General features: G+C 69.4%; 31 protein-coding genes and 6 pseudogenes. 14 read left to right on the forward strand and 23 right to left on the reverse strand.

Annotated features, from left to right (window positions below):
• Positions 1 to 116, reverse strand: a pseudogene (locus tag ACZ6CZ_RS34075) (IS630 family transposase); the annotation flags it as partial.
• A 75-nt stretch (positions 117 to 191) separates the two neighbouring features.
• Positions 192 to 1385, reverse strand: coding sequence for a hypothetical protein (locus ACZ6CZ_RS34080; protein WP_469029189.1), 1194 nt, complete (start codon positions 1383 to 1385; stop codon positions 192 to 194).
• A 263-nt stretch (positions 1386 to 1648) separates the two neighbouring features.
• Here ACZ6CZ_RS34080 and ACZ6CZ_RS34085 point away from each other — a divergent pair.
• Positions 1649 to 2322 (forward strand): annotated as a pseudogene (locus ACZ6CZ_RS34085) (IS5/IS1182 family transposase).
• On the opposite strand, the gene uca reads toward ACZ6CZ_RS34085, so the two are convergent.
• The gene (gene uca / locus ACZ6CZ_RS34090; RefSeq protein ID WP_469029191.1) at positions 2291 to 5899 is read right to left on the reverse strand and encodes an urea carboxylase; all 3609 of its coding nucleotides are present in this window, start codon (positions 5897 to 5899) and stop codon (positions 2291 to 2293) included. The pseudogene ACZ6CZ_RS34085 and the gene uca overlap by 32 nt on opposite strands.
• A gap of 667 nt (positions 5900 to 6566) precedes the next feature.
• Here uca and ACZ6CZ_RS34095 point away from each other — a divergent pair.
• Together ACZ6CZ_RS34095 and ACZ6CZ_RS34100 are read left to right on the forward strand one after the other, a co-directional pair.
• Complete coding sequence (locus tag ACZ6CZ_RS34095; protein WP_469029195.1) at positions 6567 to 8192, forward strand: APC family permease; 1626 nt, start codon at positions 6567 to 6569, stop codon at positions 8190 to 8192.
• Between the two features lie 151 nt (positions 8193 to 8343).
• Positions 8344 to 9294: a DMT family transporter gene (locus tag ACZ6CZ_RS34100; protein WP_469029197.1), complete on the forward strand. Its 951-nt coding sequence runs from the start codon at positions 8344 to 8346 to the stop codon at positions 9292 to 9294.
• A gap of 1018 nt (positions 9295 to 10312) precedes the next feature.
• Here the strand turns inward: ACZ6CZ_RS34100 and ACZ6CZ_RS34105 are convergent.
• Positions 10313 to 10738 carry a QcrA and Rieske domain-containing protein gene (locus ACZ6CZ_RS34105; protein ID WP_469029200.1) on the reverse strand — a complete coding sequence of 142 codons (426 nt, stop codon included), beginning with the start codon at positions 10736 to 10738 and terminating at the stop codon, positions 10313 to 10315.
• Positions 10739 to 11237: 499 nt separating this feature from the next.
• On the opposite strand from ACZ6CZ_RS34105, the gene ACZ6CZ_RS34110 reads away from it, so the two are divergent.
• The 4 genes from ACZ6CZ_RS34110 to ACZ6CZ_RS34125 all read left to right on the forward strand — a co-directional run bounded on the left by ACZ6CZ_RS34110 (position 11238) and on the right by ACZ6CZ_RS34125 (position 15001).
• Positions 11238 to 11633, forward strand: a complete 396-nt coding sequence (locus ACZ6CZ_RS34110) for a helix-turn-helix domain-containing protein (protein WP_469029202.1) — start codon at positions 11238 to 11240, stop codon at positions 11631 to 11633.
• Positions 11603 to 11749 (forward strand): winged helix-turn-helix domain-containing protein, encoded by a 147-nt coding sequence (locus ACZ6CZ_RS34115; protein ID WP_469029205.1) that lies wholly within the window; start codon positions 11603 to 11605, stop codon positions 11747 to 11749. Before ACZ6CZ_RS34110 ends, ACZ6CZ_RS34115 begins: the two co-directional genes overlap by 31 nt.
• The gene (locus ACZ6CZ_RS34120; protein WP_469029207.1) at positions 11746 to 12198 is read left to right on the forward strand and encodes a transposase; all 453 of its coding nucleotides are present in this window, start codon (positions 11746 to 11748) and stop codon (positions 12196 to 12198) included. Before ACZ6CZ_RS34115 ends, ACZ6CZ_RS34120 begins: the two co-directional genes overlap by 4 nt.
• 1078 nt (positions 12199 to 13276) lie before the next feature.
• Entirely contained in the window at positions 13277 to 15001 is a 1725-nt protein-coding gene (locus tag ACZ6CZ_RS34125) for a lytic transglycosylase domain-containing protein (RefSeq protein WP_469029211.1), read from the forward strand.
• Positions 15002 to 15211: 210 nt separating this feature from the next.
• Here the strand turns inward: ACZ6CZ_RS34125 and ACZ6CZ_RS34130 are convergent.
• The 8 genes and pseudogenes from ACZ6CZ_RS34130 to ACZ6CZ_RS34165 form a co-directional block, all read right to left on the reverse strand.
• Positions 15212 to 15996 (reverse strand): annotated as a pseudogene (locus ACZ6CZ_RS34130) (transposase).
• Positions 15997 to 16040: 44 nt separating this feature from the next.
• Positions 16041 to 16652 (reverse strand): IS5 family transposase, encoded by a 612-nt coding sequence (locus tag ACZ6CZ_RS34135; RefSeq protein WP_469029214.1) that lies wholly within the window; start codon positions 16650 to 16652, stop codon positions 16041 to 16043.
• Between the two features lie 1115 nt (positions 16653 to 17767).
• Positions 17768 to 19150 carry an FAD-binding oxidoreductase gene (locus tag ACZ6CZ_RS34140; RefSeq protein WP_469029216.1) on the reverse strand — a complete coding sequence of 461 codons (1383 nt, stop codon included), beginning with the start codon at positions 19148 to 19150 and terminating at the stop codon, positions 17768 to 17770.
• 66 nt (positions 19151 to 19216) lie between these two features.
• Entirely contained in the window at positions 19217 to 20599 is a 1383-nt protein-coding gene (locus ACZ6CZ_RS34145) for a hypothetical protein (protein WP_469029219.1), read from the reverse strand.
• Between the two features lie 40 nt (positions 20600 to 20639).
• Entirely contained in the window at positions 20640 to 21353 is a 714-nt protein-coding gene (locus tag ACZ6CZ_RS34150; protein ID WP_469029221.1) for a class I SAM-dependent methyltransferase, read from the reverse strand.
• Positions 21350 to 21712: a hypothetical protein gene (locus ACZ6CZ_RS34155; protein WP_469029225.1), complete on the reverse strand. Its 363-nt coding sequence runs from the start codon at positions 21710 to 21712 to the stop codon at positions 21350 to 21352. The genes ACZ6CZ_RS34150 and ACZ6CZ_RS34155 overlap by 4 nt, the downstream gene beginning before the upstream one ends.
• Before the next feature lie 146 nt (positions 21713 to 21858).
• Positions 21859 to 22797 (reverse strand): NAD(P)/FAD-dependent oxidoreductase, encoded by a 939-nt coding sequence (locus ACZ6CZ_RS34160; RefSeq protein WP_469029227.1) that lies wholly within the window; start codon positions 22795 to 22797, stop codon positions 21859 to 21861.
• A 279-nt stretch (positions 22798 to 23076) separates the two neighbouring features.
• Positions 23077 to 25455 carry an ATP-binding cassette domain-containing protein gene (locus ACZ6CZ_RS34165; RefSeq protein WP_469029230.1) on the reverse strand — a complete coding sequence of 793 codons (2379 nt, stop codon included), beginning with the start codon at positions 25453 to 25455 and terminating at the stop codon, positions 23077 to 23079.
• Positions 25456 to 25612: 157 nt separating this feature from the next.
• Between ACZ6CZ_RS34165 and ACZ6CZ_RS34170 the strand changes: the two genes are divergently transcribed.
• From ACZ6CZ_RS34170 to ACZ6CZ_RS34180, 3 genes are all read left to right on the forward strand, one after another.
• Positions 25613 to 26389, forward strand: coding sequence for a TioE family transcriptional regulator (locus tag ACZ6CZ_RS34170; RefSeq protein WP_469029232.1), 777 nt, complete (start codon positions 25613 to 25615; stop codon positions 26387 to 26389).
• A gap of 86 nt (positions 26390 to 26475) precedes the next feature.
• On the forward strand, positions 26476 to 27666 hold the full coding sequence (locus tag ACZ6CZ_RS34175) for an erythromycin esterase family protein (protein ID WP_469029269.1): 1191 nt from the start codon (positions 26476 to 26478) through the stop codon (positions 27664 to 27666).
• Between the two features lie 89 nt (positions 27667 to 27755).
• Positions 27756 to 29516: a non-ribosomal peptide synthetase gene (locus ACZ6CZ_RS34180; RefSeq protein WP_469029235.1), complete on the forward strand. Its 1761-nt coding sequence runs from the start codon at positions 27756 to 27758 to the stop codon at positions 29514 to 29516.
• A gap of 6 nt (positions 29517 to 29522) precedes the next feature.
• On the opposite strand, the gene ACZ6CZ_RS34185 is transcribed toward ACZ6CZ_RS34180, so the two are convergent.
• On the reverse strand, positions 29523 to 30710 hold the full coding sequence (locus tag ACZ6CZ_RS34185) for a cytochrome P450 (RefSeq protein WP_469029236.1): 1188 nt from the start codon (positions 30708 to 30710) through the stop codon (positions 29523 to 29525).
• A gap of 197 nt (positions 30711 to 30907) precedes the next feature.
• Here ACZ6CZ_RS34185 and ACZ6CZ_RS34190 point away from each other — a divergent pair, with 197 nt between their 5' ends.
• On the forward strand, positions 30908 to 31594 hold the full coding sequence (locus tag ACZ6CZ_RS34190; protein ID WP_469029272.1) for a tryptophan 2,3-dioxygenase family protein: 687 nt from the start codon (positions 30908 to 30910) through the stop codon (positions 31592 to 31594).
• Positions 31595 to 31793: 199 nt separating this feature from the next.
• Here ACZ6CZ_RS34190 and ACZ6CZ_RS34195 read toward each other — a convergent pair.
• From ACZ6CZ_RS34195 to ACZ6CZ_RS34235, 9 genes and pseudogenes are all read right to left on the reverse strand, one after another.
• Positions 31794 to 32470, reverse strand: a pseudogene (locus tag ACZ6CZ_RS34195) (helix-turn-helix domain-containing protein); the annotation flags it as partial.
• A 55-nt stretch (positions 32471 to 32525) separates the two neighbouring features.
• Positions 32526 to 32933, reverse strand: coding sequence for a winged helix-turn-helix domain-containing protein (locus ACZ6CZ_RS34200; RefSeq protein WP_469029240.1), 408 nt, complete (start codon positions 32931 to 32933; stop codon positions 32526 to 32528).
• A 285-nt stretch (positions 32934 to 33218) separates the two neighbouring features.
• Positions 33219 to 33431 carry an MbtH family protein gene (locus ACZ6CZ_RS34205; RefSeq protein ID WP_469029243.1) on the reverse strand — a complete coding sequence of 71 codons (213 nt, stop codon included), beginning with the start codon at positions 33429 to 33431 and terminating at the stop codon, positions 33219 to 33221.
• A gap of 47 nt (positions 33432 to 33478) precedes the next feature.
• Entirely contained in the window at positions 33479 to 42886 is a 9408-nt protein-coding gene (locus ACZ6CZ_RS34210; protein ID WP_469029245.1) for an amino acid adenylation domain-containing protein, read from the reverse strand.
• 7 nt (positions 42887 to 42893) lie between these two features.
• Positions 42894 to 50696, reverse strand: a complete 7803-nt coding sequence (locus ACZ6CZ_RS34215; protein WP_469029249.1) for an amino acid adenylation domain-containing protein — start codon at positions 50694 to 50696, stop codon at positions 42894 to 42896.
• 247 nt (positions 50697 to 50943) lie between these two features.
• On the reverse strand, positions 50944 to 51282 hold the full coding sequence (locus tag ACZ6CZ_RS34220) for an antibiotic biosynthesis monooxygenase family protein (protein ID WP_469029251.1): 339 nt from the start codon (positions 51280 to 51282) through the stop codon (positions 50944 to 50946).
• Entirely contained in the window at positions 51273 to 52649 is a 1377-nt protein-coding gene (locus tag ACZ6CZ_RS34225) for an FAD-dependent oxidoreductase (RefSeq protein WP_469029254.1), read from the reverse strand. The genes ACZ6CZ_RS34220 and ACZ6CZ_RS34225 overlap by 10 nt, the downstream gene beginning before the upstream one ends.
• A 66-nt stretch (positions 52650 to 52715) precedes the next feature.
• Positions 52716 to 53750, reverse strand: coding sequence for an isocitrate/isopropylmalate dehydrogenase family protein (locus ACZ6CZ_RS34230; RefSeq protein WP_469029258.1), 1035 nt, complete (start codon positions 53748 to 53750; stop codon positions 52716 to 52718).
• Positions 53751 to 53757: 7 nt separating this feature from the next.
• Complete coding sequence (locus ACZ6CZ_RS34235) at positions 53758 to 54504, reverse strand: thioesterase II family protein (RefSeq protein ID WP_469029262.1); 747 nt, start codon at positions 54502 to 54504, stop codon at positions 53758 to 53760.
• Between the two features lie 353 nt (positions 54505 to 54857).
• Here ACZ6CZ_RS34235 and ACZ6CZ_RS34240 point away from each other — a divergent pair, with 353 nt between their 5' ends.
• The 3 genes and pseudogenes from ACZ6CZ_RS34240 to ACZ6CZ_RS34250 all read left to right on the forward strand — a co-directional run.
• Positions 54858 to 56444: a (2,3-dihydroxybenzoyl)adenylate synthase gene (locus ACZ6CZ_RS34240; RefSeq protein WP_469029265.1), complete on the forward strand. Its 1587-nt coding sequence runs from the start codon at positions 54858 to 54860 to the stop codon at positions 56442 to 56444.
• A 191-nt stretch (positions 56445 to 56635) separates the two neighbouring features.
• On the forward strand, positions 56636 to 57082 hold the full coding sequence (locus tag ACZ6CZ_RS34245) for a hypothetical protein (protein WP_469029275.1): 447 nt from the start codon (positions 56636 to 56638) through the stop codon (positions 57080 to 57082).
• Positions 57083 to 57096: 14 nt separating this feature from the next.
• Positions 57097 to 57222: pseudogene (locus tag ACZ6CZ_RS34250) on the forward strand (4-hydroxy-2-oxovalerate aldolase); the annotation flags it as partial.
• Here the strand turns inward: ACZ6CZ_RS34250 and ACZ6CZ_RS34255 are convergent.
• Positions 57211 to 57500 (reverse strand): annotated as a pseudogene (locus ACZ6CZ_RS34255) (IS110 family transposase); the annotation flags it as partial. The pseudogenes ACZ6CZ_RS34250 and ACZ6CZ_RS34255 sit on opposite strands and share 12 nt — an antisense overlap.
• Between the last annotated feature and the right edge of the window lie 93 nt (positions 57501 to 57593).

Here is a 57593-nt window from a genome sequence, read left to right on the forward strand (position 1 = left end):
TGAGCGATGACCGCGCTCTCGTCACCCTGCCGGAAACGCTCGGCCGCCTCCCAACGCAACTTCTCGCGGAAAGCCCGCCGTTCGTCGGTCAGCCCGCCCCCTTGCGCATACCTCATGCCACCGGCGTACCGCAGGGATCATGAACCGTCAGCCCTGCCGACACCACGCTTTGAAGGTCAGTAGGGACGGAGCTACTGACGGGTGGCGAACTGGAAGTCAAAAGCTGAGTCCGTGAGCTTGCCAGTGCTGTTCAAGCACTCAACTTCTACATCTTCATTAGTGACGCCGGGCGTACTGGTCGCAGCATGTGACGATCCCAGGGAGTGGCAGTAAGCGAATCCTGCGCTGTTTGCCGTCACGCTAGTGCCACCACCGAGCCCCGTCCCGGATCCCTGAGAAGGCAGTGTCAGCAGGTACTTACCCTTCTTCGGATGGCGCACCGAGATGGAACCCGACTGAGATCCGTACATACGGTTGCGCTGTGCGGCCGGCACCTTAGTCGATCCTACAGGCTGAGCCGGAACGGAGGCATGAGCATCCGACGCTTGGTTCTTGAGTCCGATCAGACTAGCGCTCCGCGAATAGAGCAGAGTGATACCTTGTGGATCACCTGGAACCGAAGCTTGGGTGGCCGATGCGAGCGAATCACAGGCGATCTTGAACTGCTCCTTGCGACTGTCCAGTTGGACATGTGAGAGGAACCGGCAGGTGTTGAAGTGCGTGTCGCCAGGGTGATTCGCAGCCACCGAGAACGACGCGCCGCCGCGCCCGGGAAGCGCCGGCGTAACGACGGTGTAGCGCCCCTTGCTCGTCCGGTTGATAGTGATATTCCCACTCAGGGGGTCAGTCGCGGTCCTGGCTCGCCTGACCGCAGGAGTGCTCACTCCGTTCTTTGTGAGTGCGTTGTCGGTACGCATGATGGCAAGCGCACCTTCTTCGGTGAATCCCTGCGTGTAGTAAGCATCGAATCCAGCATCCACCAGTTGCCCGGCGGTAGAAATGCAGGCAACCGTGAAAGTGACGTCTTGCCCAAGGAACAGGCTGGGACGCCCGTAGCAGATACTTGCGGCGCTTGTCGCGTGAGCCTGAACCGCACCCAACATATCTTTGCCTGTCCGCGATACCGAACTCACTCCATGCAATGTGATTCGGTAGTCACCCCTCCCGATGCGCGTGACACTCGCCGTACCGTTGTGGCTCACTGCCGTACGGTTGCTGGGGATGTTCTGGGTTGCACCGTTGCCCAGATCGTCTGACACGGAGACGTAAGCAGCGACAGCGGCGGCAGGTGCGGCCTGCGCAGGGACGGCGCTCACAACGGCTCCGCCGAGTAGGCATGAGCTGATCGCAGCGAGCGCGGACGAGCGAACGAGCTTTGCAGACATGGACAGCTCCTTAGAGGACGACTTCTCTCTGATAGACGTCCCAGCCGACGCTCTCCAACTGAGTAGCTGTCGCTCAATAGCCCGGTCAGCCCGGTCAGCACTCGCAGCCGGTCGGTCCTTGTACTGAATCCACTGGCTGACCACCGATGAGGTGACGGCACCGAGGGCGCAACGTACGCGGCGCAACGTGCTGAGGAGGGAGGTGTTCGGAGCCGGAACTCGTCAGCTCAGGCTCCTCATGGGTTCCTTACCCTGCTGTACTTGTGCTGCGCACGTGTTGGTCGAGTGGGTCATCAGCTCATCATGATCCAAGGGTGTCCGCCGTCGCCGCTCCCGCAGCGCCGTGCCCTGGTCGCTGCGGTGTAGCTGTGCCGGCACGAACCCCATGGCCCGATCGCCGTAGCCTCTACGTTGCCGTCGGTAGCGCACACTCCTGCACCGGCGTCACCTGCTGGCCCAGCGTGCTGCGGGACTGCTGGGTGTCTTGTGTAGGTCCGACCCGGACTGCGTCCGGCTCGACGGCACCCTGGCGGAGTGCGACCGGGTCGGCGGCAGCCGGGCCGACTATTCCGTCAAACACCGCCTGCACGGGATGAGAAACTGGTGCTCGCCCGGACTGACGGGCCGCACACACGACCTGATCGTCGCCCGCACCCACGGAATCCTGCAAATCTGCAGACACCAATAGATGTCGGTGGTGGCCGACTGCGTCTGCATCAGCGCGGTTGCGTCGCTGACCATCCCATGACACCGCTTGTCCAAGGGCGAACTGTCCCTGGCACGGCGAACCGTCAACCGGGCGCTCTGCCGTGCCCGGGAGCGGTCGGGCGCGGCCGCGCCCGACTCGGATCTTCCGCAAGGCGCGGTGCAGTCTGAATCGAATGACGCACTCGCGGCAGCCGTCCTCACTCTGATTCGGCAACGTAGAAAGGGCTAGGTGACACAGGATCGACGGATGCGAGGACGACGAGAGCGGTGCCCGCCGCGACCTGGCTACCGGGCTCGGTCAATAGTTTCGTGACGATACCGTCTGTGGGAGCCAACACCGGTGACTCCATCTTCATCGCCTCGAGTACGACCAGAAGCTGACCAGCCGACACCCGGTCGCCGACCTTTACATTGACCTGCCAGACACATGCCTGGAAGTCAGCCTCGACCAGGCTGCTGCCCTCGGGGACCACAACCTGGGCAGCCGACTGGAATGGTCCGGCGTCCTCCCCTGTGCGGGCGAACTCTCCGGCGGCGTCCCAGGCATCGCGCTCGGCATCGAACGCCGCGCTTCGCCGCTTCCGGAAGGCGGCGATCGACGCGGCATTTTCCTCAAGGAAGGTCTGATACGCGGCGAGCGAGAAGGTGCCCTCCTCAGTCCTTGGAACGAACCGGCCGGAGATGATGTCCGCACGCAGCTCGAGGAGTTCGTCGGCCCCGACCGGGTACCACCTGATCCGGTCGAAGAAGCGCATCAGCCACGGCTTGCCCGGCTCGAAGGCGCCGCGCTGCTGCCAGGCTGACCACACCTGCGTCGTGCGGCCGACAAGCTGGTAGCCGCCGGGGCCCTCCATCCCGTAGATACACAGGTACGCGCCGCCGATGCCGACGGAATCCTCCGCGGTCCAGATGCGGGCCGGGTTGTATTTGGTCGTGACCAGCCGGTGCCGCGGGTCCAGCGGAGTGGCGACGGGAGCGCCCAGGTACACGTCACCCAGGCCCAGGACCAGGTACTCGGCATCGAAAACGGCACGGTGCACGTCTTCGATCGCCTCCAGACCATTGATGCGGCGGATGAACTCGATGTTCGACGGGCACCACGGGGCGTCGTCCCGGACGTCCGCTGTGTAGCGGGCGACGGCCTCGCGCGAAGCCGGGTCATCCCAGGAAAGCGGCAGGTGCACGATTCGGCTGGACACCACCAGCTCATCAGTGGCGGGGAGTTCCTCCTCCACGCGCAGCACAGCGTCGAGGAGTTCGTGCTGCGGTAGTACATCGGGGTTCGTCTGGACCTGGAGCGAGCGGATGCCCGGGGTGAGGTCGACGACGCCGTCGAGCCCTCGGGCGACCAGTGCCTCCGCGAGCGCGTGGACGCGTATGCGCAGCGCGAGGTCGAGCTGGATGGGCCCGTATTCGATGAGGAGGTTGTCATCGCCGCTTCGTCGGTAGGTGACCATGGGGTGGCCCTCGGTCCGCTCCAGACGGGCGAGGACACCGCCGTCCGCGATGGGTTGACGGTCGGAGCGCGGGGCCGCGACGGGGTTGCGTCGCAGTTCGCATGCCGCGTCTGCGGTGACCGGTACGAATCGGACGGTGTCACCTGGCCGGAGTTGGCCCAGCTTCCAGCGCTGTCCGGTGACGACTGTTGCCGGACAGACGAAGCCGCCGAGGGAGGGGCCGTCGGGGCCGAGGATGACGGGCATGTCGCCGGTGTAGTCGACGGCGCCCACGGAATACGGTGTGTCATGGATATTGGACGGATGTAGCCCCGCCTCACCGCCGTCGCTGCGTGCCCAGCGCGGGGTGGGGCCGAGCAGGCGGACGCCAGTGCGCGCTGAATTGAAGTGCACTTGCCAGTGCGTGGCGTAGAACTCGCATATGTCGTACTCGGTGAAGAACTCGGGAGCGGCATGCGGGCCTTCGACCGCTCCCAGCTGCCAGGCGGTGCCGAAGACTGGGCGTTCGTCGGGGGGGACGACGGAGGTATTCGTACAGGCCTTCCCGCCGTGCAGGACGTCGCCCGCACGCAGGGCGCGGCCGCCGTGTCCTCCGACCCGCCCAAGGGTGAAGGTGGCTGCGCTGCCCAGGAACTCCGGCACCTCCAGACCTCCCGCGAACAGGACGTACGTACGCAGGCCTGGCCCGGCGGGGGCCTCGACACAGAGAGTCTGTCCGGCATCGACGGTGACCGGCTCCCATTGCGGGGTGTCGGCACCATCGATCGTCACCCGGGCGGGAGCACCGGAGACGCAGACCGTCACCGGGTGAGTAAACCTCAGGGAGGGACCCTGAAGGGTGCACTCCAGGCCGGGCGCGCCCTCGTCATTCCCGAGCGCGGTGTTGCCGAGCCGGAAGGAGAGGTCGTCCATGGGTCCGCCCGGAGGCACCCCCACATGCCAGTATCCGGTCCGTCCGGGCCAGTCCTGCACGGTGGTCAGGGTGCCCGGGGCTACGACGTTGATGCGCGGGGTCGGATCCGTGAGAGCTGCGAGTGAGGCCGTGGAGTGGGTGGCGGCACGGACGTCGGCGTCTCGGAGTGCGGTGCGGAGCAGGCCGAGATTGGTCTCGATGCCGTCGACGCGGGTCGCGGCGAGTGCCGATTCCAGGCAGTCGAGCGCCTCGGTGCGGTCGGCGCCGCGCGCGATGACCTTGGCGAGCATGGGGTCGTACGCGGTGATGACCTCCGTGCCGGTCTCGACCCAGGTGTCCACGCGAACGCCCTCGGGGAACACGACACGGGTGAGCAGGCCCGCGCTTGGGCAGTAGTCGCGGGAAGGGTCCTCCGCGTACACGCGCGCTTCGACGGCGTGGCCGGTGGGCACAGGAGGCTCGGTGACGACCGTGATGTCACCCTGCGCGAGGCGCAGCATCCATGCCACAAGGTCCACCCCGTAAATCGCCTCGGTCACCGGGTGTTCGACCTGAAGACGGCTGTTGACCTCCAGGAAGTACATCTCTGCGCGGGCGGCATCGTAAACGAACTCGACCGTACCGGCGGAGCGGTAGCTCACTGAAGCACACAGGTTCCGGGCAGCAGTGGCGAGTTCACGGCGGACACGGTCCGGTAGCGCGGGCGCCGGGCTCTCCTCCAGCACCTTCTGGTTGCGGCGTTGCAGCGAGCAGTCGCGGTCTCCGAAAGTGACGACCTTGCCCTGTCCGTCACCGAAGACCTGCACCTCGATGTGGCGGGCCCGCTCCACCAGCCGTTCCAGTAAGACGCCGGTGGAGGAAAAGGCGGCAGCAGCCACGCGCTGTACGCGGTCCCAAGCGTCGGCGAGTTCGTGCTCGTCATGGCAGGCCTGCATACCGATGCCACCACCACCGCCGGTCGCCTTTAGCATCACGGGATAGCCGATCTCCGCGGCCGCCTCAAGGGCCGCGGCCACTGTGGGAAGGAGCCCGGTGCCGGGGGCGAGCGGCACGCCTGCTGCCTCGGCGGCGGCGCGCGCAGAGTGCTTGGCTCCGAACAGTTCCAGTTGTTCGGGGGTGGGGCCGACAAAGACCACGCCGGCATCGGCGCAGCGGCGCGCGAAGCCCGCGTCTTCGGAGAGGAATCCGTAGCCCGGATGTATGGCGCCGGCACCGGTGTCCTTGGCGGCCTTCAGGACCAGGCTGGCGTTGAGGTAGGACTCCTTGGCGGGCGCGGGGCCGAGGCGGACGGCTTCATCGGCTAGCCGTACGTGCGCGGCGCCGCGGTCGGGGTCCGAGTGGACCGCGATGGTGCGCAGGCCGAGCTGCCGGGCCGTGCCGATGATGCGGCACGCTATCTCACCGCGGTTGGCAACCAGCAGGGTGTCGAACGTCATGGCGTACGTCCTCGTCTTTTTCGTCTCGCTGGTGATCTCCGTTCCCGTCCGCTGCGAAGGTTGCTGGACGGGGACGGCAGAACGGTGGTGTCAGTTCTGGTGCAGGGGACTCTCTGGTCGGGAACGCCGGGATCAGTTCGATGGCGGGGAGGATATACGCGAGCCTCCCAAGCGGCGTGCCCAGGAGGCAGCTGATTTTATTGCGTCTCTGCAAGTGGTAATCGATCGTGTGACGCAGCGGCGCCGGCGCATAACGTGTTGCCCCACGATGAGCGGCTCGATGCGATTGGACGACGCATCATGCTTCTGATTTTCATCCTGCCGAACCCCATGGCGCATCGGAACAGGCGTGACGGCAGTTTTGGGCACACAAGGCGCGGCTGGCGAAATCTTTCAGGCAGGTAAAAGGTGACCTCCTATATGTAGCGAGGGACCGAAATCAAGCCACACAGTATGCCCACCTCACCTGAGGTCTTCACCAAAGTCAAGACACGCGACCTGGAAAGCCCCCAACCGGTACCCCGGGAAGGCTGACGTCTGATTTTTTGAAGCAATGAGCAGTGATTACTCAGGCGAGCAGAGTGACTCAGTGCAAAGCATGGGTTCGAGCGCATGCTCGCAGCTGGGAACGATCAATGCATGCTTCCACCATCTGGGACGAGGTCGTATGGACTCTGAAGATGCTGATGCTGGAACTGCCGCAGAGATCGACTGGTCGTCGCGCACCTCACGTGTCCACGCCATCAGGTCAGACGGTCGGGCAATGGCAGTCCGTGGCCGGCGACCGGACGGCGGGACAGAAGGGCTGAGTGAGCCGTTGGAGGCAGAGCAGCTGGCCACGTTCGGTTACCGGCAAGAACTTTCGAGATCTCTAGGGAGCTTTTCGGCTTTTGCCGCCGGGTTCTCTTTCGTTTCTATCCTCACCACGGCATTTCAACTATTTGGCCTGGGATATTCGTTCGGTGGCAGCAGATTATTCTGGTCGTGGCTTGCAGTATTTCTGGGCCAGTCCCTCGTCGCGTTGTGTTTCGCAGAGCTTGCCAGCCGTTATCCGCTGGCCGGCTCGGTATACCAATGGGCTAAGTATGCAGGGGGCAGTTTTATAGCCTGGCTCGCTGGCTGGCTGATGCTGATCGGCTGCGTGTTGGCCTTCGGCGCAGCTGCGATTGCACTGCAGGTCGTTCTTCCCTCGCTCTGGCAAGGTTTCCAAATAGCTGGCAGCGATCCTTCCATAACTTCCGCATCCGGTGCGACCAACGCGGTCCTGCTCGGGCTGTTTTTGATCGTCCTCACAACAACAGCCAATGCAGCCGGAGTGCGAATCGTTGCGCGGTTGAACGACATTGGCGTGGTATCGGAAATCTTGGGACTGACAGTTCTGCTCGGTGGCCTGGTCCCGGCCGCTGTTCGGGGGCCTGGTGTAGTGGTCATTGATCACCACGCCAGGCAGTCCGCTTCCCCAGGAACAGCCGGCCTCCTCATGGCAACGCTCATGCCCGCCTACGTCATGTACGGATTCGACAACGCGGCTTCGGTGGCTGAAGAAACGATGTCTCCTCGCAAGACCGCCCCACGGGCGGTGCTGCGCGCGCTGGCTCTGTCAGGGGTGATCGGCCTGGCCCTGCTTCTATCGGCTCTCATGGCAGCACCGAGCCTCACCGATGGGCGACTCGCCACACAAGGCCTGCCTTACGTCATCGCGAACGTGCTCGACGGGACTCTTGGCAAGATACTTCTCGCTGACGTGGCACTCGCCGTGATGGTCTGTACCCTCACCATCCAGACCGGGACGGTGCGGCTGTTCTATGCGATGGGCAGAGACGGCTCGTTGCCCTTTTCCGCAATCCTGGCGAAGGTGAGTCCGCGCACTGGTGCCCCGGTGTGGCCTGCTGTGATCAGTGGTGCCCTCGCTTCCGGGGTCCTGCTCGTGAATCTGGGCAACCCCACCCTCTTCGCTGTCCTGACCGGGACGTCGGTAGTCATCGTCTACTTGGCCTACCTGCTGGTCACCGCACCCCTGCTGCTGAGAAGAATCCGAGGCCGCTATCCGTCGGCCGAACCCGGACAGTTCTCACTTTCACGCTACGGCCTGGTCATCAACCTGGCCGCTGTCACCTATGGCCTGCTTATGGCAGTCAACATCGCCTGGCCGCGGCCTGAGATCTACGACCCGGCCGGGTCCGGCCGGTGGTGGTCACTGCTGTTCCCCGTCGAATTCGTCGCAGCAGTTTCGTGCGCGGGCTGTGTGTGCTGGTTCTTCTCCTGCCGCAGACAGGCTGCCGTGCGTCGATAGACCCATTTACTCGTACACAGGAGAACCGCCCTATGCTCGGGATCTCGCCGTTTGCGCTCGCCCCGTCCTCGCTGTCCCGATCAGCACGCCACCATGGTGCGGCGTACAGCAAACGGGATCCAGACTCGGCCCGGCCGTCATCAGTCACCTCTTGGCTGTCCCTTCCCGTACCCGCCTCGAAGAAGGTCATCTGATGGGTGCTGCCGTTCGTAGCGCTTGCCAGGTGACGTCGGGTGCTGTGCTGTGGGGCACCATTGGGCTGGCCCACTCCTTCGTGCATGAGGCCGGCATCCTGGCAGTCAGCAGCGTCCGCGCGGCGATCGCGGCGTGCGTGCTCCTGGCCTATATGACGTGTATGCGCACTCTGCCGACACTGCAGAAGCTTGCCGAACCGAGAAATCTGCTCACTTGCCTGGTGGGTGCGGTCGCCGTGACCGCCTTCCAAATCTTCCTGTTCGCCGCCATACGCAGTGCCGGAGTTGCGATGGCCACACTCCTGGCCATCGGATCGGCGCCGGTATTCACCGGCATCGCCGCCCTTCTACGCAAGCAGCAACCTAAACCCGGATGGGTTCCCGCTGTTATCCTGGGCATTACCGGCTTAGGGCTGATCTGCATCCCTTCGGGCTCCGCACCGGCTATCCCCCTTCTCGGCACTATCTGCGCTCTGGCAGCCGGCATCGCATACAGTACATACACGATAGCTGCCAAATCACTCATCACTGCTGGTGTCCAACCCCATGCCGTCACAACCGCATATTTTACGGCGGCAGCGCTCTTTCTCAGTCCAGCGATTGCAGTCACAGGCGGCATGCGCGAACTGTCCTCACCCTCCGAATTGCTAGCTGTCGCATGGATGGGAATTATGGCCACAGCAGTCGCGTATTGCCTGTATTTAAGAGGGCTCTCGGGATTGGCAGCCTCCTCCGCCGCCTTGCTGGGGCTTGCGGAACCACTGACGGCCGCTTCCATCGGATTCCTGCTGCTGAAGGAGGAAGCCAGCGCGGGGAACATCACCGGCATGGTACTTATTGCTACGGGAATCGTCCTCTCTGTCTTATCCCCAATAGTGAAAGGCCAACGCGCACTGAGCCTTCCCTAGCAAGGTCGCGCACTCCTAACTGTCGTGGCAGCGGTGGGGCCATCTGACAGTGTCACTACTGTCAAGTATAAATTCCAGTGAGTGTGAGAACATCTCCATCCATCCCTGACCGGCCGATCCATCGGTCTCCTCGCCGGAATGCCGCGCACTGAAAGTGTCTCAGCGGAGGTCATCACCAGGCGTCGTTGAGGGCGAAGGAGGCTTCGGGCGACGCCGCCGATGCGGATGGGGCTGATCGTGATGCGCTTGAGGGTGCGCCAGCGTTCCCCTGATTCGGCGGCGGCCCCTTCGCCGAGCGCGCGCACCCTCGCGCAGGAGCGCGTTGCAGGTCCGAGTGTCGAGGTGAAGCTGCACGTGGGAGCTGCCGCGAGGCTCCTGGGGTGCTGAATGCCGGAGCCCCGATAGCCGCTGTCGGCGAGGGTGGAAAGACTGGCACCGCAGCCTTGCACAGAGAAGGCAGTGAGCCTTTTCCAACCTCACGTCTATGCTGGTCAAAGGCATGTCGGGCAGCGACAACGCCGACCAGTGGCAGGCCTGTAACCAGCAGATCCACAGTCGGCCGCCTCGCCGCGAACGCCCCGCCGGCATGGTCGACGTACCCGGCGGCCAGGTTGGAAAAGGCTCAGTGGGTGCGTGGGTCGAGAATGCCTGGCACCGAGCCGGGCTCAGCGTCGGACACTCCGCCCACAACGGCCAGGTGCACGTTCACCCCGGATGGCTTCTTCGCGGAGTACCAGGTGTCCACCGCCTTGCCCTCGGCGTCCAGGTGGGTAGCGGCGAGGCCGTCGCATCCGACGACACTTGGCAGCCGGCTCGCTCTGTTCCGGTGTGCAACGTAGATAGCCTTTCCCAACCTGGCTGCCAGCACAGCTGACCGGGCCTGGCAGAACATCAGGAGCGCGGTGGCCAGCTGCAAGGCTGCTGCGCATAGCCCTGTTGCGGGTCAGCACATGCCACCGTCAGCATGCCTTCGACCAGCCCGAATGCAGGATTTGACAGAAACTCATTGGTTGTATGCTCAAGCCCGGAGGACCACACCGTTGCGGACCTCGACCGTGACCCGCGGCAGGTTTTTCGTGGCCGGCCCGTGCATCACCTTTCCAGTCTTCGGGTCGAACTTACTCCCGTGGCATGGACAGTTGATGGAATCGGCCGTCACCTCCGCGACCGTGCAGCCGGCGTGGGTACAGATGGCGTCGAAGGCCCATACAGAATCGCCCTTGCCGCGGATGACGACGACATTGGCACTCGGCACCACGACGCCCCGCCCTTCGGGTATCTGGTCGAGCTGGACAATTTCCTTGGCCTTCTGGTCCACAATTTTCTGCACCTGTCCGCCGTCATTGTCCTTGCTGCACGCGCTGCATACTCCAAGCAGCGTGCAAGCACTCAGGACGGCGGCGGCAGTGACCGCTCGGCGGGTATGTTCGACGGGCTTGTCCACTGAAGTCTCCATCTCAATCCTCCGCATTGTGTAGGCTGTTCCTTGAGGACGAATGTCGCAGTGGTGTTCTGTGCGGTGACGAGATGCAAAGACCCGTTGCCCACGCCATAAACATGATGAGAGACCACGATCGAGCCTCGTACCGCTAAACATGCGCGAGTTGGGCTCCCGCCTGCCATGTGCATCAGGCGGGAGCCCCTAGTCTCGTCATGGGCACCAGACTAGGATAGGATCTCTCTGCAGAGGATTGCCGACTGCACGCTAGTCGGATTCCTGTAACGAAGTAAAGCGCAACTGCATGCAACTTGATTGAGTAGTCACTGCTTAACCGAGCCTCTTTCAGCCTGAATAGTCGCAGGTCGTGTGTGTGGACGCCTTGGACGACGGCCGACTCCTCGTGTGGAGCGTCGGGCTCTTCGTAGCAGTCGCCGGACTTGTGCTACTGATCCTTTCGTAAGTTCGGTGGGTGTGGTGGGTGTGTGGGTGGGAGGCTGTCGGGGTGACTTATCGACCTTCCTCTTCGGTTGCCGGCTCCTGCCTTCCTCCTTTGTCGCGGCCTCGGTTGGCGGAGGCGCGTCGTGTTCGGGCAGTCGGGTTGTTCGAGGGCGTTGTCTCGAATGCGGAGATCGCGCGGGCGGTGGGGGTGTGTGCCGAGAGTGTGCGGCGTTGGCGACGGGTGTGGGAGCAAGGCGGTGCTTCGAGCCTGCGGCGACGGGCAGCTACCGGGCGTCCACCCAAGCTGGACGACCAGGTCGAGATGGTGCGGGCCGCGTTGGAGCAAGGTGCCCAGGCGCATCGTTTCGAGGCCGGCCTGTGGACTCTGGAACGAGTCGGTGCGGTCGTCACCCGGGCTACGGGGTGGTGTTGTCGAGGGCGTCGGTGTGGCGGCTGCTGACCGGCCGGCTCGGGTGGAGTTTGCAACGGCCCGAGCGGCGGGCGGCCGAGCGGGACGAGTCCGAGATCGCCCGCTGGATCGCGCACGAGTGGCCGCGCATCAAAAAGGGGCCGTGAACACACGTGCCTGGATCGTCTTCCTCGACGAATCAGGCGTCTCCCTGCTCCCTCAGATCCGCCGCACCTACTCGCCCCGAGGGCAGACTCCGCTCCTGCGGCACCGCCTGAACTGCAAGCGCGCGTCGATGGCCGGGGCCCTGGGCTACCACTCCACCGACCCCGATCGCGGGGCCCGGCTGTGCTTCCACCTCAAGCCCGGCAGCTACGACACCGCCGCCCTCGTCGAGGTCCTCGAGCAGATGAAGGTCGTTCTACCGCGGCGAGCGAGTGGTCCTGGTCCGGGACGGCCTGTCCGCGCCGGCGACCACCTCGCCGACGTCGCCGACGCCACCGAACAAGGCATCCACCGCATCAACACCAACCCCCGACTGCCATGGTCATTCCTGGCCCACACCGGCCTGACCATCCACCCACCACACCCACCGAACTTACGAAAGGATCAGTAAGGGTCTGTTGTGAAAGTGGACCTTGTTCGTTGATGATCACGTCCTGTGGGCCGCCGGCATCATCGACCAGGCGGCAGACGAGGATGCCGTGCGCTCCACCGCCATCGAGATCACTGAGCCTCTTTCATCCTCGGCTCGGCATGATGCCTTGAGTAGCTCTGACCTGCGGTGATGTTCTGGATCTTCACTCCTGGGACTCCAGGATGAAAGAGGTTCACTGAGCCTTTTCAGCTTGACCCCGATCGGGTGACAGGCTCAACAGTGCAGGCTTCCGATCCAGCAGGTCGGCCGGTCGGTCAACGCCCGAGTGCACATCACCCTGCAGGGTGGTCGCTGAAAAGGCTCACTCAGACTCAGGTGAACAATGCCGGCGACACCAGCGGCACCATCAAGGCCCGCACGTACGCGCCGGTCCTGACCCTCCTGCGCGACACCACAGATCCGCTCGGCTGACCAGCACCTCACCCATCGCACCATGCCGTGCCCCGGGCGGTTTGCTCCGGGGCGCAGGCTGCCCACGGATGAGGAGATGGGTCAGTGGATCAGTGACCGCGCACATCGCACGGCACACGAGCGCGTGCGGGACCGCGGCATCCAGATCCAGAGTAACGGCCGCGGCTGCATCGTGCACTCGGACCGTGGAGCGAAGCACACCGCTGCAACCCCGCCGAGATGACAGCCGATTGAGGCTGCGGCGAAGCATGGGACGAACCGGCTCGTGCTACGGCGATGCCACCGCCGAGGGCTTCTTTCGCGCTGCTGAAAGCGGAGATCGGCACACGCCGCTGATCCGACCGTACGGCTGCCCGCGCTTTGGCCTTGGTCAGGCCGATCACGTCGGCAATCTGCATGGTGTCCGTCCGGGACGTCGTGGCGGGGCATGACTGCGACAGGCGGACACTGGCCCGTCCTGCAGCACTCCGCAGCTCCAAGGCACTCCTGGGACCGGTCACGTGCGACAGGATTTGAGCAACCTGTACTCCGTCGTACGAGGCCTTGCATCCAGGACAATTACTGTCGGCTACAGCGAACTCTCTGGCCAAGTTGAATCCATCCACCCTGCAGAGAACGGAACACGATGCTGGCACGCGGCGGTCAACTGCGCAGGGGGCTAACAGCGAGCGCGGTCGTCGCGGTAACGGTCGCTGCCCTGGCTGCGTCTCAAGCTCCGCAGCCAGTGGGGAACAATCGAAATCAGCCGATGAACGCAGCTGACCTGCCATCCGCCCCTGCCTCTTCGAGGGCTGGTGCCAGCGGCAACTCGCCGTACTACACGGACCTTCCGCCGCTCGACAGCCCCGAGCCCGGCCCCACCCCGTCGCCGGTCATCGGCACCCCGGTCTCCCGTGGCGAGGCCGAGGCGGGCATCCCCGCGACCGTCCTGGACGCGTACCGCAGGGCCGCGGCCGAGCTGCGCGGCTCCAAGCCGGGCTGCAACCTGCCCTGGGAACTCCTCGCCGCCATCGGCAAGGTGGAGTCCGGCCACGCCCGCGGCGGCCGGGTCGACGCCGACGGCACCACCCTCGGCCGCATCCTCGGCCCGCAGCTCGACGGCAACGGCTTCGCGCTCATCAAGGACACCGACAACGGCCGCTACGACGGCAACAGCTCCTACGACCAGGCCGTCGGCTCGATGCAGTTCATCCCGTCCACCTGGGCCTGGGCCGGCCGCGACGGCAACGGGGACGACGTCAAGGACCCCAACAACGTCTACGACGCCGCGCTCGCCGCCGGCCACTACCTGTGCCGCAACGGCTGGGACCTGTCCGTCCAAGGCGACGTCGACCGCGCGATCCTCAGCTACAACAACTCCCAGGACTATCTGAACCTGGTCCTGAACTGGCTGGAGTACTACCGCAAGGGCAGCCACTCCGTCCCCGACGGCACCGGCGGCATGCCCACGCACCGCAGCGACGAGCACACCGGGCAGCCGACCGGTACTCCGTCGCCCACCGACCCGCCGCGGACCAAGCCCCACCACAAGCCGCACCACCCGCCCGGCAAGCCACCCAAGCCCGGCACGCCCGGCAGCGGCGATGAAAGCCCTGACCCCGCGCCGCCGAAGCAGCCGGTCCCGCCGAAGCCGCCCACTCCCTCCGGCACCGTTGATCACCTGGCCGACGCGGGCACAGGCAAGCTCACCGCGCGGGCCGGGGACGACTTCGCCCGGCGGATCAGCATGCGCGCTGAGACCAAGGCCGGCACGGCTGTCGGCAAGGTCCGAATCCGATTCATCATCACCGGTTACACCGACACCACCTTCGCCGACGGCGACAGGGCCGCCACCGTCGCCACCGACGCCAAGGGTGTGGCGGTCGCACCCGCCCTCAAGGCCGGCAACAAGACCGGCGACTTCACCGTCACCACCGCCGTCATCGGCCACCGGGCCAAGGGTATCGACTACACCGCTACCGTGACCCCCCGCACCGCCGACACCCTCACCCTCACCAGCGGCACCCCGCTGACCTGCGCCCCCGGCGGCGAATTCGCCAATCCGGTCCAGGTGCAGGCCACCTATAAGGGCGCCGTCGCGGATAAGGTGGCCGCCACCGCCACCCTGATCAAGTCGGCTGACGACCTTACCGAGAACGACAAGGGTCCCTCCTTCAAGGACGCCGACGGCAAGCCCGTACGCACCCTCACCGGCCTCAAGACCGACGACAAAGGCCTGCTCACACTGCCCGAGCTGTACGCGGACGACACCACCGGCACCTTCCTACTCCGTATCGTCACCACCGGCGGTGGCACCCTCATCCTCGAATTGAGAGTCGTTGCAGCCGGCACTCCGTCGCAAGACACCTGAAGCGACCCTCCCACCGCGTGCTGCCATGCACCGCTGTGCTGCCGGTACCGACGCTTGCCTCGTCGATGCCCTGGCCGACGGCTGGCACCCTGGCGGAGGTCTTGACTGCTCCCTGGAACAGCGACACTCCACGGTCTTCTGTCCAGAACAGTGGCCTCAACCCCTCGACCACACTGCGTCCCACCGCATCAATTGACGCACTGAGCTTCTTCAGCGTTGCCGCTCATGGGTGAGGACGCTTTGGTGATTGACGTCATGCGGTTCGGACTGCAGCGGGCTCTGCGGAAGATCCACCAGGACTTCAGGCGGCCGGCGCCTCGTTCGACCGGTGCCCGTGCCGAGGCCAGGGCCCGGTTGACGGTCTTCTCGGTGCCAGTGAGTTCCTGCCGCGGCCTGCGTCTGATTCCTCTGGTCAGCCAGGGGCCACCGCCGTGGCAGGCGAGAACCGCCACGATGGTAACGCCCTGGCGCTCGCAGATCCGGATGGTCCGGTGGGCGCGGGCGGAGGTCAGGTCATCGGTGCGGCCCGGCAGGATGGGCGAGAGCGACAGCAGCCGGCCGCTGGGGTCGGTGACTACTTGCACGTTCACACCGTGGCGCCGGTTGTTTGTGGAAGTAGTCGGCCCGGCCGTCGCCGACCCGGTCGCAGTCGCAGTCGCAGTCGCAGTCGCAGTCGCAGTCGCAGTCGGCGAGGGTGCCGTCGAGCAGGGCGAAGTCGGGTTCGTGCTCGCGCAGCGTCTTCAATAGACCCGGTACACGTTCGGCAAGCAGGTCGACGACCGCGCTCGTGTAGGCGTGGGCAGTGGAGCCGCTGATCTCGGATCCAGCGGCGATCTTCGCGAGAGTGGTGTGTTCGCGCAGGTACACCAGTGCCACCATCACGCGCTGAGCCGGGTGGAGCTTGCAGCATCGGTCGCCCTCACGGGTGCGAGCAGCATCGTGACCCACTCCACGAGCGCATGCGGAAGGTCGAGTCCGGCAAAATGGATGACCAACGAGGCCTCCTTGCAACGTGACTGAGAGGGCATCTGATCAGCGTTCACGCCGATGTAGGTGAGATGTCCGTTCCAATGCGCCACGTTGGTGCCGATTCTCCGGTCAGTTCGCGGGACATTTTGTTAGCCATGGCCCAGTGGATCATCGTCCGGGATCTCTGCGGCAGGGCTTCGTAGTCCCGGGCCAGGCGGCGGTGCTGCATCAGCCGGCCGAAGGTCCGCTCGATCACCCATCGTTTCGGTAGCGGTTCGAACCCCTTGGCCCGTGGCCGTTGCACCACCTCGACATCGATGCCCAGACCGGCGCCGTGGTGGAAGATGCTGTTCTGGTAGCCGCCGTCAGCCCAGACCTTGGACACGCTTGGATGTGCCGCGGCCGGGTCGTCGAGCAGGAGCTTGCCCCTGGTTGTGTCGTGCGCGTTGGCGGCGGTGACGAGGACGGCCAGTACCAGACCGAGCGTGTCGGTGATCAGATGCCGTTTGCGGCCTTTGATCTTCTTGCCGGCGTCGATGCCCGGGCTGGTCTCGGCGACGTTTGCCGAGGTCTTCACGCTCTGCGCGTCCACCACGGCCGCGGTCGGCTCCGCCCGGCGGCCGTGGAATCGGCGGGTCTTGTCGCGTAACAGGTCGTGGACCTGCTGGGTGGTGTCAGACACCTCGATCAACAGCCCGGGGGCCTCGCTCGTTGCGCTTCACGCCCATCACGCGATCTGTGGCCCACTCGAAGAAGCTCACTGCATTAACCGCTCCTCCGCTCCACTGGAAATTTCGTCGGTCGACGCCACAGTTTGCATGCCGTGATTATGATCACCAATAGCCACCATCCGACAGCGGTGAAAATACCCAGACGAATCCGATCATCATCACTGAATAGCTGACTGGCAAAACTTCCACCCACCGCATTATTGGTAGCATGAAACAGCATGGCAATAAGAATACTGTCCTGTGCAGAATGGAAGATTGCCGCGACTACGACGCTGGCCGCAAGGATCACAAGAACATCGGGCCATAGGATTTGGCCCGTGAGGAACAGGGGTGCATGCGGAACTCTTCAGCCAGGCGGGTCTTCCCTACCCCGGCAGGTCCGTGAATGGTGACCGCTGAAATGTGGTCGGACCCGAAGGTTTCCCTGAATTCTCTCATCTGCAAATCACGTTCGACCAGTGGCCACTTCACTCGCTCATGCGGACTTTGCAAGATCCACCTCCGTACCGCCATCGAAACAACCACCATCACAGCACGCCTCCCGCATCGCACACGTTCAGCGCCCGAAAGCACTTCGATCATCTTGCCCGGGTGTGTACAGGAACGCGCGAAGCATAGGATATCCGCAAACAGGGCGGATGACCCGGCCTCGGGACTGGTGAACTCACACGTCTCGGTATGGCATATGCATGAGCAGCGCAACGCAACGGAGCATGGTGGGCGATCGCTTGGGGATCGTGGCGGCCCCGCAACTACTGGCCTTCAAAGCGTGATGTCTTCATGCTTGGTTTGAGCTGGCCGGTGCCGGTGAGGCAGCCGTCGAGGATGTCGCGGTTTCTCGGTTGATCATCCTCGTGCGGACGCCCCCGTCGTCATGCGACGAAGGTGCCGACCCAGGGCATCGCGTAGCCGAAGAACGGCAGCGCCCAACACCAGCGCCGGCAGCAACCCGGTGACGAACTCGAGCCCGGGATTCCGCCGACAACGATCACCACGGCAGGGCTGTTCAGCGGGAGCACGGCCACGACGAGCGGCACGGTGCCCGTACACAGGCCAGAGAGCTCAGTCAATCGCGTCCTTCTGGCCGGATGTTGTGGGTGCACCGGAACAGGTTGTGCGGGTCGTGCAGCGTCTTCACGCGTCGCAGCCGCTCGAAGTCCTCGGCCGCGAAGAGTTCCCGCACCTGCTCCTGGGAGACCGGGGCGCCGTCGTTGTAGACGGAGTTGAGGCTGCGGCCGACGGTCCAGGGTTTCAGGGCGTCGTAGACGCGCTGATGGACCGGCCGGGCTGCCGTGGACGGCGCGGCAGCACCGCTGGTCATCACGCGCAGCATGTACGCGGCGTCACGGCCTCCCACTGCACCCGGATCGGAGGACCGGCGGGCGAAGGCCCCGCCGAGGTGACGGATCTCGACGATGCAGGGCACGGTGGCATCGGGCCCGGCCACGTCCACGACGGTCCGCAGGGCCGTGGGATCGAGTTCGCCCAGCAGGACGTTCCCTCCGAAGTAGGCGTGCGGGACGTGCGGATCCTGGTAAATGGTGCCGCCCTCCGTGTACGGCATCTCCCGGACGGTGTCGGCCAGACGCGGACCGAGCGCGCGCAGGGGCGTCACGAGCCGTTCACCCTCCGCGGCGTGGCCCGTGAAGGCGATCCGGACCTGTGCGACGTAGCGTCCGCGCAGCGGCTCGGGGACGGACGGCCACGGCGGGCAGGTCATGAGGCAGATCGAGGAGGTGAGCTCCTCGGGCAGCGTCAGGGTCCATGCCAGGTAGGTGTGCAGCAGGTGGAGGGGGTGGTCCGCGGCGAAGTGAAGGCCGCCGCCGTAGACCCGCGTCACCGGCACGAGGGCCGTTTCCACTGCGGTGACGGCGCCGAAGTTGCCGCCGCCACCGCGCAGCGCCCAGAACAGGTCGGGGTCGGAGCCGGCCGTGACGTGGCGTAGCGCGCCGTCCGCGGTGACGATGTCGAAGGCGCGGACGTAGTCGCTGGCGTATCCGGTCCGGCGGCCGAGCAGGCCGATGCCGCCGCCGAGGAGGTAGCCGACGACGCCGATGTGCGGGGCCGAGCCGTTGACGGGGGCCAGACCGTGCGGGGCGGTCCGCTCGATGACCTCTCCCCACACCACGCCGGCCTGGGCCGTGACGGCTTTGGCGTCCGCGTCCACCGCGATGGCCTTCATACGGCGGGTGGTGATGAGAACGCCCTCGCCGTCCAGGGCGGTGACGATGCCGTGTCCGGTGGACTGCACGGCGACGGGCAGCCTCCGCACGGCGGCGAAACGGACCGCGGCGCGCACGTCCTCGGGGCGAGCGGCGCCGACGATGACAGCGGGGCGGTGGCGAAAGCCGGCCTGGAAACCGGTCCGCTCCTCGTCGTACTCCCGGCTGCCGTGCAGGAGGACGGGGCCTCGCACCTCGGCGGCCAGCGTCTCCACGTCCACGCTCATCCGTTGTTCTCCTTCCGGGGACGGCGTGGCCACCGTCATACGAGCGCCGCTCGGCTCAAAGGTCCGCTACCGCAGGGACGAGTTCTCCTGAATCCAGTGCAGGCCGCGGCTGACCAGCGGGAAGGTGCCGAGGTCGCGGCGGCGCAGGTGCAGTCGGAGGTGGCAGCCCTCGGCCTCGCCCTCCAGAATCACGTGATCGTCGGCCGAGCGCTCGAAGGTGAACGTCACCTGCCACTTCGGGTCGGCCATCTTGGTCAGGGCGACCGAACGGGCGTTCATGTCGATCGCCGCCATGCAGGGGTCGAGCGAGTCGTCCATGTACTGGATGACCACGGCGTCGGCGGAGTCCACGACGACTCGGCGCCAGCGCCGGCCGTCGGTCGTCACAGGCGGGAGCCGCTCGCCGTCCACGCAGAAGTCGGTGACGTCCCAGACGCCGTACAACTCGGGCTTCTCCCGTCCGCCTCCGTGGTTCTTCCAGAAGGTCCAGTCGTTGCGCAGTTGCGCGCCGAGCAGCCAGAGTCCGGCCCCGGCCTGGAGGGCGGTCGCGATCCGGTTCGCCCGGCGGGAACGGAAGAGGTCCGCGGGGGCGGCCGCCGTGAGCGGGCGCTCCGTGAGCACGGCCCCGGCCAGGCGAGGCGTGTGCGGGGCCAGCAGAAGCAGGCTGAGAAGGAGCAGTTGGAAGGAGTGAACCTTGACGGGGACGTCGAAGGTCATGTTGAGCACAAGCACCTGGGCCATCTCCGCCGCGGACAGCAGCGCGCCCAGCGCAGCCGTGCGCGGCACGATGAGCAGCAGTCCGCCCGTGATCTCAGCACAGCCGAGCAGCATCTGGTACGGCGTCGAGAATCCGGTCTGCGCCCACAGCAGGCTCATCGGACTGAGGGCGCCGAGCGGCTCGACGAGCTTGGACGGCGGCAATTGGAACTGGAGCGGGACAGCCTTGGCCGCGCCGTAGGAGAACATCTGCCCCGCGAGGCAGAAACGGGCAGCCAGGCGGAACCATGTGTCAGTGTTTGCGCGGTCCGTCCGGTGCCGGTTCAGTACGGACCAGACCGGAGTGGCCGCGGCGGCGCCTGCGAGCCAGCAGAGCTGCCCCGCCCAGGTGTGCGCGTCGTCGCCGCCCTCGAAGCGGTCGCCCAGCTCCCTGCCGAGGAACCGGACGGACATCCAGTTCCGCACCGGGCGTATCGCCCAGAGTTTCGCCCAGGCGTCGGCCGCTTCCTGCAGACGCCCCATACCGCCCCCGCGCAGGGCCAGATAGACCTGCGGGGTGGTCAGGCAGTACAGGCCGGCGTAGACGCAGCCGAACCGGTAGGCGGTGCGGGCGGCTCCGGCCCAGTTCGGCGGTGCCGGGGAGGTGCCGGTCGACGGGAACGCGCGTCCGGCCGCGCGGCCGGCCGGTGAAGACGCCACGGTCCGCAGCCACTTGCCTGTTCGCACCTTCATCGTTCATCACCTTCTCAGGGGCCGTCCTGGGTGGTCGCGGTCAGCTACGGCGGAATCGTCCGAGCCAGGCGTGCACGTCGAGGAGTTCCGACGTGGTGGGGATGATGCCGCGCATGAGGGCCTCGTCGATCGACTCGACCGTCCAGCCCTCGGCGAAGCCGTCGCGCAAGTGGTCGGCGGAGCGCTTGAGGGCGGGCGGCTCGTCGTCGTCCGGGAGCGGCGCCGGTATCTCCTCGATGGCCTCGGCGAGCCGGGCCTGCATCTCCGCGGCCCCCCGGTCACTGATCGAGAGGATGTGCGCCACCGCTCCCGGGCGGCAGGCCCGGTGCAGGGCCGCAGCGTAGGTGCGCAGCCTGTCACCCTCGAAGGTGTGGGCGAGGCCGGAGTCGACCACGGTGTCGAAACGCCCTTCGTAGCCCCTGAGGTCGAGGGCGTCGGCGACTTCGAAGACGGCGCCGAGTCCGCGCGCGGCGGCCTTGTCCCGGGCGAGGGAGATCGCCGTCGGAGACAGGTCCAGCCCCGTCACCGCGTAGCCCTTGCCCGCCAGGTGCAGGGCGTCCTCACCGGTGCCGCAGCCCGCGTCGAGCACCGTGCCGCGGATGAGCCCCGCTATCTCCAGGGCGACGTAGGCGGGTTGGGGCGCCCCGGTGTCCCACGGCGGGCGCTTGCCGAACGGGCTCTCCCCTCGATAGACGGCGTCGAATACCTCGGTCATCACCGCGGGGCCGTCGGGTACGCCGGCAGGTTCAGTCATGGCTGCCATGATTGCGTCGCCTCCCGGTGCCTCCTCGGTCTCTTGCGGACTTCTGTCACGGAGGTGACCGACCGACCAGGCCAGGGCTTGCAGGACGTAGCTGGTCGCCGGGCCCCGGTGAACAGTGCGCGCATCGCGTTCACGGCCGCCGTCATGGGGCTGTGGGCGGCGTACGCCTCCAGCCAGCCCGGCAACGTGCCGGTCGGTACGACGCCGAGGACATCCGGGCACGCGGGAAGATCCCCCACGCGGCCGACCGCCTGGGCGGCTTCCGCGTTGCGCACCGGCAGCCCGAGGCAGGCGGCGAACCACGGCACCGCGTAGCCGAAGAGCAGCAGCGGGCCGGCCGGCGCGGGCACGAGACCGTTCAGGAGAGGGCATTGCCGGACGGCGTGTACGACGTGCCGCTCTTCCGGGTCAAAGTGGCGGAGGTCTTGGCCGCTCGGTCTCCCTTCCGCGGGTGCGCCGGTCGGTGCCGTGCAGGGTGGCTGGGCGGCGGCCCGGTTCAGTGGTGCACGGCACCGAGCAGGACCGACATGTGGATGGCGTCGGCGGCCGCCGCGCCCGCCGCGGCCGCCGCGGTGACCGACTGCTTCCAGGGGCTGGTCAGGTCCCCGGCCGCGTACAGGCCCGGCACATTGGTGCACTGGGAGGCGTCGACGCCGACGAAGCCGGCGTCGTCGACCGTCAGCTTCAGTTCTTCGGCCGCCCGCCGCACGACGGGTTGCTGCCGCTGTCGCGGCGTCCACACCAGGGTCTGCCGCTCCAGGACCCTGCCGTCCGCCAACTCGATGCCGTACAGGGCCCCTTCCCGGTGGTGCAGGCGGCGGACCGTTCCCGTGACGACGTCCCCTCCCCTGCTTCGCGCGGTCGCGCGAGCGCTCTCCAGGCCGGGCGTCGACTCCTGGCAGATCGCGATCGTGTCCTCGCTCCAGGCGCGGAAGGCGACGGCCGACAGTGCCGCCAGTTCCGCGTTGTCGGTGACCGTCGCCCAGTGCCGGCCGGCGTTCTCCTCACCGAGGCAGAACGGGCAGTGGATCACGCTGCGGCCCCAGCACTCCGCGAAGCCGTCCACGTCGGCCGGGTGGACATCGACGACACCGGTCGCGAGCAGGACCGTTCGGGCCTCTACGGTCGCACCGCCGCCGAGGGCGACCCGGAAACCCCCTCCGGGAGCGGGGGACACGCACTCGGCGTCCTCCTCCAGCCGCTCCACGGTCGTGTACCGGGAGAGTTCCCGCCAGGCGCGCTCCCGGAACTCGGCTGGAGTGACGCCGTCCATTCCGATGTGGCCGTGGACGCCCGACGACGCGCTGTTGCGCGGTGCCCGGGGGCTGTCCACGACGGTCACCGGGTGCCGGTATCTGGCCAGGCCGAGCGCCGCGGTGAGCCCGGCGGGGCCGGCTCCCACGATCACGGTGGTGTGGTCGGCGTGCGAGGACATCGGTCTGATCCCTTCCGTCGGGCGGCATGAGCGGGGTCCGTCCACCGCGGGAGCGGTCCGGCAGGTGCGGTGTGAGAACGCCGGAACGGGCTGTCGGCGGGCGGAAGCCGTCGGCCCGTATTGTGGCCGCCGCCGCGGTGGTGGAAGGGTGCGGGCGAAAGAGGTGAGCCAGACAGTCGTGCGCCTGCGCGGCGCGGGCGATGCCGGCTGTTCCGACCGGGCGGGAGCGCGGCCGCGGCCGGCGCCTCCGCCCGGGAGCAGGCGCGCGGCCGCGTCGCGTCAGGCGCCGACGTACTGGGCGAGGTGCTCGCCCGTGAGGGTGGAGCGGGCGGCGACGAGATCGGTGGGCGTGCCCTCGAAGACGATCAGGCCGCCGTCGTGGCCGGCCCCAGGGCCGAGGTCGATGATCCAGTCGGCGTGCGCCATGACCGCCTGGTGGTGCTCCACGACGATGACCGTCCTGCCGGAATCCACCAACCGGTCGAGCAGGGCGAGCAGTTGCTCGACGTCGGCCAGATGCAGGCCGCTGGTCGGCTCGTCGAGGATGTAGACGCTGCCCGTTCCCGCCATGTGGCCGGCGAGCTTCAGCCGTTGCCGCTCGCCGCCGGAGAGGGTGGTGAGCGGCTGGCCGAGGCTGAGGTAGCCCAGGCCGACCTCGGCGAGCCGGTCGAGAACGGTGTACGCGGCCGGCGTCCGTGCCTCACCGCTGCGGAAGAACTCGGCGGCCTCGGCCACCGGCATCGCGAACACCTCGCTGATGTCCCGGTCACCGAGCCGGTACTGGAGCACCGACGCCTGGAACCGCTTGCCCTCGCAGTCCTCGCAGGTGGTGGCGACACCGGCCATGATCGCCAGGTCGGTGTAGATGACACCGGCACCCTTGCACGCGGGGCAGGCGCCCTCGGAGTTGGGGCTGAACAGGGCGGGCTTGACCCCGTTGACCTTGGCGAACGTCTTGCGGATCGGTTCGAGCATGCCCGTGTAGGTGGCCGGGTTGCTGCGCCGGGAGCCCTTGATGGGCGACTGGTCCACCGTGACAACGCCGTCCCGGCCCGCTATCGAGCCGTGGATCAGGGAACTCTTGCCGGAACCCGCGACCCCGGTGACCACGGTGAGCACGCCGAGCGGGATGTCCACGTCGACGTCGCGCAGGTTGTGGGCGTCGGCGCCGCGCACCTGCAGCACACCGGACCGCTCGCGCACGGACGGCTTCAGCGAGGCCCGGTCGTCCAGGTGCCGCCCGGTGACGGTCCCGCTGGCCCGCAGACCCTCGACGGTGCCCTCGAAGACCACCTCGCCGCCCTTGGTGCCGGCCAGCGGTCCCAGGTCGACGACGTGGTCGGCGATCACGATCGTTTCCGGCTTGTGCTCCACGACCAGCACCGTGTTGCCCTTGTCGCGCAGTCGCAGCAGCAGGTCGTTCATCCGCTGGATGTCGTGCGGGTGCAGGCCGACGGTGGGCTCGTCGAAGACGTAGGTGACGTCGGTGAGCGCGGATCCCAGGTGGCGGACCATCTTGACGCGCTGGGCCTCACCGCCCGAGAGCGTGCTCGATGACCGGTCGAGCGAGAGGTAGCCGAGGCCGATCTTGACGAACGAGTCGAGGGTCTGGCCGAGCACCGTGAGCAGTGTCCGGACCGATGGGTCGGTCAGACCGCGGATCCAGGCAGCGAGGTCGCTGATCTGCATGGCGCAGGCGTCAGCGATGCTGAGGCCGTCGATCTTCGCGGACCGGGCGGTCTCGCTGAGCCGGGTGCCGTGGCACTGAGGGCAGGCGGAGAACGCCACCGCCCGTTCCACGAAGGCACGGATGTGCGGCTGGAGCGTCTCCTTGTCCTTGGACAGGAACGACTTGCGCACCCGTGCGAGGAGGCCCTCGTAGGTGGTGTTGACGCCCTTCACCTTGACCTTGACCGGGTCCCGGTGCAGGAGGTCGTGCCGCTCCTGCTCGGTGTAGTCGCGGATCGGTTTGTGCGGATCGAGGAAGCCCGACTCGGTGAAGGACTGCACCACCCAGCCGTCGGGCTTCCAGCCGGGGACGGTGATCGCGCCGTCCGCGAGCGACTTGGAGTCGTCGAACAGCTGGGCGGGATCGATGTCAGAGACGGTGCCCATGCCCTCGCACCGCAGGCACATGCCGCCGACGACGCTGAAGCCCTTCTCGATCTTCTTGCCGTTCACCACGAGGACACCCGACGCGTCGGCCGAGGCGACGTTGAAGGCGAACGCCTTCTGCGACCCGATGTACGGCTTGGCGAGCCGGCTGAAGAGGATGCGCAGCAGGGTGCCCGCGTCGGTGGCGGTGCCGACCGTGGAGCGCAGGCTGGTGCCCATCGGCTGCTGGTCGACCAGGATCGCGGTGGTCAGCCCGTCGAGCACGTCGACCTCGGGCCGCGCCAGGGTGGGCATGAAGCCCTGGACGAAGGCGCTGTACGTCTCGTTGATCAGCCGTTGCGACTCCGCGGCGATCGTGTCGAACACCAGGGAGCTCTTGCCCGAGCCGGAGACCCCGGTGAACACCGTCAGCCGCCGCTTGGGGATCTCCACCTGCACGTTCTTGAGGTTGTTCTCACGTGCTCCGTGTACACGGATCAGATCATGGCTGTCGGCGGCACGCAGCGCAGCGGGCCGGGTGTCCGCCTCCGTGCCGGCTGTCATGGAGTCCCTCCCCTTCGTCGGACGCGGCACGCCTTCGTCATGCGACGTGGTGACGAGTTCCTGAACGTCCCGGTTCATGGGCTCAAGCGTATACCTGCAAAGTCGGTTGAGAGTTTTGGAGAAATAGCGCGGAGTTCTCCAGGTAAAGTCTCAAACCGTGAAGTACCTGCGTCCTTCCGATCTGGCCCGTGAGCACGGCATTTCCACCCAGGCGGTCCGCAACTACGAGCGGGACGGGTTCATCCCGCTCGCCCGGCGCACCCCGTCCGGCTACCGCACCTACAGCGAGATGCACGCGACGGCCCTGCGGGCCTATCTGACGCTCGTCCATGCATACGGTTACGCCATGGGCGGCGAGATCATGCGGTCGCTCAACACCGGCGACCTCGACGCCGCGCTGACGGCCGTGGACCGTGGCCACGCCCAGCTGCTGCGCGACCGCAGCACGCTGGACGCGGTGGGGCGGGCGGTGGAACACCTCACCAGTGGCCCCGACCTCGCCGAACGCACCTCCGACGGCAGCGAGCCGCTCAGCATCGGCGGACTCGCGCGCCGTCTGGGGGTGACCGCGGCGACCCTGCGGAACTGGGAGGCGGTGGGCATCCTCACCCCCGCCCGGGAGCCGGTCACCGGCCACCGTTCGTTCGGCCCCGCGGACGTGCGCGACGCCGAGCTGACCCATCTCCTGCGGCGCGGTGGCTACCCACTGGAGCACATCCGCACGGTGGTCCGGCAGATCCGCACGGCCGGCGGCACCGAGGCGCTGTCCGCCGCCCTCGAGGACTGGCGGCGACGGCTCACGGCCCGCGGTGTGTCGATGCTCGACGCGGCAACCCGCCTCGGCGGGTACGTGGCCCTCCTCGGCATCGCCCCGGCCGGACCGTATGTCGCCGCGAAACCCGCTCCCGCACCGGAATTCCCACCGACGGTTTGAGACCTCGCGCCCCGGCGGGTCCTCCCACGGTGCCGACGGCACCGCCGTAAGTCTCAACGGGTCTTTCAATGATTCGATTGACAGACATGAGAAAGGACTTCCACGATCTGTCCGTGGCCTCGTGCTCCGTGCTGGCGCTCGGCGAACCCACCCACCTGGAACCCGCCTTCGGGTGGGTGCGCAACGAGCTGTTCGCCCGGCTGATCCGCCTCGGCTTCCGCTCGATCGCCCTGGAGACCGACCGCGTGGCCGCGCTACGCGTCGACGACTTCGTCAGGGGCGGCGCCGGGGATCCGGAGGAGGTGGCGCGGGAGGGCTTCTCCCACGGCTTCGGCAACCTGGAGAGCAACCGGCGCCTCGTCGCCTGGATGCGCGACCACAACGCGAGCCTGGCGCCGGAGGAGCAGCTGACCTTCCACGGCTTCGACGTCCCGACGGAGACGACCAGCGCCCCCAGCCCACGGCGTTGCCTCGAGCACGCCCGGGACTATCTGGGGCTCGACCTGGACCTGGCCGGGCTGTCCGGCGCGGACGAGCGGTGGAGCCGTACCGAGGCGGTGATGGACCCGGCCATGTCGGTCGGCGCCACGCCCGAGGCCGAGCGGCTGCGGTCCCTCGCCGAGGACATGCTCACCCTGCTGCACTCCAACGCCGCCGAGCGGATCGCGCAGACCTCGCGCGCGGAGTGGCTCCGGGCCAGGACACACCTCACCGCCGGTCTCGGCCTGCTGCGCTACCACCGGCAGGCGGCGCAGCGCCTGGACAACAACACCCGGCTGTCGCGACTGTTCGCCACCCGGGACGCCCTCATGGCGCAGAACCTCCTCGACATCCGCAGCATCGAGGGCCACCGGGGCGCGACACTGGTCTTCGCCCACAATGTGCACCTCCAGCGGACCCCGAGCACCTGGAGTTCGGGAGACCTGCACGTCGGCTGGCCCGGGGCCGGCACCATCGTGGCACCGCTGCTGGGAGAGCAGTACGTCTTCATCGCCGGCAGCCTGGGCCGCAGTGAGGCCATCGGGCTGGACGACCCCGAGCCGGGCACCTACGAGAGCGTTCTGCAGGACCGCGTCACCGATTGGGCCCTGGCGCCCACCGGCACGTTCACCGCCGCGCGGACCCGGGCGGACACCACCCCTCAGCAGGGTTACTTTCCGCTCGATCAGGGCCTCCTGGAAACCGCCGACGCGGTCCTGCACGTCCGCGACGGTGCCACCGTCACCCGGTCGGCGGACCTCCTGCTCGCCTCCGCCCCTGCCCGCAGCGAGCAGTGACAGAGACAGGAAGGATTCGCCGGGCTCCCCGGACACCGAAGACTAGATTCGCTGTCGATCAAGGAGCCTCCCGAAGGAGCTGACCGCGCTTGAACACGGTTCCCGCACTGTTCGAGTCAATCGTCGCCCGCCGGGGCGGGGAGCCCGCGCTCATCGACGGGGAGGGCACCCTCGGGTACGCGGAGCTGAACACATGGATCAACCGGCTCGCCCGCAGGCTCATCGCACAAGGTGTCGGTCCCGACTCACTCGTCGCGGTCGCGATGCCCAAGTCGCGAGAACTCATCGTGGCGATCATGGCCGTGCTCAAGGCCGGCGGCGCCTACCTCCCGCTCGACCCGGACTATCCGGCGGAACGTCTGTCGTTCATGCTGTCCGACGCGCGGCCGCTGCTGCTGCTGCGGTCCTCCTCGGTGGAGCCCCTCGGCGCGGACCCGAAGGAACTCGTCCTCGACGACCCGGCGGTCCGTGCCGCGTGCGCGGCTCTGCCGGGGCACGACATCGGCCAGCACGAACGCCGCGCCGCACTGCGCCCCGAGCACCTGATGTACGTCATCTACACCTCGGGGTCGACCGGAACACCCAAGGGTGTCGCCGTGCCGCACAGCGGTGCGAGCGACATGGCCGCCACCCAGACGGCCGCCCTGCGGGCGGGCCCGGGCGACCGCGTGCTCCAGTGGGCGTCCATCAGTTTCGACGCCGCCTTCTGGGACGTGTCCCTGGCGCTGCTGTCCGGGGCCGCCCTCGTGATGGTGCCCGCCGACGACCTGCTGCCTGGCCATCCACTGTGGAACACCCTGCTCAAGTACGACATCACGCACGCCGTGCTGCCCCCGGTGGCGCTCAGCGAGACCGACGCCGGGGACGTCCTGGCCGGCGGGACCGTCATGTCCACGGGCGACAGCTGTACGCCGACGCTGGTGCGCAAGTGGTCGCGGGCACGGCGGATGTTCAACGGCTACGGTCCGACCGAGGTGACCGTAGGAGCGACGATCGCCGGGCCGGTGCGCGACGCCGGCGACATCGGGATCGGCACGCCGTGGGTCGGCAAGAAGGTGCATGTGCTCGACAAGCACCTGCGCCCGGTGCCGCCCGGTGCGGAGGGCGAGCTGTACATCGCGGGCAGCGGGCTGGCACGCGGCTACCTCAACCGGTTCCCGGCGACCGCGGCGAAGTTCGTGGCCGACCCCTTCGGGCCGCCGGGAACCCGGATGTACCGCACGGGCGACCGAGGTCGCCGGGGGGCGGACGGCGAGCTGTTCTTCGCGGGCCGCGCCGACGGCCAGGTGAAGCTGCGCGGTTTCCGCGTCGAACTCGGTGAGATCGAGACCCGGCTCGCCGCGCATCCGGCGGTGGACGTCGCCGTAGCCGTGGTGCGCGGCGAGCTGGCCGACGCGCATGTCGTCGGCTACGTCACCACCACGGCGCCGGTCGAGCCGGGTGATCTGCGCGTCCATGTCGCCGAGTCACTGCCCGCCCACATGGTGCCCGCACGCATCACGGTCCTGGAGCGGTTCCCGACGCTGGCCAACGGCAAGATCGACCGGGAAGCCCTGCCGCAGCCGGACGCGGGCGCCGAGGGGCGCCCGGACTGCGGGCGGGCACCGGAGACCGTTGAGGCGGATGACTGTACGGCCGTAATCTGCGCGATCGTGCGGGACGTCCTCGGGATTCCGGGGGCGACTGCCGCCGACAACTTCTTCCAGCTCGGAGGCCACTCCGTGCAGGCGACCAGGCTGGTGGGCCGGATACGGGAACGGTTCGAGGTCGCGCTGTCGATCCGGACCGTGCTGGAGGCGGCGACGATCGGCGAGCTGGCCACGACCGTCGAGAGCCGGCTGCACGGCTGACAGCCGTCAGCGGAAGGCGACCGGCAGACTGGCATAGCCGTTGAGGAAGTTGGAGTAAATCGGGGCGGGCTCGCCGCACATCTCGATCCCGGACACCGACTCGGTGAGCGCGCTCAGCAGTGCGCGCAGTTCCGTCCGGCCGAGGAACGCGCCGAGACAGAAGTGCGGGCCGTGGCCGAGGGAGACGTGCTTGTTGGGTGAGCGGGCCACGTCGAAGCGGCGTGGCTGGTCGAACACCTCCTCGTCGTTGTTGGCGGAGGTGTTCCACAGCGTCACGATGTCGCCCGCACGCACCTGCCGACCGCCTATCCGTATGTCGCGGGTCGCGGTGCGGGCGAAGTGCATGGCCGGTGTGGCCCAGCGCAGCACCTCCTCGACCGCCGTGTCGATCGCGGCGGACCCTTCGCGCAGCGCCCGCCACTGGCCGGGGTGCTCGGCGAACGTCTTCACCGCGCAGATCGCGGACACGCGGGAGGACTCGTCGCCACCGAGCACGAGGCTGTAGCAGTTGAGCGCGACCTCCTCGAGCGTCAGCGGGCGGCCTCCCGCCTTCGCCGTCGCGATCAGGCTGATCACGTCGTCGCCTGGTTCGCCGCGGCGGTGCCGGGCGAGGTCCATGAAGTAGCCGATGATCTCGTTCCGGGCCTCCAGTGAGTCCAGCCGGTCGGACTCGGCGTCGTCCGACGAGAGGGCCAGCTTGTTCCACCGCAGCAGTTTCTCGCGGTCCGCCGCCGGAATGGAGAGCAGATCGCAGATCGTGTTCATCGGGATGTGCTCGGCGACCTCCGCCGCGAAGTCGAACGCCCCCCGCCGGGTGACGGTCTTGATGAGCCGTGACGTCCGTTCCCAGACCTTCTCCTGCACCGCGCCGAGGACGCGCGGGGAGAAGGCGCGCAGCATCAGGTTGCGCAGCTCGCGGTGACGGGGCCGGTCGGTGACCGCGAGCATCTTGCCGCCCGCCGAGTCACCGCCGCTCAGAAGGACGTCCAGAACGGTCCCGCGAGCGGAACTCAGGGAGCGCACGTCGGCGTAGCAGGACAGCACGTCGGCGTGACGGGCGACGACCCAGAACCCGGGATTTCCCTCGTGCCAGTACACGGGCCGGTGCGTGCGCACATCGCGCCAGAAATCGTACGCGTCGTGCCGTACGAAGGCGGTCGCGTCGGTCAGGTCCAGCTCGGTCGGGGTGGTCATGCCGAAATCGTCACATCGGCGGCACCGACGGCGGGATGCTCTTGCGCAGGTCTTTCTTCGTGAATGAGAGACGAAAGATTGCTGATCAGCCGGTTCCTTCCCGTGTCAGGCTCAGGGACATGGGTCGTTGGAGGCGCCGGATCGTCCGGCTGCGGCCGGCAGTCCACCTATGACGAGGAGGCGGCGTCCTGAGTACTCTGACGTATGGGGACTATCTCCACATGGAGACCCTGCTTTCGCTCCAAGAGCCGCAGGTCCCCCACACTGCCGGCCGCGCGGTCGTCCTGGCCGAACAGTTCTTCATCATCACCCACCAGTCCTGCGAACTGTGGCTCAAGCAGCTCGGGGCTGATCTGGACGCCGCTACCGAGGCGCTCCTGCCGCCCTGCGACCCGCACGACCTGGAGCTGGGGCTCGAATTCCTGCTTCGGTCCAGCGAATTGATACGGGTGCTTCAGCAGCAGTTGCTGGTGCTGGAGAGACTGCCACTGCGTTACTTCGCCGAGTTCCGCACCTATCTGGACACGGCGAGCGGCGCGCAGTCCGCGCAGTTCCGGCGGCTGACGGCACTCCTCGGCAACAGCCACCACCAGGGCAGTCTCTACGAGGCGTTCGCGGCTGCGGCCAAATACCACGGGCAGTCCGTGCACGACATCTGCCGACGTGGCGTGGAGTTGGGCGTGCTGCACCGTCTTGCGGAAGCGCTGGTGGACCTGGGGAACGGGTACTGGCACTGGAAGGTGGCACACCTGGCACTGGTGTCGAAGATGATCGGGGAGCAGGGGGGAACCGGCGGCTCGAGCGGTGTCGACTTCCTTGCCCGCCGAGTCACCCGGCCCTTTCCCGAACTTCGCCGACTGCGCGGGACGATTCAGCATTCATAGCCTTCCGGCCGCCGATGGGTCTCATGCATGAGGGCTTCCTGTGGCAGGGCGTGGCTGTTGCAGTCCACACCGACCCCAGGAGGCCCTCACTTGATCAGGCACCCCGCGTGCGAGTCACCGAGATTTAAGGGCACCGACCTGGGCCTGTCTGACAATTCCCGTCTGTCGCGCGACGCCATGCACGCACTCTCGCCGCCCCGGCCCCTGACCCGAGTACGTCCAGTACGCGGGTGATGGGTGGCTGGCCACCGAGTGCGGTGTGGCAGCGGTGGTGGTTGTAGGTGCGCAGGAAGTCTGTCAGAGCGTCGGACCGTTCCTGGTTGCTGGTGTAGGGCTGCGGGTAGGCTCATTGCGGTCGATGCCCGACGCGGTGACGAAGGCCGCGGCTCGGCGGAGGAAGGCTGCGCAGGTGTCGCCCCTCTCGTCGCCGTGGACTTCGCAGTGGGCCGGGCGGGTGTGGTCGTCGGCGGCGGAGTGGATGCAGTCAAGGCCCATGTTGCTGCGGGGTGGCCCGGCCGGCCTGGCGGCCCAGCACCCTGTGGCCGCCGGGGATGCGGCCGGGTTTCTTGGCGTCGACGTGGATCAGTTCGCCGGGCCGGTCGCGTTCGTAGCGGCGGATGACCTGGAGGGTGGGCCGGTCCAGGTGGGCCAGCCGGTTCAGGCCGTGACGCGCCAGGGTCCGATGGGTGGTCGAGGATCGGGCCGCGGCGGGCCGGCCCCAGCTTGCGCTCCCGCCAGCGACGAAGCCACTTGTGGGCCGTGGCCGCGGGAGATACCCATCTCGGCAGTGACATGGGCGACGGGACGGCCCGAGCGGACACGCTCGATCAGCAGCCGCCTGCCGTGGGCGGTCAGCCGGGCATTACGGTGGTACACGAAGACCTCCGTGCGGTGCGTTCTGGACAGCTCCACCACACTGGAGGGCTTCGCGCTAGCGGGCTTCGATCTCCAGCGCGTAGCCGCGCCCCCAGGCCGTGCGGATCACCAGGTCGGTCGGTGACAGACGGCGGCGGAGGCGCATGATGTGCAGGTCGAGCGAATTCCGCGTCGGCCGCTGTACGCGTTCCGCGAGCCGTTGTAGGAGTTCATGCCGGTACACCACCTCCCCGAAGTGCTCGATGAGCAGCTCCATCAGTTCGGTCTGGACGTTGGAGATGGTGATCGAGTGCGAAGCGAAGGTGAGTGTTCCCGCGGAGTCGAGGGCCGGAATCTGCCGGCTGTCGAGCCGGTTCTGGAGAGCCCTGACCCGGGCGTCGAGATCGTCCCGGGAGATGGGCGCCCGGACCCAGTCCTCGAAGGGGTCGTTGCAGACCGGCGGACGGGCCCCCGCCTCCACCACGAGGAGACGGGGTACGCCGTCCCTCCTACATCGGTTCCGCAGGTCTGTTTGTGCCGGCCATCGGACGAACATGACATCGCTGGTGGTGCATCGCACAGCGTGCGCCTCCCCGTCGACGCAAAGGGATCATCACTGTCATCGTCGGCCGACGGCGTTCACACGTCGGCCGAGCAGGCATAACAGGAGGCAGGCCGTGGTGGTGTGGTTCGGTCGCCACGGCCTCGCCCCGCAACGGCGCTGCGTTTTCTCGGGCCGACACCCGGAGCCGCGCCTCACGGCACAGCGTTAGCCGTTCATCGCCTCCCGGAGACTGCGCGGCCGCATGTCGGTCCAGTGCTCCTCCACGTAGGCGATGCTCTCCGTCCTCGCGGCGGGGCCGAAGACGCTGCGCCATCCGGCGGGCACCTCGGCGAAGGCCGGCCACAGGGAGTGCTGGTCCTCGTCGTTGACCAGCACGTGGAACTGGCCGTTCTCGTCGTCGAACGGGTTGATGCTCACCTTTGGTCCTCCAGATCTCGCTTCAGCACGTGCGGGTTCGAGCAGGGTCACTGCGCTGCCCGCAGAATCCGGTTGATGGTTTTACTGATCTCGGCGGCGTGCCGCGGCCAGTACATCTCGTTGTGAGCGCAGGCGATGTCGATGCGCTGCACACGACCATCGACGTGCTCCTGCCAGAGCACGTCCAGGTCCTCGTCCAGTTCCCGCTTGTCGTGGGTCTCCGGATCGAGGAGTGCGTTGAAGAAGACGACGTCACCGCGGTACCGCGGTGAGGTGAACCGCCGCATCTGATCCATCTGTCCGATGAAGATCGAGGAGGCGGTGGTCACGAGCGACGGGTATTCCTCCATCCCTGCCAAGTGCCCCATGTAGTTGGCGAGGTAGCGGCGGACCATGGACTCGTCCAGCGCTTGCAGGTCGGCGAAGTGGCTGGAGGGCGCGGCATCAAGCAGCGCCAGGAGTGCCACCTCGTGTCCGCGGCGCTGGAGTTCGGCTGCCATGGCGTGCGCGAGGGTGCCGCCGAAGGACCAGCCCAGCAGGTGGTAGGGGCCGCTCGGCTGGACCTGGAGCACCTGCCCGAGGTAGTCCTCGACCATCTCCTCGATGGAGCCGGCCGGCGCAGTCGTCCCGTCGAAACCGCGTGCCTGAATGCCGTACAGCGGCCAGGCCGGGTCCAGGTGGCGGGCGAAGCCGAGGTAGGGCCAGCTGAGCCCACCGCCCGGGTGCAGCCACCACAGAGGTGGCTGCTGCCCCTCGGTGCGGATCGGCAGCAGGACGGCGAACGGGTCCTCGAAGTCGGCGTCGGCGTCGGCGGTCAGCTGTGCAGCCAGTTCGGCGACGGTCGGATACTGGAACACCGTGCGGATCGGCACTTCCACACCCAGCTTCTCGTGAATCCGCCAGACCAGACGCGTCAGCCGCAGGGAGTGGCCTCCGCAGGCGAAGAAGTCGTCGTCGATGCCGATCCGGTCCAGGCCCAGCACCTCGGCGAAAAGCGCGGCGAGTTCCTCCTCGCGCGGGGTGCGCGGGGCCCGGTGTTCCCCGCCGACCGGGTCCGGCTCGGGGAGCGCGGCCCGGTCCACCTTGCCGTTCTCGGTGAGTGGCAGCCGGTCGAGGACCAGGATCTCGGCGGGCATCATGAACTGCGGGAGCCGGTCGGCGAGCCGCTCGCGCAGCAGGGAGGGCAGCCGGGAGGCGCGGCGGGACACCGCGGGGACGTTCGCCAGCCGGGCCGAGGAGGCGCCGGCCGGCCGGTACAGGCCGTCACAGCAGACGGCGTCGACGTCGGGCAGAATGGCCGCCTCGAAGCAGTCCCCCGCCTGGGCCGACCACGTGCAGTACACCGCGAGCCCGCGCCGGGCGCCCCACGCCTCCAGTTCTGCGGGGTCGAGGGTGCCGCCCAGTTCGGCGGGAGCATCCCATTCGGCGGACTCGTCGGCCAGGCGGGCGTTGGGGACGCGGGTCAGGCGGAGCCGGCCGCCGTGCCGGGCCAGCGCGGTCTCCAGGTCGGCCAGTTCACGGACCTCGGACGCCCAGACCGCCTCGGGCAGGCCGCCGAGGTCCAGCGGCTTGGCCGGCGCCTTGTGCAGCACGACCTCGTAGCGGTGACGGGTCAGCTCGTTGTGGTGGGTGCCCTGCTTGAGGCGGATGTCGGCGGCGACGGCGTCCGGGCGGGCCTCGGCCCAGCGGGTGAAGAAGCCCGGGTCGACGACGAGTTCCTTCTCGGCGAGCACCGCGCGTTCGACGGCGGCCTGCACGGCGGCCGGGCCGTCGGCGGGCTGCCGGCAATGGTGCACCGCCGCGGCGAACGTGCGCAGGGTGCGGTGGTTGCGGACGTCGCCGAGCACCACGCGCCCGCCGGGCGCGAGCCGGTCCATCGCGAGGTCGAGCACCCGGGTGAGGTAGCCGGCGTCCGGGAAGTACTGCACGACCGAGTTGAGGATCACCGTGTCGAAGTATCCGGTGGGCAGGCCGTCTGCGTCGTCGGCGGGCTGGCAGCGCAGGGTCACTCTGTCCGACAGCCGCTGGTCGGCGCCGGTCTGGGCGCGCAGCCGTTCGATGACGGGAGCCGAGAAGTCGGTGCCCCAGTACTCCTCCGCCTCCGGTGCGAGCGGGCCGAGCAGCAGGCCGGAGCCGACGCCGATCTCCAGCACTCGGCGCGGGCGCAGGGACCGCACCCGCCGCAGCACCGCCTCGCGCCAGGACCGCATCTGCGCCAGCGGGATGGGGCGGCCGGTGTAGGAGCTGTTCCAGCCGGTGAAGTCCTCACCGACGGTGTCGGTGGTGACCTCTGTCCCGCCGTACATGGTGTCGTAGATCTCGCGCCACTCGCCGACCTGTTCGGCGGCGTCACGGCCGGTGGACACGGCGCTGTCGGGCACCACGTAGGCGACCATGCGGCGTTCGCCGAGCCGGTCCCGGCGCACGGCGACCACCGCGTTCGCCACGCCGTCCTGTTCGCGCAGCACCGCCTCCAGCTCGCCCGGCTCGACGCGGAAGCCGCGCAGCTTGAGCTGGTCGTCGCTGCGGCTGACGTAGTGAAGGCGACCGGCGGTGTCCCAGCGCACCAGGTCGCCGGTGCGGTACACGCGCGCTCCGGGCCGTGCGGACGGGTCGGGCACGAACCGGGTGGCGGTCAGGCCGGGGTGGCCGGCATAGCCGCGCGCCACGCCGTCGCCGCCGATGTACAGCTCACCGACCACGCCGGGCGGCACCGGCCGCAGCCGGTCGTCCAGGACGAGGAGCCGGCTGCCGTCCATCGGGGTACCGATGGGCAGCGGGTCGGTGCACTGCGCCGCGGAGGCCATCCGGTGCCGGGACGCGAACGTGGTGGTCTCGGTCGGGCCGTAGCCGTTGACCACGGTGACGCCGGGACAGGCGTCGAGGACCGCGCGGACGGCGGTCGGTGACAGGACGTCCCCACCGGCCCACACCTCTCGGACGGCGCCGAAGCACTCGGCGTGCTGTTCGGCCATCACGGCGAACAGTCCGGCGGTCAGCCACAGCGCCGTCACCCCCCGCTCGGTGATCACCCGGGCGAGTTCCGCGGTGTCCGGCCGGCCCGCGCGGGCCACCACCGCGGTGCCGCCCCCGAGCAGCGGCACCCACATCTCGTACGTCGACGCGTCGAAGGTGTGCGGCGAGTGGACGAGGACGCGGCGATGGGCGCCGGTGCGGAAGCAGCCGTCGAACGCGAGGTCGACGACGTTGCGGTGGGTCACCTCCACCCCCTTGGGGCGGCCGGTGGAACCCGAGGTGTACATCACGTAGGCGATGGCGTGCTCGCCGGCGCCCTCCACCTCGGGTGGCGAGTCGGGCAGTCCGTCGAGATCCTCCCCGGCGAGTCCCTCGTCCACGGTGACCGCCGGATCAAGGTCCGCGAGCAGGAAGCCGATGCGCTCGGGTGGGTAGGTCGGGTCGACCGGAACGTAGGCGGCACCGGCCTTGAGGACACCGAGAATGGCGGCGACCAGCAGCGGCGAGCGTTCCATCACGAGCGCGACGCGGTCGGCCGGGCGGGCACCGCGGGCCCTGAAGTGGTGCGCGAGGCGGTTGGTCCAGCGGTCCAGTTCGGCGTAGGTCCAGGTGAGCGTTCCGTCCGCGGAGACCAGCGCGGTCGCGTCCGGGGTCGCCGCGACCGCGGCGGCGAACCGCTCGGGAAGGGTGCCGGCCTCGAACCCGGCGCCCCGGGCCGGGCCACCCCAGGCGCCCAGCGCCACGCGCTCGTGCTCGGTCAGGACACCGACGGATCCGATGGGCGTGTCCGGTGCCGTGACCGCCTGGCGCAGGAAGTGCAGCCAGCGGTCGAGCAGGACCCTGACCGTCCCGCCGTCGAAGAGTTCGGTGGCGTACTCCGCGAAGCCCTCGATGCGGGCCGGTTCGCCTTGCTCGTCCCGTTCGGTGACGCTGATGAACAGGTCGAAGCGCGCGGTGCCCAGAGGGAGCGGCTCCTCGGTCACGGTCAGGCCGGCCAGGTGGAACTCGGGCCGCATGTTGTTCTGGAGGCCCAGGCACACCTGGAAGAGTGGGTGGTGGGCGGGTGAGCGGGCCGGGTTGAGCACCTCGACCAGGTGCTCGAACGGGATGTCCTGGTGGTCGTAGGCGGCCAGGCTGCTCTCGCGGACCCGGCCGACGAGTTCGGCGAAGGAGGGGTCACCGGAGGTGTCCGCGCGCAGCACCCACGTGTTGACGAAGAAGCCGACCAGGCGGCTGAGCGCCTCGTCGGTGCGTCCGGCGATGGGCGAGCCGATCGGCACGTCCGTGCCCGCGCCGAGCCTGGTGAGCAGCGCGGCGAGGGCTGCCTGGAGCACCATCGACACCGTGGCGCCGGACCCACGGGCCATCCGGCGCACGCCGTCGGTCAGCCGGGGGTCGAGTGCGAGCGGCACCAGATCGCCGGCGTACGACGCGACGGCGGGTCGGGGCCGGTCGGTGGGGGGCGTGACGGTCTCGGGCAGGCCGGCCAGCTGGGTCGTCCAGTAGTCCAGCTGCCGCCGGTAGAGGCTGCCCGGGTTCTCGCTGTCGCCCAGCAGTTCCCGCTGCCAGAGCGTGTAGTCGGCGTACTGCACGGGAAGCGGTTCCCAGTCGGGCGCCCGGCCCGCGCGGCGGGCCTCGTAGGCGGTGGTGAGGTCCTCGGCGAGCGGGAGCGCGGACCAGCCGTCGGCGGCGATGTGGTGTGCGCCGATGAGGAACACCGCCTCGCGCTCGCCGGTCCGCAGCAGCCAGGAGCGGAACGGGATCTCGGCCGCCAGGTCGAACGGGCGGCGCGCCGCCGCCCGCAGGACGCCGGGCAGTTCGGCCTCGGTCACCTCGCGTTCCTCCCAGGGGACCTCGACCGCGGCCGGTGGCAGGATCCGCTGGTACGGCTGCCCGTCGGCCTCGCCGAAGACGGTGCGCAGCGATTCGTGCCGCACGACGACGTCGTGCACGGCCCGGCGCAGGGCGGCCGCGTCGAGCGCCCCGCGCATCCGCAGGGCCAGCGCGATGTTGTAGGTCGCCGAGGGTCCCTCGAAGCGGTGGATGAACCACAGCCGCTGCTGGGCGTAGGACAGCGGCAGCCGTTCGGGCCGGACCTGGGGCCGCAGCGGCGCGCGGAGGTGGTCAAGGGTGGTCAGGTGGGCCGCGAGTTCGGCGACGGTGGGCGACTGGAAGACGGCCCGGATGGGGATCTCCACGCCGTGCTCGGCCCGGATGCGGCTGACCAGCCGGGTGGCCAGCAGCGAGTGGCCGCCGATGGTGAAGAAGTTGTCGTCCGCGCCGACCCGGTCGAGACCGAGGACCGCCGCGAACAGCGCGCACAGCGACTCCTCCTCCGGTGTGGCGGGGGCCCGGCCGCCACCGGCCGTGTAGTCGGGCGAGGGCAGGGCGCGCCGGTCGGGCTTGCCGTTGTCGGTCAGCGGCACGGCGGCGAGGGGCACGATGGCGGCCGGGATCATGTACTCGGGCAGGGCCTCCCGCAGCTGACCGCGCAGGGCGGGCAGCAGTGCCGTGACGGCGGCGGCGGCCGCGGGGTCGTTCGCCGGAGTGCGTCCGTCGGTGGCCGGCAGGTACGTGCCGGTGAGGGGGGTGCCGGCTGCCGGGCCGTCGCGCAGCACGACGACCTGGAGCAGGTCGACCGCGTCGGCCGACCAGGTCGGCACCGCGTCCCAGCCGTGCCGGGCGGCCCAGGCGCGGACCTCGGCAGGGTCGAGCGGAGGCAGCTCGGGCGCGGCGGAGCCCTCGACGCCGAGGGCGCGGGCCGCCGCGGCCTCCTCGGTGAGGCGGGCGTTCGGGATTCCGGTGATCCGCACCGCCGGCTCGGGCCGGTCGCCCAGGCGGTCGGCGAGCCGGTCCAGATCGCCTTCCCACGCCAGGGTGGGGACGTCGTCGAGCCGTCGTGGGGCGTTAGCCGGTTCCGCGCCCGGCTTGTGGAGCACGACCTCGTAGCGGTGCCGGGTCAGCTCGTTGTGGTGGATGCCGTCCTTGGCCCGGATGTCGGCTCCGGCTGCCCCGGCCCCGTCTGCCCAGCACAGGAACCACTCGGGGTCGACCACCAGTTCCTTCTCCAGCATGACGGCCTGGTCGACCGTGGTGCGCAGCACGGCCGGTACCGCATCGGGGTGCTTGGCCCGCTGGACGCCCGTCTGGAGCGTGCGCAGGGAGGCCGCCCGCCGGATGTCCCCGAGGACGATCCGGCCGCCCGGTGCGAGCAGTTCCCAGACGCCGTCCAAGACCCGGGCGAGGTAGCGCTCGTCGGGGAAGTACTGCACGACCGAGTTGAGCAGCACAGTGTCGAATACGCCCCGGGGCAGTCCGGTGTGGTCGTCGGCGGCCTGGTGGCGCAACCGGACCCGGTCGGCCAGGCTGGCCCGGGTCACCTGGTCGCCGAGCCGGTCGATCACGGCCCGGGACAGGTCGGTGGCCCAGTACTCCTTCACCCGGCCGGCGATGTGTGCGAGCAGGAGTCCGGTGCCGACGCCGAGTTCGAGGACGCGCTCGGGCGACCAGCACAGGACGCCTTCCACGGCGGCGTCGCGCCAGGCCCGCATCTCGTCGAGCGGGATCGGCTCGCCGGTGGCGGAGTTGTTCCAGCCGGTGAAGTCCTCACCGAATCGGTGTCCGCTGTCGCCGGAGTAGGTCTGGTCGTAGACCTGCTGCCACTCCCCCACCTGGTCGTCGGTGCCGCCGGCGGCCCGCAGGACGCCGGTGTCGGGGACGACGTAGGCGACCAGCCGCAGGTCACCGGGCTGTTCCTCGCGGGCGGTGACGATGGCCTGGCGGACGGCCGGGTGCCGGACGAGGGCGTGCTCGATCTCGCCGGGCTCGACGCGGAACCCGCGCAGCTTGACCTGGTTGTCGGCGCGGCCGAGGAAGCAGATGTTGCCGTCCGGGAAGAAGCTGGCGCGGTCGCCGGTGCGGTACAGCCTGTCGCCCTCACGTGTGCTGAAGGGGTTACGGACGAAACGTTCCGCCGTCAGCTCGGGCCGGTTGACGTAGCCGACGCACAGGCACTCCCCGCCGATGTACAGGTCGCCCTCGACGCCGACGGGGCACGGCTCCATGTCCTCGTCGAGCACGTAGTAGCGGGCGTTGGCGATGGGACGGCCGTAGGGGATGCTGCGCCAGGACGGGTCGATCTCCCGGACCCGGAAGTAGTTGGACCACACCGTCGCCTCGGTGGCGCCGCCGAGGCTGACGATCTCCGCGCCGGTGAACACCCGCCGGACCTCGTCGGGCAGCGACAGCGGGGTGTAGTCGCCGGAGAGGAACACCAGGCGCAGGTCGTCGGTGCCGTGGTACCCGCCGTCCTCCGTGAGCAGGGACGCGACCTGGTTGAGGGTGGTGGGCACCGAGTCCCAGAAGGTGATCGGCTCGGTGAGCAGGACGTCCAGGAGCAGCTGCGGATCGCGCTGCTGGACGTCGTCCGCGATGTAGACGCCTCCGCCGCAGCCGAGCAGGCCGAAGATGTCGAAGACGGAGAGGTCGAAGCCGAGCGAGGTGACGCACAGGACGACGTCGTCGGGGCCGAACGCGAACGTGCGGTAGCACCAGTCGAGCAGGTTGTGCGCCGGGCGGTGGGTGACCGCGACGCCCTTCGGCTTCCCGGTGCTGCCGGAGGTGAAGATGATGTACGCCGTGTTGTCCGGGCCCGCGGCCGTTTCCGGATCGTGGTCGGCGCCGGGTGACCGGGAGTCGGGGAGTTCGGCGAGCCGGACGCCGTCCGGCAGCGTCCAGCGGTCGGTGTCCGGCGTGGACAGCACGAGGGAACACCCGGCGTCGGCGAGCATGCCGGCCACGCGGTCGGCGGGCAGCGCCGGTTCGAGCGGCAGATAGGCGCCGCCCGCCTTGAGCACGCCCAGGACGGCGGCGATCATGGCCGGCCCGCGGGGGACGCCGACACCGACGACGGTCTCCGGCCCGACGCCGCGTTCCTTGAGGTCCCAGGCGACGCGGTTGGCCCACCGGTTCAGCTCGCCGTAGGTCATGGTGCCGCCGGCCCAGCGCAGGGCCGTGGCGTCCGGGCGCCGTGCGGCCTGCTCCTCGAAGAGGAGGTGAACCGGTCCCGGGCAGTGGACGGGGTGGGCGGTGTCGTTCCACTCGACGAGGATCTTGTGGCGCTCGGCATCGTCGAGAGTGTCGCCGGACCGGCCGGGCCCGGCCCCGGCCGCTGCGCCGACGGTGGTCCTCGGGTCGGCCACGACCTCCTCGACGACGGCCACGAACCGTGCCGCGATGTCCTCCACGGTGGAGCGGTCGAAGAGGTCGGTGGCGTACTCGATCTCACCGACGACGGAGCCGGTGGAGTCGTCCGGCGCCAGGTTGAAGAACAGGTCGAACTTGGCGCTGCCGGTGGGCAGCGGTTCCATCGTCACGGTGAGACCCGGCAGGTCCAGGTGCGGTGGTGTGTTGTTCTGCCACGCCAGCACCACCTGGAACAGGGGGTGGTGCGCGGTCGACCGCTCCGGCCGCAACAGTTCCACGAGCCGCTCGAACGGCACGTCCTGGTGGTCGTAGGCGGCGAGCGCCTTCTTCCGTGCCTGATCGAGCACCCACTCGAAAGTCCGGTCCGCGGTCACCTGCACGCGCAGCGTCCAGGTATTGACGAAGAAGCCCACCAGTTCATGTAATGCCTCCTCCGTACGGCCCGCGATCGGCGAGCCGACGGTCACATCCTTGCCTCCTCCCAGCCGATGCAGCAATACCACCAAGGCGGCCTGGAGCACTATCGCCGTCGTGACACCATTGGTTTGCGCCAACTTCTTCGTGGCAGCGCGCAGTTCGGCGGTCAACCCGACCGGGACCGATCCGCCCCGGAAACTCGCCACCGCGGGACGGGGCCGGTCCAGGGGCAAAGGGAGAGGCTTGGACACACCGGCCAGTTCCTCTCGCCAATAGGCGCTCTGCACCGAGACGACGCTATCCGGATCATTTTCGTCGCCCAGCATCTCCTGTTGCCACAGCGCGTAGTCCGCGTACTGCACGGGCAGATCGGGCCAATCCGGTGCCGTGCCGGTCGCCCTGGCCCGGTAGGCTGTCGACACGTCACGTGCCAGCGGGGCCAGCGAGCCGCCGTCGCCGGCGATGTGGTGGATCACCAGGACGACCAGGAACTCCTCGTCGCCGCTCTGGAGGACGCAGCCGCGCAGCGGTACGTCCGTCGACAGGTCGAACCAGCTGCCGCTCACCGACGCCACCACGCCGGGTACCCGCTCGGGGGCCACCCGGCCCCAGTCCTGCCAGGGCAGGTTGATCTCGGCAGGGTCGAGAACACGCTGGTACGGCTGGCCGTCGGTCTCGGCGAAGACGGTGCGCAGGACTTCGTGGCGCACCATCACGTCGCGGAACGCCGCGCGCAGCGCGACGGTGTCGAGCGGGCCGTGGCAGCGCAGGAGCAGCGGGATGTTGTAGGTGGAGGAAGGGCCCTCGAAGCGGTTGATGAACCACATTCGCCGCTGCGCGTACGACAGGGGGGTCATGATTTTCCTACCTTTCGGTCATTCTCCGCAGCGGCTTTCGAGTGGAGGCCGGCATCTCGTTCCAGCGGGCGGTCAGTTCGGCGACGGTCGGGGCGGTGAAGAGGATGCGCATCGGGATTTCCACGCCCATTTCCGCGCGTACCCGGGCCACCAGCCGGGTGGCCATCAGTGAATGGCCGCCCAGGAGGAAGAAGTCGTCGTCGAGACCGATCCGCTCGGCGCCCAGAACCTCGGCGAACAAGGCGCACAACGTCTCTTCCCGGGGTGTACGGGGAGCCCGGTACTCGTCCCCGGCAATCTCCGGGCGGGGCAGAGCGGAGCGGTCGAGTTTGCCGTTGGGCGTCAGTGGCAGTTCCGTGAGTGTCACGAACGCGGCCGGGATCATATAGGCCGGCAGCCGTTCTCCGACCGCCTCCCGCAGGAGCTCCGTGGTGGGCGGCGCGATGCCGGTCTCCGGGATCACGTAAGCCACCAGCCGGCGGTCCTCCGGCCGGTCCTCGCGGACGACGACAACGGCCCGGCGGACCGCGGGGTGGCGGGCCAGGGCGTGCTCGATCTCGGCGGGCTCGATCCGGTAGCCGCGCAGCTTGATCTGGTGGTCGGAGCGGCCGAGGTACTCCACCTCACCCGTGGCCGTCCAGCGGGCGAGATCCCCGCTGCGGTACATCCGGGCGCCCGGTGGCCCGAACGGGCAGGCCACGAACCGCTCCGCGGTCATGCCCGGCCTGTCGTGGTAGCCGCGGGCCAGGCCCTCGCCGGCGATCCAGAGGTCACCGGCAGCGCCGGGCGGCACCGGGCGCAGCGCCTGGTCCAGCACGAGGATCCGGGTGCCTGCGACCGGGCCGCCGACGGAGGGAGGCATGCCGGAGCAGCCGGGGAGCAGACGGGCGGCGGTGGCGTAGACGGTGGTCTCGGTCGGGCCGTAGAGGTTGGTGACCTCGGCGGCGTGCCGGCACAGGCTCTCGGCGAGCGCCCGGGGCAGGGCCTCGCCGGTGGAGATCACCCGCAGCCCTGTCAGGCAGCCCGGCGCGTGGCTGATCAGGCTCTGCCAGAGGGCGGGGGTGGCCTGCATGACGGTGACGCCGGACCGTTCGACGAGGTCCAGCAGTGCCGGCGGCTGGGTGATGTCGTCCTTGCCGGCCAGTACCACGCGGCCACCGGCGAGCAGGGGCAGGAAGAGTTCCAGCGCGGCGATGTCGAACGCGACGGTGGCGCAGGCCAGCAACCGGTCGTCCGGCGTCAGAGCGAAACGATCCTGCATGCCGGTCAGCAGGATCGCGAGAGCACCGTGCCGGACCACTACGCCCTTGGGCACCCCGGTGGAGCCGGAGGTGTAGATGACGTAGGCGGCGTGGTCGGCACTGACCGGCATGCGCGGGCCGTGGGCGGGGTGAGGGGACCGGTCGGACAGGTCCACCCCGGCCAGCCGCTTCTCGTCGAGGACCAGCACCGGTGCGCTGTCATCGACCACGGCCCGCACCCGGGCGGCCGGATATTCCGGGTCCACCGGCACATACGTGCCGCCGGCCTTCCATACGGCCAGCAGGGCCACCACCAGGTCGGCCGAGCGGGGCAGCAGCACCACGACCCGGGACTCCGGGCCCACGCCCTGCCCGGCCAGCCAGTGCGCCAGCCGGCCGGCCCGCTCGTCCAGCTCCCGGCAGGTCAGCCGGTGCCCGCGGAACTCGACACAGACCGTGTCCGGCGTCCGGGCCGCCCGCGCCGCGAGCAGGTCGGGGACGGTCCGCTCGGGGGGCGGGACCGCGGTGTCGTTCCAGCCGTGCAGCACCTGTTCCCGCTCGGCGTCGGACAGTACGTCGAGTGCGCCGACGGTGACGCGCGAACCGGCGGCGAACTGCCGCAGCACCCGCACCAGCCGGTCGGCGAGCGCCTCCACGGCGGTCCGCTCGAAGGCGTTGCGGCGGTACTGGAAGGAGATCCGCAGCAGCGGGTCGGCCGCCGCGATCACGGTCAGCGGATAGTGCGGCGGGGCGTACGGGCGGATACCGGTCACCACCGGTCGCGCCGGCGCGCCTGCCGCCGCGTGGCCGGATCGGTCGACAGGGAACGACTCGAACACCACCAGCGTGTCGAACAGTTCGTTCAGCCCGGTCGCTCGCTGGATGTCGGCGAGCCCCACATGGTGATGGTCCAGCAGCCTCGCCTGGGCCTCCTGGAGCCGGCCGAGCACTTCCGGGACCGGGTCGGCCGGCCTGCATCTCACCCGCACCGGCACTGTGTTGATGAACAGGCCGATCGTGGCATCCGCGTCCGGCAAGCCGGAGGGCCGGCCCGCGACCGTGGCGCCGAACAGCACGTCCTCGCCGCCGGTGAGCTGGGCCAGCGTCATGGCCCACGCGCCCTGCACCAGGGTGTTGATGGTGACACCCCACTCCGCGGCCCGGCGCGCCAGCATGGTGGTGTCCTCGCCGGTGAGCGGCACGTCGATCTGCCCGCTGCCGCTGTCACTGCCGGCCGGCCGGGCCCCGGGCGTCGTGGGCGCCAGCAGGGTCGGCTCCGCCACACCGGCGAGTTCCTCGGCCCACGCGCGGGCGGAGCATGCCGTGTCCTGTTGTGACAGCCAGCTCAGGAAATCCCGGTAGCCGTGCGGGCGCGCCGGTGCGGTGCCGGCGCCGCCGGCCATGTACAAGTCCATCAGCTCGCGCTCGATGAGGGGCACCGACCAGCCGTCGAGCAGCACGTGATGGGCGGTGAGGGCCAGTTCGGCGTGCCGGGGGCCGAGTGTGACGAGGGTCAGGCGCAGCAGCGGTGGACAGTCCGGGCGGAAGCGGGCCTCCCGCTCCTCGGCGAGGATCTCCTCCAGCCGCGTGGCGGCGTCGGCCTCCCCGGTGAGGTCGAGGTGCCGCCAGGGCAGCGGGACGTCGTCCACGACGAGCTGCACGGGCTCACCGGTGGCGCTCGGCTGGAACGCGACCCTCAGATTCGGGTGCCGGTCGAGCAGGGCCTGGCCGGCCGTCCGCAGACGCGCCGGGTCCACCGGGCCTTCGAGCCGGAACACGAACTGTGTCTGGTAGGCCTCGGACGCGCTCTGCGCGAGCATCGTCTGGTACAGCAGCCCGTCCTGCAGCGGCGTGAGCGGCCATGCGTCGCTGACGCGTCCGAAACGCCGTTGCCAGTCGTCCAGTTCTTCCTGGCCGACGGTGACCAGCGGCACGTCGGACGGGGTCAGTCCGCGCCCGCCGGACTCGACGAGGCTCCGCATCCCGCGCAGGGCGGCGCACCAGGTGCGGGCCAGGGCGCGGACCTCGTCGTCGGCCAGAACTCCGGTGGCGAAGGTGAACAGGGCCGTAAGGCGCGCGTCGTCGCCGGTTCCGGTCACCAGGGCGTTCAGTTCGAGCGCACTGGGCGCAGGCATGTCCGCGGCGGGGGCGGCGACCAACTCGGCGCACTCGGGCGCCGGGGTCCATCCGGCACCGCGGGTGGGATCCAGGCCGGACGCCGGCTCCTGGCGTTCGAAGGAGAAACGGCCCAGGAAGTTGAATCCGATGTCGTCCGCCGGATACGAACGCAGCAGCGCCGCGGTGTCGCCGTTGAGGTAGCGCAGCAGGGTGTAGCCGATGCCCTGGTCGGGCAGGGCCCGCCGCTGCTCCTTCACCCGCTTGAGGGCGTCACCGGCGGCGGCTCCTCCGGCGATCGCGGCGCCGACGTCGATCCCCGAGACGTCGAGGCGTACGGGAGTGACCGTGGTGAACCAGCCGACCGTGCGGGACAGGTCCGCACCGGGCACCAGGTCCTCCTGCCGGCCGTGCCCCTCGATCCGTACGACCGTCGTCCCGCCGGACATACCCCGCCGTTCCCGGGCCAGCGCCAGGACGAGGGCGGTGAGCAGGACGTCGTCCGCGCCGCTGCGGTAGGCCGCGGCGACGGAGGTCAGGATCGCGTTGGTGAGGTCGGCCGGGAGCTCCACCCGGACGGTGCCGGTGGCGGAGGTGACATCACGGCCGGGGTCGAGAGGCCGGGAGCCCACCGGTGCGACGGGGGCCGCGAGCAGGTCGCGCCACAACGCCACCTCCGCCACCCGTTCGGGGCGGGCCGCCTCGTCGGCCAGGGCGTGCAGCCATCGGCGCAGGGAGGTGCTCACCCGCGGCAACGCGGGGGTGCCGCCCTCCCGGACCTGGTGCCAGGCCCCGGCCAGGTCGGGCAGCAGCACCCGCCAGGACATGCCGTCGACGACCAGGTGGTGGGCCACGACCAGCAGCCGCCCGGGCCCGCCCGCGGCCCCCCGGAACCAGACCAGCCGGAGCATCTGCCCGGCCCGGGCATCGATGTGCCGCACGGCCTCGGCGGCCTCGGCGCGCAACCGGGTCTGCCACTCCTCGCCGTCCCAGTCTCCCGGGCAGTCGACCCGTCCGACGAGCGCGCCGGCGTCCACCGTGCCGGGTGGCTGCACCAGGAGACCGTCGTCCGTCAGCCGTGAGCGCAGGACGTCGTGCCGGTCCAGGACGCAGCGCACGGCCAGGGTGAGGCCGGGGAGGTCGACGGCCGCGGGCAGCTCCAGCACCAGCCACTGGGCGAGGTGGTCCAGGCCGGGTCCCCGCTCGGCGTACAGGCGGGCCATGGGGGGCAGCGGCAGCAGGCCGACGCCCCCGCCCTCGAGTTCGGCCAGGGCGGCCGGAGCGGTGCCGCGGGTCGCGGCCTGTGCGAGCGCGGCGACGGTGCGGCACTCGAACACGGTGCGCGGGCTGAACGCGAGACCGCCGGCGCGGGCGCGGGCCACCACCTGGATCGCCCGGATGCTGTCGCCTCCCAGAACGAAGAAGTCGTCGTCCACCCCGATGTCGCTCAGGCCGAGCACCTCGGCGAACGCGGCGGCCAGGAGACTCTCGTCACCGGTCCGGGGCGGCCGGTGGGCGCGGCCGGTGATCTCCGGCTCCGGCAGCCCGCCCCGGTCCAGCTTGCCGTTCGCGGTCACCGGCATGCGGTCCAGCGCGACGAAGGCGGCGGGCACCAGGTGGGCGGGCAGCCGGGCCGCGACGAACCCCCGCAGCTCGGCGAGGTCCAGACCGGCGTGCAGATCCCAGTCGATGCCGGCCGGGCCGCTGCCGCCGGAGGTGGCCGGGACGACGTAGGCGACGAGCTGCGCGGCTCCGTCCGCGCCGCGGCCGGGCCGGGCGACGACGGCCGCCCTGAACACTCCGGGGTGGTCGGTCAGCGTGTCCTCGATCTCCTGGGGCTCGACCCGGAAGCCGCGGATCTTCACCTGGTGGTCGGCGCGGCCGGCGAACTCCAGCTCGCCGTCGGCGTTCCAGCGCGCCAGGTCGCCGGTTCGGTACATGCGCCGCCCGGGCTCCCCGAAGGGACAGCTCACGAAGCGCTCCGCGGTCAGGCCACGGCGGTCGTGGTAGCCCCGCGCGAGTCCGGCGCCCGCGATGTAGATGTCGCCGAAGACGCCGGGCGGCAGTGGTCGCAGCCGGCTGTCGAGGACGTAGAGCGCGGTGTTCCAGATCGGGGTGCCGATCGGTATCGTGCGCGCCCCGGGCCGGTACTGCCACGCGGTGACGTCCACGGCCGCCTCGGTCGGCCCGTACAGGTTGTGCAGCGGTATGCCGAAGGTCCGGTGGAACCGCGCGGCCAGCTCGGCCGGCAGCGCCTCGCCGCTGCACACGACGCGCCGCAGACCGGTGCACGCGGCGGCCCTCTCCTCGGTGACGAACTCGGCCAGCATCGACGGGACGAAGTGCGCCGTCGTGACGCCGGCCCGCCGGATCACCTCGGCGAGGTAGTCCGGGTCGCGGTGCCCGTCCGGCCGGGCGACCACCAGGGTGGCGCCGGTGATCAGCGGCCAGAAGAACTCCCAGACGGACACGTCGAACGAGGCGGAGGTCTTCTGCAGGACCCGGTCGGCGCCGTCGAGCCGGAAGTGGTCCTGCATCCAGAGCAGCCGGTTGACGATCGCGGCGTGCGTGACGACGACGCCCTTGGGCCGGCCGGTCGATCCGGACGTGTAGATCATGTACGCGGGGTGACCGACGCCGTGCGGGGCGGGGGTGAGGGGCTGCTCGGCGAGCGGGGCGTCGTCGACCATGACCACGGGGACGTCCGTTCGGGGCAGCCCCTCCGCGGTGTCCTTGACCGTGAGCAGCAGCGCGGGCCCTGCGTCGGCGAGCATGAATTCCACCCGCGCGGCCGGGTAGTCCGGATCGACGGGGATATAGGCGGCGCCCGCCCTGAGGACCGCGAGCAGCGCGACGACCAGTTCCGGGGAACGGGGCACCGCGACCGCGACGAACCGCTCGGGCCCGGCGCCGCGCTCGGTCAGCAGGCGGGCGAGCCGACCGGATCTCTCGGCCAGTTCCCGGTAGGTCGTTTCGGAGCCCTCGAAGGTCAGCGCGACAGCGTCCGGGGTGGCGCTGACCTGCCGGTCCAGCAGGTCGGTCAGAGTCGCCGGCGGCAGGGTCACCGTGCGGCCGGCGTACTCGGTGAGCAACGCGCGGCGTTCGGAGGGATGCAGCGCGGTGAGGGTCCCGACCGGGGCGTGCGGGTCGGCCAGGGCCGTCCGCAGGAACGTCACGAACCGCCCGGCGAGCCCGGCGACGTCCTGGTCGTCGTACTCGGCCCGTGGTGCGTCGAACCGGACGTACAGGGCGCTGTCGGCCCTTCCGTCGGTGTAGACGCAGACCATCACCTCGTCGATCACGCCGAAGGTGCCACCGGCGAAGTGGGCCGAGGCGCCCGCCAGGTCGAGCGCTTCGACGGAGGGGAGCACGTTGACGACGGCGCCGAACGGGCTGCGCGCGTCTCCGGCGTGGCCGGTGGCCCGCTTGATCAGGGATATGTCGTGCCGGGCGTGCCGCAGGACACGACGCCGTTCCCGGCCGAGGGCCTCGGCCAGGTCCACGAAGTCGGCCGCGGGGTCCACCCGCGAGCGCAGCGGCACCCGGTTGGAGAGCAGGCCGAGGGAGCGGCGCAGTGCGCCGACGCGGTGATTGACGGTGATGGTCAGCAGCGGCTCGGACAGACCGCACATGTGCCCCAGGAACGCGGTGGCCGCCGAGGCGATCAGGTCGGGCACCGAGGTTCCGGCCGCGGTGGCGGCGTGTTCCCAGGCTGCGTGTTCAGCGGCCGGAACCGTCACGGTGCGGGTGGACATCCCCTGCGGTGCCGTGAGGCCGTCCCAGTACCCGGGCTCGCCGGCGGGGGTGCCGGTGCCCGGGCGGACACCCGCGGGCAGGCGGGCGGCGGGCAGGTCTCCGGCAAGGTAGTCGGGCCAGAACCGCTCGGCGTCGGCGAACCGCTTGGAGGCCCGGTAGGCGGCGTCTTTCGCCGCCGCGTCCTGCGGCGGGTTCGGGGCACCCTCCGGCAACGCGGATCCGGCGCGCAGTGCGCGGTAGACCTCGGCGATCCGCCGGGACAGCAGGGTGAGAACACCGAACGCGTCGGTGAGGACGTGGTGGAAGACGAGTACGAGCAGGTGATGACCGGGGCCCAGCCGGATGGAACCGGTCCGCAGCAGCGCGTCCTCGGTCAGGTCGAAGGGCCGGGCCACGAGATCGGCGACGACGGCGCGCGCCGCGCCGGCGGGATCGGTGGCGGTGCCGACATCGAGGTGGAAGGGTTCCCACGACCCGAAGTCCCGGTCGACCGAGAGCAGTCCGGTGTCGCCGCGGCGGAAGTTCACCCGTAGTGCGCCGGCTTCCGCCACCACGGTTCGCAGGGCCTCGGCGAGCAGAGCGGTGTCCAGGTCTCCGTCGACGTCCCAGAGAGTCGCCACGTTGTTCGGTACGTCGGGGGTGAACTCCTGCGCGAGCCACATGGCTTCCTGCGCGGAGGTGACGCCGGCACAACCCATCCAAATGCCCCCAGCGAAGTGGTTTCGCGGACAACGGCCTCTCGCCGTGCCGATGCTTGTCGCGGCTCATGTGGTTGAACAACTGCGATGAAAGATGTTGGCCAGAGATCGAGAAGGAATTGGCCACCACCTGACATGTATCCGCCATGCAGTGCGGTCCGGCGTTCGTCCGGCGCCCGCTACGACCGTCCTCGACGGACATCCCTGGCTCGCGGGTCCAGATGTCCCCCCAGCCGGCCTCTCCTCGCTAGTGCGGCTCCTCCGCCGCTGCTGCCGGGCTCCGGTTGTCGTGCGCGCTGGTCCGGATCACCTGGGCGACGGTCAGTTCGTAGGCGGAGTACCAGTGCTTCCTGCCCAAGTGCTGCGCCGCCTGGTGCTCGGGGTCGCAACGCCACTTGTCCAACGTCTCCGCGTCGCGCCACATCATCACCGCGAGACGTTCACCGTCCTCTCCGGTGTAGTGCTTGATCTCCACCGGGTCGGACCCGGCGATGGCGCGGACCCGCTCCTGCATCAGCTCATCGGTGGCGTAGTAGTCCTCGCCGGCCTGCTCGGACAGGTGCGACTTGAACAGGATCACGAACATCCGGAGTCCTCCAGAGTGGCTGTGGTCGGGGCGGGGGGAGGCGTACAGGCGCGCAGCCGGTCGTCGGGCGCCGAGACCAGGCCGGTGCCGTGCCGGGCCAGCAGGTCCGCCACCAGCCGCTCCAGACGCTGGTCGTCACGCAGTACCGAGGCGTAGCTCTCCTCGGTGAAGGCGCATCGCTCGTACAGCGGAACGAACCGGTCCGGGAAGAGGGCCGTCAGCCGCCCGCGCAGCACGTCCGCAGCGGCCTCCTCTCGACGCGGGTTGACCATGGTGAAGTAGTGCCGGTAGGAGAGCCGGGAGATCGCGTCGGCGTCCTCGGTCCGCGACTTCTCGTAGGCGGCCAGGCCCGCCGCCCGGTCGGCTGAGGCGTCGAGACAGTCGACGAGGATCCGGGCGTCCTCGAAGCCGCAGTTCATGCCGTGCCCCATGAAGGGCGCCATCGCGTGACAGGCGTCACCGAGCAGCGCGAAGGTGTCTCGCCATACCCATCGGTCGCAGCGGACGGCCGTGAGGGGCGAGACGGCCTTGGCGGCGACCTGCTCCGCGATGTCGGGGATGATTCCGGCCAGCTCGGGAAAGTGGGCGGCGACCATGTCGGACAGGTCCTGGCCGCCGCGGGCCGCCGCGTAGGACGGGGCGGGGCCGTCGAGACGCATGAACAAGGAACCGGCGAGCTTCCCCGACGGCAGGGGATGCGCGGCGAACATCGCCTTCCCGGCGGGCCAGTAGTGGGTGATGCCCGGGTCCAGCCGCCCGGCCGGCACGTCGATCTCCTGGTACGCCAGGTCCAGCCTGCGCACCTCGACCTGGGCCCCGCGCATCTCGAGGGCGGCCCGGGCGACGGAGTGCGCGCCGTCGCAGCCGAGGACCCGGCGGCACGTCAGCCGGTGTGAGCCGTGCCGGTCCTCCACCAGCACCGCGGGTTCGTCCAGATCCACCGAGCGCACCCGCTGCCCGAAGCGGATGCGCACACCGGGAGTCGCCTCGGCGGCATCCAGCAGAATCCGGTGCAGCCGCCGGCGCTCCACCGCCCAGATGGGCCGTCCGTCCCGGCTGTAGGGAGTCACCCGCGTCCGGCCGTCGGGCAGGTGCCCGCAGCGTCCGTGCAGGGGGACGCATATCCGGCGCACGGCATCCGCGACGCCCAGGTCCGACAGGGCACGCCAGCCGCGCGCCGACAGCATCACGACGAGTGACCGGCCTTCTCGACCGGGCTCCAGTCTGGGATCCGCCCGCTTCTCCAGCAGGGTCACCGGTCCGAAGCGGGGGGCGAGGTAGCAAGCCGTGACCGCACCCACCAGACCGGCCCCCACGACGACGGTCTCCGGGTTCCCGTCCGTGCGCTTCATGCCGTTGCCGTTCATGCCGTGCCCGCCCCTCCTCCGTCGCTCCGTCCGCGGTTCCGCGGCCGGGTCCACGTCCGCGCCTCGTTATGGCCGCCGCAGTTCCGCCAGGACCACGGTGCCCACCTCCTTCGTGCTGAGGGAGCCGCCGAGATCGGGGGTGACGCGGCCGGCCGCCACGGCAGCGGTGACCGCCCGGCGGACCGCGTCCGCCTCCTGGGTCCGGCCCAGGTGCTCCGCCAGCAGGGCCACGGAGAGGATCGCGCCGAACGGGTTGGCGGTGCCGGTACCCGCGATGTCCGGGGCGCTGCCGTGCACGGGCTCGAAGAGCGCCTGTCCGGTCGCGGGGTTGAGATTCGCCGACGCCGCGACGCCCAGGCCTCCGGCGAGCGCGGCCGTGAGGTCGCTGAGGATGTCACCGTAGGAGTTGTTGGTGACGATGACGTCGAAGGCGGTCGGATCGGTGGCCAGCCGCAGGGCGGCGGTGTCCACGTAGAGGTGACACGTCTCCACGTGCGGGTGCCGTGTGACCGCCTCGCTCCAGCACCGCTGCCACAGCTGCCCGCCGTTGCGGACGGCGTTGGCCTTGTCGACGAGGCACACCGACCTGCGCGCCACGGAGAACGCGAATTCCAGCACCCGTGACACGCCTTGCCGCGTACTGAGGTCCACGTCGATGGCGATCTCCTGGGGGGTCCCGGTGCGTGTACCGCCGCCGATGCCGCTGTAGAGGCCTTCGGTGTTCTCCCTGACGATCACGCAGTCGATCGCCCGCCGGGCCGGGTCGCGCAGCGGACTGAGCCTGTCGTGCCAGAGTCTGGCGGGCCGGTAGTTGACGTAGAGGTCGAGTTCGACACGCAGGGTGGTGAGGACAGCGCGGACGTACGCGGTGTCGCTGAGCCGGGGATCGCCGACCGCGCCGAGGAGCGCCGCCTCGCTGGACCTGATCCGGTCGAGGTCGGCTCCGGTCAGGGCCGTTCCGGTGCGCAGGTAGGTTTCCGCGTTGACGTGGTCCAGGACGTCCGTCCGCGCCCCGAGGCCGAGGGCGCCGAGGACGTCCAGCGCCGGCTCGATCACCTCGGGACCGATGCCGTCACCGGGGATCACGGCGATGGTGGTCATGGCCGCCTCACTTCCGGCCCTGGCTCAGCACGTCCGCGACGAGTTCCGCGACGTCGGCCGTCACGTGGAAGTGCCCGCCCGGCCGCGCGGTTTCCGTGCAGCCGCCGGAGGTGACGCCCGCCCACCCCGCCAGCTGGTCCTGCTCCACCAGAGGATCGCCCTCGCCGTGGTAGCAGCGCACCGGGCAGGACAGCGGACGGATGCCCGGGCGGGGCCGATAGGTCGCGTGGGCCCGCAGGTCCGAGCGGACGACGGGCAGGAGGAGGTCGCGCAGCTCGGCGTTCTCGGCGATCGCCGGCTCGATGCCGCCCAGCGCGCACAGCGTCGTCCAGAACTCGTCGTCGGGTGCCAGGTGGATACTTCTGTTGCTCATCCGTCCGGGCGGCAGAGCGGCGGACACGCAGAGCGCCAGGGGTTCCTCGCCGGCGTCCCGCAGCAACAGGGCGGTCTCGTAGGCGACCAGCGCGCCCAGGCTGTGCCCGAAGAGTATGTGGCCGCCCGGCGGCAGCCGCAGCAGCTCCGCCGCCACGCAGTCCGCCATCGCGCTCACGTCGTCCACGGGCGGCTCTCCGAAGCGGTCGCCGCGGCCCGGGTACTGGACGGCCATCAGCGACACACCGGGCGGCACCGCGGCGGACCACTCGCCGAAGGCGATCCCCGAGCCCCCCGAGTGCGGGAAGCACACCACGCGCACGCCGAGCGGGTCCCCGATGGTCATCGACCGCACCCATCCGCGTTCCCGTATGCGGCTCATCCTCTTCGCCCTCCTGGCCGGCCGTCGTTCCCGTCCGCACCATGCTTTCCTCTCGCCGCGCATTCGGGCGGCCCGCGACAGATGTCGGCAAGAGATCAAGGGGCGGCGGACCGCAGCGCTGACGATGCCAAGGGACAGGACAGCAAGAACCGCAGACACGTCGTCGCAGAGCGCCAGGCTCAGGTCGCGCACCACCGCACCGGACACCACCCGCCACCGCGTGGAGGCACCCGCCCTCCGGCCGCATTGCCGCCGGCCCGTGGCCGGGACCGACCGAGCGCACCCGCGGTTCCGCCCGGACCTGCGCTCCCCTCGATCCACGCCTCGACCGACCGCTGAAAGGGAACGTGATCATGCTTGACGGTTTTGTGCACTGGACCGAACAGCTCGCGGAGGAGTTGCGCCGGACAGGAGTCTGGCTCGGCCGGCCGATCGGTGACTTGCTGCACGAGTCGTGCCAACGGAACGCCGAGCGGGTGGCCGTGGTGTGCGGCGAACGCCGGATGACCTACGCGGAGCTGTCCCGGCGGGCGGACGGACTGGCCGGCGGCCTGATCGGACTGGGCATCAAGCCCCTGGACCGGGTGGTGGTCCACCTCCCCAACGTCCCGGAGTTCGTCGTCCTGGTCTTCGCGCTGCTGCGGGCCGGAGCCATCCCGGTACTGGCGCTGCCCGGTCACCGCATGGCCGAGATCACGCATATGTGCGCGCACTCCGACGCCGTTGCCTATGTGGCGAAGGACGAGTTCGGCGGTTTCGACTACCGCACGATCGCCCGCGGACTCCCGTCGGTCCCGCACGTGATCGTCAGTGGCGACGCCCAGGAGTTCACACGGCTGGAGTCGCTGGACGCCCCGGACGTCGCGCTGCCCCGGGTGGACGCGTCCGACCCCGCGCTGTTCCTGCTCTCCGGTGGCACCACCGGACTGCCGAAGCTGATACCCCGCACCCACGACGACTACGAGTACGTCATGCGGGCCAGCGCGAAGGCGATGGAGGTGGGCCCGGAAGTGGTGTACCTGGCCGTCAACCCGGTCGCGCACCAGGCGGCTCTCGCCTGTCCGGGCGTGTTCGGCAGTCTTCTGCTGGGCGGTAGGACGGTCCTCACGTCGAGCGTGCGGCCCGATGACGTCTTCTCGCTGATTCACCGCGAGGGGGTGACCGTGACCACGGTCGTCCCCCCGGTGCTGCGGCTGTGGGCCGATTCCGGACGACCGCCCGGCGAACTGTCCCGCCTGCTGATCCAGGTCGGCAGCGCGCCGCTCGACCCGGCCCTGGCGCGCCGTGCGGTCCAGGCCCTGGGCTGCCGGATCCAGCGGTGGTACGGCATCAGCGAGGGGCTGCTGACCCACTGCCGGCTCGACGACCCGGAGGAGGTGGCCGTCAACACGGACGGCCGCCCGATGTCACCGGGTGACGAGGTCCGGGTCGTCGACGAGTCGGGGAACCCCGTGCCCGATGGCGAGGCGGGTGAGATGCAGGTACGGGGGCCGTACACCATCCGCGGGTATTACCGGGCCCCCGAGGAGAACGCCCGCTCGTTCACGCCGGACGGTTTCTTCCGCACCGGCGACCTCGTCCGGCGCAGGCCGGACGGCAACATCATGATCGTCGGCAGGATCAAGGACGTCATCAACCGGGCCGGCGAGAAGGTCTCCGCGGAGGAGGTGGAGCGGCAGCTGCGCACCCACCCCGCCGTGCAGGACGCGGCCGTGATCGGCGTGGCGGACACTGTGCTCGGCGAACGGACCTACGCGTTCGTCGTCCTCAGCGAGGCGGACGTCCGCCCGTCGGCCATGAAGGACTTCCTCAGGGACCGCGGCCTGGCCGCCTACAAGATCCCCGACCGGCTGATACCGATGCCGCAGCTTCCGCGCACACCGATGGGGAAAGTCGACAAGAAGGCACTGCGCGCAGGAATCGCCGCCTCGGGACGCTGACGATGCCCGCGGCGCGGGAGGGGGTTCTGCGTCCGTTCCGCGCCTGCCTCGGCCGGCTGGCCACCGCATCCGGCCGGGATCCCATCGGGTACCGGGGCCTGCCCTGCCCTACCGCCGACCAAGGTGCACACCGGCTCGTGACCGGCGGATGAGCAATTCACTCGGCAGTCGGCGGCGCGGCCGGCTTGGCGATGACCGGCCTCGGCGTCACCATCGGGGCGCCAGGCCGCAGGGGCGGAAACCGGCCGCGGACTCAGTCCTCCGCCGCAAACCTCGACCAGTACATCACCACCACCAGCGCCGCGATCCGCACATTCACCGGCACCCCGGACGCGAAGGTGATGGTCAACCTCAGTCCCGCCCGGCCCACCCCGCCCTTCCGCGTGGCGATGACCGTCCTCGCGCACGACATCCGCCCCGCACCGGTCCGCAGGAGCATCGAGGCTGCCGCTCACTCCGTGCGCGCCTACACGCCCGGGTTCGAGGTGACCTCGCTCACCGTGGACCCGGAGCGGATCTCGGTCGTGGTGCAGGTCACCGCCTCCGGTGGCCGCCTGCCGAGCCACGCCGGAAGCATCGACATCATCAACGCGGCCGCTGTCCTGCTCGCTCAGCAGTCAGCCGCCGCCTCGCGATGAAGGGAAAGCCGTTCATGGACACCACCTCACACGAGCGGTCCCGGATCACCCTGCACGACCCGACCCTGCGCGACGGCCAGCACGCTGTCGGCCACCAGCTCGACGCCGACCAGCTCCGCGCCTATGCCACCGCCGCGAACGATCGCAGCCGGGGTCGGGTAGCCGGTCCGCAGCATGACCGGACCCTTGTTGACGATGTCCAGGGAGCGCTCCCACGCAGAGAATATCTCCAGCAGTTGGGCCCGCAGGCGGTTGATCTGACGGGTCCGGTCGAATACCACGTCCAGGCGCCGGGGGGCCAGGGTGCGCAGGTCGACGGCAATCTCGTCGCCGGGGCGCAATAGGCCCAGATCCCGGCAAACACGGACCTGATCGGCGATAACGAAGTCCCCCTTGCCTCCGTCTTGCCCTCGCCCTTACGAGTTGGTGCGTGATAGTGGGTGAGGCGTGTTTGGCCTGGTCGTGGCATGTTTTCAGATGTTGGCCGTGCGGTCGGAGACGAGGCTGGCGA

This window comes from Streptomyces sp. NPDC041135 (assembly GCF_055592085.1).

Coding starts and splice junctions, on each gene's coding strand:
- ACZ6CZ_RS34080 (WP_469029189.1), bottom strand. CDS start 1,385: ATGTCTGCAAAGCTCGTTCGCTCGTCCGCGCTCGCTGCGATCAGCTCA.
- uca (WP_469029191.1), bottom strand. CDS start 5,899: ATGACGTTCGACACCCTGCTGGTTGCCAACCGCGGTGAGATAGCGTGC.
- ACZ6CZ_RS34095 (WP_469029195.1), top strand. CDS start 6,567: ATGGACTCTGAAGATGCTGATGCTGGAACTGCCGCAGAGATCGACTGG.
- ACZ6CZ_RS34125 (WP_469029211.1), top strand. CDS start 13,277: ATGCTGGCACGCGGCGGTCAACTGCGCAGGGGGCTAACAGCGAGCGCG.
- ACZ6CZ_RS34140 (WP_469029216.1), bottom strand. CDS start 19,150: ATGAGCGTGGACGTGGAGACGCTGGCCGCCGAGGTGCGAGGCCCCGTC.
- ACZ6CZ_RS34145 (WP_469029219.1), bottom strand. CDS start 20,599: ATGAAGGTGCGAACAGGCAAGTGGCTGCGGACCGTGGCGTCTTCACCG.
- ACZ6CZ_RS34150 (WP_469029221.1), bottom strand. CDS start 21,353: ATGACTGAACCTGCCGGCGTACCCGACGGCCCCGCGGTGATGACCGAG.
- ACZ6CZ_RS34160 (WP_469029227.1), bottom strand. CDS start 22,797: ATGTCCTCGCACGCCGACCACACCACCGTGATCGTGGGAGCCGGCCCC.
- ACZ6CZ_RS34165 (WP_469029230.1), bottom strand. CDS start 25,455: ATGACAGCCGGCACGGAGGCGGACACCCGGCCCGCTGCGCTGCGTGCC.
- ACZ6CZ_RS34175 (WP_469029269.1), top strand. CDS start 26,476: ATGAGAAAGGACTTCCACGATCTGTCCGTGGCCTCGTGCTCCGTGCTG.
- ACZ6CZ_RS34185 (WP_469029236.1), bottom strand. CDS start 30,710: ATGACCACCCCGACCGAGCTGGACCTGACCGACGCGACCGCCTTCGTA.
- ACZ6CZ_RS34210 (WP_469029245.1), bottom strand. CDS start 42,886: ATGACCCCCCTGTCGTACGCGCAGCGGCGAATGTGGTTCATCAACCGC.
- ACZ6CZ_RS34215 (WP_469029249.1), bottom strand. CDS start 50,696: ATGGGTTGTGCCGGCGTCACCTCCGCGCAGGAAGCCATGTGGCTCGCG.
- ACZ6CZ_RS34220 (WP_469029251.1), bottom strand. CDS start 51,282: ATGTTCGTGATCCTGTTCAAGTCGCACCTGTCCGAGCAGGCCGGCGAG.
- ACZ6CZ_RS34225 (WP_469029254.1), bottom strand. CDS start 52,649: ATGAACGGCAACGGCATGAAGCGCACGGACGGGAACCCGGAGACCGTC.
- ACZ6CZ_RS34230 (WP_469029258.1), bottom strand. CDS start 53,750: ATGACCACCATCGCCGTGATCCCCGGTGACGGCATCGGTCCCGAGGTG.
- ACZ6CZ_RS34235 (WP_469029262.1), bottom strand. CDS start 54,504: ATGAGCCGCATACGGGAACGCGGATGGGTGCGGTCGATGACCATCGGG.
- ACZ6CZ_RS34240 (WP_469029265.1), top strand. CDS start 54,858: ATGCTTGACGGTTTTGTGCACTGGACCGAACAGCTCGCGGAGGAGTTG.
- ACZ6CZ_RS34245 (WP_469029275.1), top strand. CDS start 56,636: ATGACCGGCCTCGGCGTCACCATCGGGGCGCCAGGCCGCAGGGGCGGA.